The sequence below is a fragment of the Cellulosimicrobium sp. NPDC057862 genome (assembly GCF_042797035.1).
Classification (GTDB): Bacteria; Actinomycetota; Actinomycetes; order Actinomycetales; family Cellulomonadaceae; genus Cellulosimicrobium.
Genome location: NZ_JBHVMH010000014.1, coordinates 1 through 57,671 on the forward strand (window position 1 = coordinate 1; position 57,671 = coordinate 57,671).

General features: G+C 74.0%; 44 protein-coding genes and 1 pseudogene (1 of these 45 running past the window's edge). 18 read left to right on the plus strand and 27 right to left on the minus strand.

Translation table 11 applies throughout. The annotated features are described in order from the left end of the window. Nucleotides 1–94: 94 nt before the first annotated feature. Nucleotides 95–665: pseudogene (locus tag ACFVN3_RS15820) on the minus strand (transposase); the annotation flags it as partial. A 431-nt stretch (nt 666–1,096) separates the two neighbouring features. On the opposite strand from ACFVN3_RS15820, the gene ACFVN3_RS15825 reads away from it, so the two are divergent. Then, nucleotides 1,097–1,927 (plus strand): tryptophan-rich sensory protein, encoded by an 831-nt coding sequence (locus tag ACFVN3_RS15825; RefSeq protein ID WP_378233874.1) that lies wholly within the window; start codon nt 1,097–1,099, stop codon nt 1,925–1,927. A 27-nt stretch (nt 1,928–1,954) separates the two neighbouring features. Here the strand turns inward: ACFVN3_RS15825 and ACFVN3_RS15830 are convergent, their stop codons facing one another. The 3 genes from ACFVN3_RS15830 to ACFVN3_RS15840 form a co-directional block, all read right to left on the minus strand. Then, nucleotides 1,955–3,199, minus strand: coding sequence for a Glu/Leu/Phe/Val dehydrogenase (locus tag ACFVN3_RS15830; RefSeq protein ID WP_378233966.1), 1,245 nt, complete (start codon nt 3,197–3,199; stop codon nt 1,955–1,957). Nucleotides 3,200–3,405: 206 nt separating this feature from the next. Further along, nucleotides 3,406–4,224, minus strand: a complete 819-nt coding sequence (locus tag ACFVN3_RS15835; protein ID WP_378233875.1) for an aldo/keto reductase — start codon at nt 4,222–4,224, stop codon at nt 3,406–3,408. A 141-nt stretch (nt 4,225–4,365) separates the two neighbouring features. Beyond that, nucleotides 4,366–5,115 carry a helix-turn-helix domain-containing protein gene (locus tag ACFVN3_RS15840; protein WP_378233876.1) on the minus strand — a complete coding sequence of 250 codons (750 nt, stop codon included), beginning with the start codon at nt 5,113–5,115 and terminating at the stop codon, nt 4,366–4,368. 53 nt (nt 5,116–5,168) lie between these two features. Here ACFVN3_RS15840 and ACFVN3_RS15845 point away from each other — a divergent pair, with 53 nt between their 5' ends. Further along, nucleotides 5,169–8,771 (plus strand): proline dehydrogenase family protein, encoded by a 3,603-nt coding sequence (locus ACFVN3_RS15845; protein WP_378233877.1) that lies wholly within the window; start codon nt 5,169–5,171, stop codon nt 8,769–8,771. A gap of 64 nt (nt 8,772–8,835) precedes the next feature. Here ACFVN3_RS15845 and ACFVN3_RS15850 read toward each other — a convergent pair whose 3' ends face one another. The 7 genes from ACFVN3_RS15850 to ACFVN3_RS15880 form a co-directional block, all read right to left on the minus strand. Then, nucleotides 8,836–10,062 (minus strand): DNA glycosylase AlkZ-like family protein, encoded by a 1,227-nt coding sequence (locus ACFVN3_RS15850; protein WP_378233878.1) that lies wholly within the window; start codon nt 10,060–10,062, stop codon nt 8,836–8,838. 78 nt (nt 10,063–10,140) lie between these two features. Then, nucleotides 10,141–11,157, minus strand: a complete 1,017-nt coding sequence (locus ACFVN3_RS15855; RefSeq protein ID WP_378233880.1) for a LacI family DNA-binding transcriptional regulator — start codon at nt 11,155–11,157, stop codon at nt 10,141–10,143. Between the two features lie 55 nt (nt 11,158–11,212). Further along, nucleotides 11,213–12,748 (minus strand): glycoside hydrolase family 1 protein, encoded by a 1,536-nt coding sequence (locus tag ACFVN3_RS15860; protein WP_378233881.1) that lies wholly within the window; start codon nt 12,746–12,748, stop codon nt 11,213–11,215. Between the two features lie 266 nt (nt 12,749–13,014). After that, nucleotides 13,015–13,935: a carbohydrate ABC transporter permease gene (locus ACFVN3_RS15865; protein WP_378233882.1), complete on the minus strand. Its 921-nt coding sequence runs from the start codon at nt 13,933–13,935 to the stop codon at nt 13,015–13,017. Next, entirely contained in the window at nt 13,932–15,056 is a 1,125-nt protein-coding gene (locus ACFVN3_RS15870; RefSeq protein WP_378233883.1) for a carbohydrate ABC transporter permease, read from the minus strand. Before ACFVN3_RS15870 ends, ACFVN3_RS15865 begins: the two co-directional genes overlap by 4 nt. Nucleotides 15,057–15,180: 124 nt before the next feature. Continuing rightward, nucleotides 15,181–16,515 carry an ABC transporter substrate-binding protein gene (locus tag ACFVN3_RS15875; RefSeq protein WP_378233884.1) on the minus strand — a complete coding sequence of 445 codons (1,335 nt, stop codon included), beginning with the start codon at nt 16,513–16,515 and terminating at the stop codon, nt 15,181–15,183. Nucleotides 16,516–16,777: 262 nt separating this feature from the next. Then, a complete protein-coding gene (locus ACFVN3_RS15880; protein WP_378233885.1) occupies nt 16,778–17,278 on the minus strand; it encodes a DUF2505 domain-containing protein in 501 nt (166 codons plus the stop codon). Nucleotides 17,279–17,424: 146 nt separating this feature from the next. On the opposite strand from ACFVN3_RS15880, the gene ACFVN3_RS15885 reads away from it, so the two are divergent. Beyond that, nucleotides 17,425–18,906, plus strand: a complete 1,482-nt coding sequence (locus ACFVN3_RS15885; RefSeq protein ID WP_378233967.1) for a sensor histidine kinase — start codon at nt 17,425–17,427, stop codon at nt 18,904–18,906. Nucleotides 18,907–19,092: 186 nt separating this feature from the next. On the opposite strand, the gene ACFVN3_RS15890 is transcribed toward ACFVN3_RS15885, so the two are convergent. Then, the gene (locus tag ACFVN3_RS15890) at nt 19,093–19,341 is read right to left on the minus strand and encodes a WhiB family transcriptional regulator (protein WP_021481972.1); all 249 of its coding nucleotides are present in this window, start codon (nt 19,339–19,341) and stop codon (nt 19,093–19,095) included. 235 nt (nt 19,342–19,576) lie between these two features. On the opposite strand from ACFVN3_RS15890, the gene ACFVN3_RS15895 reads away from it, so the two are divergent. Next, nucleotides 19,577–20,050, plus strand: a complete 474-nt coding sequence (locus tag ACFVN3_RS15895; RefSeq protein ID WP_378233886.1) for a hypothetical protein — start codon at nt 19,577–19,579, stop codon at nt 20,048–20,050. A 37-nt stretch (nt 20,051–20,087) separates the two neighbouring features. Here the strand turns inward: ACFVN3_RS15895 and ACFVN3_RS15900 are convergent, their stop codons facing one another. From ACFVN3_RS15900 to ACFVN3_RS15910, 3 genes are all read right to left on the minus strand, one after another. After that, nucleotides 20,088–24,497 carry an FtsK/SpoIIIE domain-containing protein gene (locus ACFVN3_RS15900; RefSeq protein WP_378233887.1) on the minus strand — a complete coding sequence of 1,470 codons (4,410 nt, stop codon included), beginning with the start codon at nt 24,495–24,497 and terminating at the stop codon, nt 20,088–20,090. A 113-nt stretch (nt 24,498–24,610) separates the two neighbouring features. After that, nucleotides 24,611–27,145, minus strand: coding sequence for an ABC transporter permease (locus tag ACFVN3_RS15905; protein ID WP_378233888.1), 2,535 nt, complete (start codon nt 27,143–27,145; stop codon nt 24,611–24,613). Between the two features lie 23 nt (nt 27,146–27,168). Continuing rightward, complete coding sequence (locus tag ACFVN3_RS15910) at nt 27,169–27,993, minus strand: ABC transporter ATP-binding protein (protein ID WP_378233889.1); 825 nt, start codon at nt 27,991–27,993, stop codon at nt 27,169–27,171. 373 nt (nt 27,994–28,366) lie between these two features. On the opposite strand from ACFVN3_RS15910, the gene ACFVN3_RS15915 reads away from it, so the two are divergent. Next, on the plus strand, nt 28,367–29,314 hold the full coding sequence (locus tag ACFVN3_RS15915) for a hypothetical protein (protein WP_378233890.1): 948 nt from the start codon (nt 28,367–28,369) through the stop codon (nt 29,312–29,314). 140 nt (nt 29,315–29,454) lie between these two features. On the opposite strand, the gene ACFVN3_RS15920 is transcribed toward ACFVN3_RS15915, so the two are convergent. After that, nucleotides 29,455–30,198, minus strand: coding sequence for a response regulator (locus tag ACFVN3_RS15920; protein WP_378233891.1), 744 nt, complete (start codon nt 30,196–30,198; stop codon nt 29,455–29,457). Further along, nucleotides 30,195–31,766 carry a sensor histidine kinase gene (locus ACFVN3_RS15925; RefSeq protein WP_378233892.1) on the minus strand — a complete coding sequence of 524 codons (1,572 nt, stop codon included), beginning with the start codon at nt 31,764–31,766 and terminating at the stop codon, nt 30,195–30,197. The genes ACFVN3_RS15920 and ACFVN3_RS15925 overlap by 4 nt, the downstream gene beginning before the upstream one ends. A gap of 105 nt (nt 31,767–31,871) precedes the next feature. Here ACFVN3_RS15925 and ACFVN3_RS15930 point away from each other — a divergent pair, with 105 nt between their 5' ends. Together ACFVN3_RS15930 and ACFVN3_RS15935 are read left to right on the plus strand one after the other, a co-directional pair. Next, a complete protein-coding gene (locus ACFVN3_RS15930; RefSeq protein WP_378233893.1) occupies nt 31,872–32,555 on the plus strand; it encodes a response regulator transcription factor in 684 nt (227 codons plus the stop codon). 43 nt (nt 32,556–32,598) lie between these two features. After that, entirely contained in the window at nt 32,599–33,930 is a 1,332-nt protein-coding gene (locus tag ACFVN3_RS15935; protein ID WP_378233894.1) for an ATP-binding protein, read from the plus strand. 31 nt (nt 33,931–33,961) lie between these two features. Here the strand turns inward: ACFVN3_RS15935 and ACFVN3_RS15940 are convergent, their stop codons facing one another. After that, nucleotides 33,962–34,486: a GtrA family protein gene (locus tag ACFVN3_RS15940; RefSeq protein ID WP_378233895.1), complete on the minus strand. Its 525-nt coding sequence runs from the start codon at nt 34,484–34,486 to the stop codon at nt 33,962–33,964. Between the two features lie 134 nt (nt 34,487–34,620). Between ACFVN3_RS15940 and ACFVN3_RS15945 the strand changes: the two genes are divergently transcribed. The 3 genes from ACFVN3_RS15945 to ACFVN3_RS15955 all read left to right on the plus strand — a co-directional run bounded on the left by ACFVN3_RS15945 (nt 34,621) and on the right by ACFVN3_RS15955 (nt 38,665). Further along, nucleotides 34,621–35,862 carry a 5-(carboxyamino)imidazole ribonucleotide synthase gene (locus tag ACFVN3_RS15945; protein WP_378233896.1) on the plus strand — a complete coding sequence of 414 codons (1,242 nt, stop codon included), beginning with the start codon at nt 34,621–34,623 and terminating at the stop codon, nt 35,860–35,862. Then, on the plus strand, nt 35,859–36,398 hold the full coding sequence (gene purE / locus ACFVN3_RS15950; protein WP_378233897.1) for a 5-(carboxyamino)imidazole ribonucleotide mutase: 540 nt from the start codon (nt 35,859–35,861) through the stop codon (nt 36,396–36,398). Before ACFVN3_RS15945 ends, purE begins: the two co-directional genes overlap by 4 nt. Before the next feature lie 173 nt (nt 36,399–36,571). Further along, complete coding sequence (locus ACFVN3_RS15955; protein WP_378233898.1) at nt 36,572–38,665, plus strand: acyltransferase family protein; 2,094 nt, start codon at nt 36,572–36,574, stop codon at nt 38,663–38,665. A 27-nt stretch (nt 38,666–38,692) separates the two neighbouring features. On the opposite strand, the gene ACFVN3_RS15960 is transcribed toward ACFVN3_RS15955, so the two are convergent. Next, the gene (locus ACFVN3_RS15960; RefSeq protein WP_378233899.1) at nt 38,693–40,144 is read right to left on the minus strand and encodes an LCP family protein; all 1,452 of its coding nucleotides are present in this window, start codon (nt 40,142–40,144) and stop codon (nt 38,693–38,695) included. Nucleotides 40,145–40,148: 4 nt separating this feature from the next. After that, complete coding sequence (locus tag ACFVN3_RS15965; protein WP_378233900.1) at nt 40,149–41,441, minus strand: LCP family protein; 1,293 nt, start codon at nt 41,439–41,441, stop codon at nt 40,149–40,151. Nucleotides 41,442–41,586: 145 nt separating this feature from the next. On the opposite strand from ACFVN3_RS15965, the gene ACFVN3_RS15970 reads away from it, so the two are divergent. The 4 genes from ACFVN3_RS15970 to ACFVN3_RS15985 all read left to right on the plus strand — a co-directional run bounded on the left by ACFVN3_RS15970 (nt 41,587) and on the right by ACFVN3_RS15985 (nt 47,036). Next, nucleotides 41,587–42,573: a glycosyltransferase gene (locus ACFVN3_RS15970; RefSeq protein WP_378233901.1), complete on the plus strand. Its 987-nt coding sequence runs from the start codon at nt 41,587–41,589 to the stop codon at nt 42,571–42,573. Further along, the gene (locus ACFVN3_RS15975; RefSeq protein ID WP_378233902.1) at nt 42,570–43,406 is read left to right on the plus strand and encodes a glycosyltransferase; all 837 of its coding nucleotides are present in this window, start codon (nt 42,570–42,572) and stop codon (nt 43,404–43,406) included. The genes ACFVN3_RS15970 and ACFVN3_RS15975 overlap by 4 nt, the downstream gene beginning before the upstream one ends. A 164-nt stretch (nt 43,407–43,570) precedes the next feature. After that, entirely contained in the window at nt 43,571–44,758 is a 1,188-nt protein-coding gene (glf, locus tag ACFVN3_RS15980) for a UDP-galactopyranose mutase (RefSeq protein WP_378233903.1), read from the plus strand. 25 nt (nt 44,759–44,783) lie between these two features. Beyond that, nucleotides 44,784–47,036 (plus strand): hypothetical protein, encoded by a 2,253-nt coding sequence (locus ACFVN3_RS15985; RefSeq protein ID WP_378233904.1) that lies wholly within the window; start codon nt 44,784–44,786, stop codon nt 47,034–47,036. Here ACFVN3_RS15985 and ACFVN3_RS15990 read toward each other — a convergent pair. The 4 genes from ACFVN3_RS15990 to ACFVN3_RS16005 form a co-directional block, all read right to left on the minus strand. Then, entirely contained in the window at nt 47,020–49,362 is a 2,343-nt protein-coding gene (locus ACFVN3_RS15990) for a hypothetical protein (RefSeq protein WP_378233905.1), read from the minus strand. The two genes, ACFVN3_RS15985 and ACFVN3_RS15990, sit on opposite strands and share 17 nt — an antisense overlap. After that, the gene (locus tag ACFVN3_RS15995) at nt 49,359–49,940 is read right to left on the minus strand and encodes a hypothetical protein (protein WP_378233906.1); all 582 of its coding nucleotides are present in this window, start codon (nt 49,938–49,940) and stop codon (nt 49,359–49,361) included. Before ACFVN3_RS15995 ends, ACFVN3_RS15990 begins: the two co-directional genes overlap by 4 nt. A gap of 72 nt (nt 49,941–50,012) precedes the next feature. Continuing rightward, the gene (locus ACFVN3_RS16000) at nt 50,013–50,858 is read right to left on the minus strand and encodes a glycosyltransferase family 2 protein (protein ID WP_378233907.1); all 846 of its coding nucleotides are present in this window, start codon (nt 50,856–50,858) and stop codon (nt 50,013–50,015) included. Then, on the minus strand, nt 50,855–51,385 hold the full coding sequence (locus ACFVN3_RS16005) for a GtrA family protein (RefSeq protein ID WP_378233908.1): 531 nt from the start codon (nt 51,383–51,385) through the stop codon (nt 50,855–50,857). Before ACFVN3_RS16005 ends, ACFVN3_RS16000 begins: the two co-directional genes overlap by 4 nt. 119 nt (nt 51,386–51,504) lie before the next feature. Here ACFVN3_RS16005 and ACFVN3_RS16010 point away from each other — a divergent pair, with 119 nt between their 5' ends. From ACFVN3_RS16010 to rfbB, 3 genes are all read left to right on the plus strand, one after another. Next, nucleotides 51,505–52,512, plus strand: a complete 1,008-nt coding sequence (locus tag ACFVN3_RS16010) for a glycosyltransferase (RefSeq protein ID WP_378233909.1) — start codon at nt 51,505–51,507, stop codon at nt 52,510–52,512. Then, complete coding sequence (locus ACFVN3_RS16015) at nt 52,509–53,462, plus strand: NAD-dependent epimerase/dehydratase family protein (protein WP_378233910.1); 954 nt, start codon at nt 52,509–52,511, stop codon at nt 53,460–53,462. Before ACFVN3_RS16010 ends, ACFVN3_RS16015 begins: the two co-directional genes overlap by 4 nt. Before the next feature lie 97 nt (nt 53,463–53,559). Then, nucleotides 53,560–54,555 (plus strand): dTDP-glucose 4,6-dehydratase, encoded by a 996-nt coding sequence (gene rfbB, locus ACFVN3_RS16020; protein WP_378233912.1) that lies wholly within the window; start codon nt 53,560–53,562, stop codon nt 54,553–54,555. A gap of 78 nt (nt 54,556–54,633) precedes the next feature. On the opposite strand, the gene ACFVN3_RS16025 is transcribed toward rfbB, so the two are convergent. From ACFVN3_RS16025 to ACFVN3_RS16035, 3 genes are all read right to left on the minus strand, one after another. Further along, entirely contained in the window at nt 54,634–55,404 is a 771-nt protein-coding gene (locus ACFVN3_RS16025; RefSeq protein ID WP_378233913.1) for a hypothetical protein, read from the minus strand. A gap of 233 nt (nt 55,405–55,637) precedes the next feature. Beyond that, nucleotides 55,638–56,459, minus strand: coding sequence for a hypothetical protein (locus ACFVN3_RS16030; protein ID WP_378233914.1), 822 nt, complete (start codon nt 56,457–56,459; stop codon nt 55,638–55,640). Between the two features lie 81 nt (nt 56,460–56,540). Beyond that, the gene (locus tag ACFVN3_RS16035; RefSeq protein WP_378233915.1) at nt 56,541–57,164 is read right to left on the minus strand and encodes a dTDP-4-dehydrorhamnose 3,5-epimerase family protein; all 624 of its coding nucleotides are present in this window, start codon (nt 57,162–57,164) and stop codon (nt 56,541–56,543) included. Between the two features lie 122 nt (nt 57,165–57,286). On the opposite strand from ACFVN3_RS16035, the gene rfbD reads away from it, so the two are divergent. Next, nucleotides 57,287–57,671: the start of a dTDP-4-dehydrorhamnose reductase gene (rfbD, locus tag ACFVN3_RS16040; RefSeq protein WP_378233916.1), read on the plus strand. 470 nt of this gene lie beyond the right edge of the window; 385 of the gene's 855 nt are visible here — the first part of the coding sequence; its start codon is at nt 57,287–57,289; the stop codon falls past the right edge of the window.

The window sequence follows — 57,671 nt, forward strand, 5'->3', positions numbered from 1 at the left end:
CCGCAGCCCCACCGAGTTCGAAACCCTTCACACCGCCGCCGACCTCGCGGCATGATCAACCAACAGAACCTGTCCGGGAAACCGGGTCAGGCTCCACCTGGGTGCTGAGCTTGACGACGTGGAACGCATCCAGGACCGCGGTGGCGTCCTGCAGCTGGTCGTCGATGGCGGACTTGTAGCCGCCGAGCGGATCCAACGCCGCGACCTGCACACCTTGGCGGAACTTCTGACCATGGGCGGTCAGCCAGTCGGTGTAGGCCTTCTGCGACCGGCCCGGAACCAGGTCCAGCAGCCGGGCATGCACGTCCGTCCTCGTCGCGGGTGAGGTCGACCATCCCGGTCAGCTCCTTGGGACCCTTCGTGCGTCGGTCGCCGTGGTGCCCGACGTGCTCGTCGACCCCGAGGCTCCTGACCCTGGCGAAGCGGGACTCGTCTGCGGCGAGGCGTTCGAGCTCGGGACGCACTAGGCGCCACAGTGCCCACCAGGAGACTCCCAGTCGGCGTGCCAAACCCGCGATCGTGGCGTGCTCACCACGCAGCTGCCCGATCGCCCACGCCACCGCCCGACAGGTGATCGAGCCGCGGGGCGCGACCAGTGCCGGGACCTGCTCAACGAACGACCCGCGAGGGCATGCCGCCTCCGGGCAGCGCCAGATCCGTTGCCGCTACACCACCCGAACCCGCACGTCACCGTGGGGAACGTGGGTCTGCTGCACGAACAGGTGACACCCTGACCTGTCGCCTATCCGTCCAGCAGACCCCTCTCTCCGCTCAAGTCGTATCGTGGTTCGTGATCACCGACCCGGGTGGTGTGTTGCCGCCAGCCGATGGCGAGGCGTCGACACCCACCCCCACGGTGCCTCGCCGTCCGGTGTTCTGCGCTCTGATCCCTCGTCATGCGAGCCCGGTTCGGCGGCGACCGCCTGGCTCCGGGACGGTACAGATGGCGCGGCCAGTGGCAGGTTGCGCCGCCGTGGGTGGCCCTGCGACCCCTACGGCCATACGGCGCGGGCCCGGCCTCGGCTTCCCGAGGGCGTGGCGTAGCGTGAGCCTCTCCCCAGATGCTCAGCATGCTGAGTGATGTCAGGCTGGAGGCATGACCACAGCAGCCGTCCCGGCGGGCGCCGTCCCCGCGCCCGCGCCCTCCGACCGTGTCCGCCAGGTCGTCGTCCTCGTCGGCTCGCTCGTCGCCGCCGGTGCCGCGGCGTACGGCGCCGGCGCGTTCGGCGGCACCGCCGTCGAGCAGACCGCCGGCGGCGCTCTGTCCTCGACCGCCACGCCCGTGGCGCCCGACAACCCGGCGTTCCGGATCTGGTCCGTGATCTACCTCGGGCTGTTCGTCTTCGCGGTCTACCAGGTGCTGCCCCGCCACGCCTCCAGCCCGCGGCTGCGTGCGACTGCGTGGTGGGTCCTCGTCTCCATGGTCCTCAACGCCGCGTGGATCGGTGTCGTGCAGGCCGGGTGGATCCCGCTCAGCGTCGTCGTCATCGCGGCGCTGCTCGCCGTCAACGCGGTGGTCGTCGTGCGGCTGGTACGCCGGCGGCCGGAGTCGACCGCCCAGGCCGTCGTGCTCGACGGGACGATGGGCTTGTACACCGGCTGGGTGAGCGTCGCGACGCTCGCGAACGTCGCCGCGGCGCTCGCGGACGCGGGTGCCGGAGACCTCGGGCTCGGCGCGACGGGCTGGTCGGTCGTGCTCGTCGTGCTCGCCGCGGCGCTGTCCGTCGCGTGGGCGGCGTTCGCCGCCGGACGCCGCGCGGTCGCGCTCGGCGTCGGCCTCGCGATGGCGTGGGGTCTCGCGTGGATCGCCGTCGGGCGGTTCCAGGGCGAGCTCGTGGACACCACCGTGGCCTGGGCGGCCGTCGGGGCGTCCGTGGTCGCGCTCGTGGCGTCCCTCGTCGCCGCGACCCGCCCGGCGCGCGGCTGACCCGCGCGCCGGGCGGGACGCCGCGCGTCAGGGGTAGAGGCCGCGGATCTGGTGGGCCTCCGCCACGCGCTGCACGCCGATGACGAGCGCGGCGTCGCGCAGGCTCAGCTCCTCGCGGCGCGCGAGGCCCGCGACCTCGTCGTACGCGTGCAGCATGCGGTGCTCGAGCTTCTCGCCGATCTCCTGCTCGGTCCACCAGTACGCCTGGTTGGCCTGGACCCACTCGAAGTAGGAGACGACGACGCCACCCGCGTTCGCGAGGACGTCCGGCACGACCGTCACGCCGTTCGCGGCGAGCACGCGGTCGCCCTCGGCGGTCGTCGGCCCGTTGGCGCCCTCGACGACCCAGCGGGCGCGCACCGTGCGCGCGGTGTCGCCGTCGAGCACGCCCTCCACCGCGGCCGGGACCAGCACGTCGACCTCCAGCGCGAGCAGCGCGTCGTTGTCGATCGGGTCGGCGCGGTCGAAGCCCACGACGCTGCCCGTCGACGCGACGTGCTCGAACAGCGAGCGCACGTCGAGCCCGTCCGGGTCGTGCACGCCGCCGTACTGGTCGGACACCGCGACGACGCGCGCCCCGCGCGCCGCGAACAGCGCCGCCGCGTGCGACCCGACCTTGCCGAACCCCTGGATCGCGACGCTCACCTCCGACAGCGGCACGCCCGCCTCGTCGAGCGCCGCGGCGGTGACGTGCACGACCCCGGCGCTGGTCGCCGTCGTGCGCCCGAGCGACCCGCCCACGGTGATGGGCTTGCCCGTCACGACGGCGGGGATCGTGTAGCCCTGGTTGACCGAGTAGGTGTCCATGACCCAGGCCATGGTCCGCTCGCTCGTGCCCATGTCGGGCGCCATGATGTCCCGCTCCGGGCCGATCACCGGCATGATCTCCGAGGTGTAGCGGCGCGTGACGCGCTCGAGCTCGGCGTCGGAGTAGCAGCGCGGGTCGATCGCGACCCCGCCCTTCGCCCCGCCGTACGGCAGGTCGACGATCGCGCACTTCCACGTCATCCACATGGCCAGCGCGCGGACCTCGTCGACGTCGACGCTCGGCGCGTAGCGCAGCCCGCCCTTGCCGGGGCCGCGCGAGACGTTGTGCTGCACGCGGTAGCCGTGGAAGAGGACGGTGCGGCCGTCGTCGCGCCGCAGGGGGACGGCGACGTTCACCTCGCGGCGCGGGGTCGCGAGCATCTCGTGCAGGCCGTCGTCGTAGCCGAGGACCTGCACCGCCCCGGCGAGCTGCGCCTTCGCGGTGTCGAGGGCCGAGGCGGGCACCTGGCGGGCGGTGTCGGCGGGGGCTGCGCCCGGGGTGGGGGTGGGACGGATGCTGGTCGTGTGGTCGGCAGGGATCTGGTCGCCGCTCGTGGTGGTGGGCGGCACGGACGTCGTCGTCACGGTTCCTCCGGTTCGAGGTTCTCCTCGGTGCCGCGGGGGTGTGCGGCACCGAGGGTCACGCTACCTCCGGAGGGGGCGCTCGCCGCTCACGCGCCCCGGCGGTGCCCCAGCGCGTCGATCGCCGCGAGCTCGTCCGCCGTGAGCGTGAACCCGGTCACCTGGAAGTTCGCCTCGATGCGCTCCGGCGTCACGGACTTCGGGATGACGACGAACCCGTGGTCGAGGTGCCAGCGCAGCACGACCTGGGTCGGGGTGACGCCGTGCGCGGCCGCGACCTCGGCGAGCACGGGCGCGTCGAGGTCGGTGCGCTTGAACGGGCTGTAGCCCTCGAGGACGACGCCGCGCTGCGCGAGCTCGTGCGCGAGGCGGTGGTCGTAGTCGGCGGGGCTCCACGGGATCTGGTCGACGGCGGGCGCCTCGCCGACCTGTTCCGAGATGACGTCCACCTGCTCGACCGAGTAGTTGCTCACCCCGATCGACCGCGCCTTGCCCTCGTTCCGCAGCTCGACGAACCGCTCCCAGACCCACGGCGACGCCTCGCCCGCCGGCGGCCAGTGGATGAGCCACAGGTCGACGTGGTCGGTGCCGAGGTCGCGCAGCGACGCCTCGAGCGTCTCCCGCTCGCGCCCGGCGGCGTCGGGCGGGAGCTTGGTCGTGACGAACACGTCGGCGCGGTCCACCGACGACTCGGCGAGCGCGCGCCCGACCTGCGCCTCGTTGCCGTAACCCGTCGCGGTGTCGACGTGCCGGTAGCCCACGTCGAGCGCGTGGCGCACGGCGCGGTACGCGTCGTCGCCCTCGGACTGCCACGTCCCGAGCCCGAGCAGCGGCATTGCGCCGCCGGGCAGGTCGACGGTCGGGACAGGGCCGGCGGAGGCGCCGGGGGAGGAGCTGGTGGAGGTCATGCCGCCAGTCTCCGTGCCCGACGCCGTCGCGCGCCACCGCGCGCGCCCCGCCCCCGCCTGGTGCCGAGCCCGGCGACATCCCCGGGTTCGGCGCGTGAGGCGACCACAACCCCGGGTTCGGCAGCGGGACGTGGGGTGCCGTCAGCGGCGGGTGCGGCGGCGGTACTGGGCCGGGGTCTCGCCCGCGAGGCGCGCGAACGTGCGCGTGAACGACGGCTGGTCGTAGAAGCCGCTCTCCGCCGCGACCTCGCCGATCGACGCCGCGCTCCCGGCGAGCAGGCGCGTCGCGTGGTCGACCCGGGTACGCAGCACGAGCTGGCGCGGCGTCACGCCGTACACGCGCCGCACGCGCCGGTCGACCACCGCGGGCGTGGACCCGGCCGCCTCGGCGAGCCGCGCCGTCGTCCAGCGCGCCCCGAGGTCCGCCTCCACCGCGGCGACGAGCGCGGCGAGGGAGTCCATCGTCGCGTCGTCCGCGGCGCCCGCCCGCAGGTCGTGCGAGACGGACACGATCCCCACCAGGCGGCCCGCGTCGTCGTGCACCGGGAGCTTGGACGTGAGGAACCAGCCCGACGTGCCGCCGAGCCGCCGGATCCGTTCGAGCTCGCCGCGCAGCGCGCGGCCCCGCAGCACCTCGGCGTCCTGCTGCTCGTAGCGCTCCGCGAGCTGCGGGACGAACAGGTCGCGCGCCCGCCGGCCCAGCACCGCGCGGCGCGAGCGCTCGTTCGTCCGTGCGACGAACACCGGGTTGACCGCGACGTACCGGCCCGTGACGTCCTTGGCGCAGAACATCGTGTCCGGCAGCTCGTCCATGAGCGCGACCATCGCCGGGCTCAGCGCCGCGAGGAGCGCCGCGCCCTCGGGCCACAGGTTGTCGCGAACGGGTGCCATGTCGCCCCGGATCGTACAAGACGAGTCACGGCGACCCGAGGCACCCTGGAGGGATGAGCAACGACGCGCCCGCCCGGCCGCTCCCCACCCCCGGAGCCGTCGGCGGAACGACCCTCACCTCCCCGGAGGACCTCGTCGAGGAGGCCGTCACCCTGGCCGGCCGCTGGCTCGCGGCCAGCGAAGGCGCAGGTGACGCCCGGGCCCGGAAGACCGCCGAGCGGCTCGGCGCGCTCGTCTCCGACCCCGCGGGCCTGGAGCTCGCGGTCCGGTTCGTCGACGACGTCGCGCGCCCCCAGGACGTGCACGTCGCCGCGCGGGCGCTCGGCCGCCTCGGCGAGCTCGCCGGGAGCGCAGGCTCGTTCCTCGGGCCGGTCGACCGGACGCTGCTGCGCGTCGGGGCGGGCGTCGCGCCGGTGCTGCCGCGCGTCGTCGTGCCGGCGGCGCGCGTGCGGCTGCGCCAGCTCGTGGGTCACCTCGTGGCCGACGCCGGCCGCGGCCTCGGCCCGCACCTCGCCCGGACCCGCGCGGAGGGCTACGCGCTCAACGTCAACCTCCTCGGCGAGGCCGTGCTCGGCGAGGCCGAGGCGGACGCGCGGCTCGAGCGCACGCTCGCGCTCGTGCGGCGGCCCGACGTCGACTACGTGTCGGTCAAGGTGTCGTCCGTCGCGTCCCAGCTCGTCACGTGGGACCTCGACGGGTCGTGCGAGCGCGTCGTCGAGCGGCTGCTGCCGCTGTACCGGGCGGCGCGCGACCACGGGGTCTTCCTCAACCTCGACATGGAGGAGTACAAGGACCTCGCCCTGACGACCGCGGTGTTCCGCGAGATCCTCGCGCACGACGACCTGCACGACCTCGAGGCCGGGGTCGTGCTCCAGGCGTACCTGCCGGACGCGCTCGGCGCGCTCGACGGGCTCACGCGGTACGCGACCGAGCGCGTCTCCGCCGGGGGAGTGCCGATCAAGGTGCGACTCGTCAAGGGCGCGAACCTCGCCATGGAGGCCGTCGAGGCCGAGCTGCACGGCTGGCCGCAGGCGCCGTACCCGACCAAGCCCGACGTCGACGCCAACTACGTCCGTCTCCTCGACCACGCGCTGCGCGAGCCCCGCACGGACGCCGTGCGCATCGGCGTCGCGAGCCACAACCTGTTCCACGTCGCGCTCGCCGTGCTGCTCGGCCGCGCCCGCGGCGTGAGCCACGCGCTCGACGTCGAGATGCTCCAGGGCATGGCCCCTGGCGAGGCGCGCGCCGTGCGCGACGAGGTCGCGGCCGACCGGGTCGAGACGGGCCCGCACGCGGGGCGGGGCGGGCGCGTCGTGCTGTACACGCCCGTCGTGCGCGACGAGGACTTCGACGTCGCGATCTCCTACCTGGTGCGCCGCCTCGAGGAGAACGCCGCCGAGCAGAACTTCCTCCACGCCATGTTCGCGCCCGGCGGATCGCCCGCGGGCAGCCCCATGGAGCGCCAGGAGGCCGCGTTCCGCACGTCCGTGCACCATGGGGTGCACTACGCCGACGCCGACGTGACGCCCCGCCGCCGGCCCCGCCTCCCCGTCGAACCCGGGGTTGTCGGTACGGACGACGCCGAACCCGCCCGCAAGCCCGGGTTCGGCACCGGGTTCGCGAACGCCGCCGACACCGATCCCGCCGTCGCGGCGTCGCGCGACTGGGCTCGGCACGTCACCGGGCCCGAGTCCGGGTTCGTGGCCGTGCGCACGCCCGAGCTCACCTCCACCGCGCAGGTGGACGACGCCGTCGCGACCGCCGTGCGCGCGACCGCGGCGTGGTCGCGGGTCGCCCCGACGGCCCGCGCCGCCGCGCTGCGCGCCGTCGCCCGGCGGCTCGAGGAGGCGCGCACCGACCTCGTCGCCGCGATGGTGCACGAGCCGGGAAAGACCGTCGCCGAGGCCGATCCCGAGGTGAGCGAGGCCGTCGACTTCGCGACCTACTACGCGCGCTCCGCGGAGGACCTGGACCGCGTCCCGGGGGCACGGTTCACGCCCGACGGCGTCACGCTCGTCACGCCGCCGTGGAACTTCCCCGTCGCGATCCCCGTCGGCGGGGTCCTCGCGGCGCTCGCCGCCGGGTCCGCGGTACTCGCCAAGCCCGCTCCGCCGACGCCGCGCTGCCTCGAGGTCGCCGTCGAGGCGATCCACGCGGGCCTGCGCGACGCCGTCGCGGCCGCGCCGGGGGAGTTCGCGGGGCTGGACGCGGGCTCGGTGACGGAGGTCGTGCAGTACGTCCGCGTCCCCGACGACGAGCTCGGGACGCGCCTCGTCACGCACGACGACGTCGCGCGCGTCGTGCTCACGGGCTCGATCGAGACCGCGCAGCTCTTCGCGCGGTGGAAGCCGTCGCGCCCGGTGCTCGCCGAGACGTCGGGCAAGAACGCGCTCGTCATCACGCCGTCGGCGGACCTCGATCTCGCGGTCGCCGACCTCGTGCGCTCGGCGTTCGGGCACGCGGGGCAGAAGTGCTCGGCGGCGTCGCTCGCGATCCTCGTCGGCTCGGCCGGCGACCCGCGCACCGAGACCGGACGCCGTGTGCGGCGCCAGCTCGTGGACGCGGTGCGCTCGCTCGCCGTCGGTCCGGCCACCGACGTCTCGACGACCATGGGACCGCTCACCGAGCCCGCCTCGGGCAAGCTGCTGCACGCGCTGACGACCCTGGATCCGGGGGAGTCGTGGCTCGTGCGGCCCCGGCGGCTGGACGGCGGGCCGGGCCTGGAGGGCCGCCTCTGGACGCCCGGTCTCAAGGAGGGTGTCGCGCCCGGGTCGCCGTTCCACCTCACCGAGTACTTCGGACCCGTCCTCGGGATCATGACCGCCGCGACGCTCGACGAGGCGATCGCGCTCCAGAACGCCGTCCCGTTCGGGCTCACGGGCGGCATCCACAGCCTCGACGACGCCGAGGTCGAGCGCTGGCTCGACGCCGTCCAGGTGGGCAACGCCTACGTGAACCGGCACATCACCGGCGCGATCGTGCAGCGGCAGTCGTTCGGCGGCTGGAAGCAGTCGGCCGTCGGGCCGGGCGCCAAGGCCGGCGGGCCGAACTACGTCGCGCAGCTCGGCCGCTGGGCCGACGCGGCGGGCGAGGGCACCGACGAGGGCGCAGGCACGTCGCCGGGCACCACGGCGCCCGGGCGCGCCGCGCCTGCCGACGCCGCACCGCCCGCGCGCGAGGCAGCGCCCGAGGCGTGGCTCGCGTGGGCGCAGGCCGACGACGCGCGGTGGTGGCAGCGAGAGTTCTCCGTCGGCCACGACCCCTCGGGCCTGCACGTCGAGTCGAACGTGTTCCGCTACCGCCCGGTCGACGTGCTCACCGTGCGCGTCGGGACCGACGCGCTGCCGGTCGAGGTCGAGCGCGTCCTGCACGCCGCGCGCACCGCGGGGGTGCCGGCGATCGTCGTGTCGAGCACCGGCGACGCTGCGGTGAGCGACGACGACTTCGCGCGCCGCGTCGCGTCCGGAGCGGTCCGGGGCCGCGTCCGCGTCGTCGGCTCCGCGCCGGGGCTGCACGAGGCCGCGGCCGAGCGCGTCGGCGAGGTCACGGTCCTGGACCACCCCGTCGTCGCGAGCGGCCGCCGCGAGCTGCTCACGGTCCTGCACGAGCAGGCCGTCAGCCGCACGACGCACCGGTACGGCCACGTGAAGCGCTGAGCCCGCATCGCTGCCGAGGCAGGGGCACGGTCACGGCCGGGCCTCGACCTCGGCGGCCGGGCCGCTACCTCGCGCGACCAGGGCTCTCCGTCGGCGCGGTGGGGGCGACGGTGACCGAGCCGGCGCCGCGGAACGCGCGCAGGCTCTCTGCCTGCTCGGCGACGGCGTCCGTGAGTCGGGCGTCCCACGGGACCCACGGGTCCGTGAGGACCGTGAGCCGCCGGCCCGACGCGCGGGGTCGCCACGTCCCGACGACCTCGCCGTCCGCGAGCACCGCCCCGGGCCGGCCGAGGACGCGCCACAGGTCCTTGGCGCGCGCCACGTCGGCCACGAGCGTGGCGCGGTCGCGGAGCTGGAGGTACAGGTCGTACGGACCGACGAGCCGGACCGCCTGGGCACCGGTGCCCGGCCCCACGTCGCGGTGTCGGACCGCGGCGTCCCGGAGCCGCTCGACGTCGTCGGCCAGGGCCCAGCGCTCGGCCGGGCGCACGCCGTCGTCGGCGACCTCGACGCGCACCGCGTCGTCGGGCCAGTGGGCCCGCACGTCCTTGACCGGTGCGTCGAGGAAGCCCGCGACGTCCTGGACGCTCGCGGCGGGGAAGAAGCGCAGGTAACCGCGCACGACGTCGAGGCGCGGAGTGGCCTCGCCGCCGAGCCGGCCGTAGAGCGGCGGCTCGAGTCCGGGGACGCGGCGCAGCACCGGCGGCGATGTGCCCGGCTCCAGCTCGAGCCCGGCCTGGAGCGCGGCGAGGCGGAACGTCTGCTCGTAGCTGTGCGTCGCGCCGCACGACCGGCACCAGCGCAGGTGCGGCTCGGGGAGGCGCTGTGTGAGCCGCGTCGAGAGGTCCCCCTTGACGGTCGGCTTGACGACGATCTCGCGCTCGAGCCGCGCCTCCGTGCGCAGCGCGTCGAGCACGGCGAGGCCCGCAGCGCGCAGGGGCTTGCTCGCGTCGAAGACCCGCTTGGCGGCGTCGGCCTCGGAGAGCGGGGCGGTCGCGACCGCGACGTCGCACAGGTCCGCGCGACGGTAGACGTGCGGCGCGCCGCGCAGGGTCCACGCGAGGACGAGGTCCGGCGGCAGGGTGCCCGGACCCAGGGCCGGGGCGCCACGGACGGCGAGGGCCCAGGCGGCGCCGTCGGGCCCCGTGTCCTGCACGCCCAGGTCGAGCACGGCGACGTCGCCGGCCGAGGCAGCCGTGCCCGGCGCCCGGTCGAGCTGCTGGGCGTGCCAGCGCGCGGCGAGGACGTCGGCCCGGGAGACCGCGGTCGGGGGAGCCGAGGACGGGTTCACGACCTCAGGCTACGGTCGCCCACCCACGCCGCCACGGGGTCGGTGCGGCCGGGTCCTGGCGGGCCCTGCCGTCGCCGGTCAGACCGAGTCGCGCTCGACGAGCTCCGGGGAGAGGACCTGCGACGCGATCTCGTCCCCGCGTCCGCCGACGAGGTCGAGCAGGAGGTCCGTCGCGCCGCGCACCATCTCGACCATCGGGTTCTGGACCGTCGTGAGCGGCGGCACGGTCGAGGCGGCGGTGGCGAGGTTGTCGAAGCCGACGACGGACACGTCGCCCGGAACCACGCGCCCGTGCGCGGCGAGGACGCGCAGCGCGCCCTCCGCCATGAGGTCCGAGGCGACGAACAGGCCGTCCACGTCGGGGTGCGAGGCGAGGATCCGTTCCATCGCCGCGGCGCCGCCCGAGACGGCGAAGTCGCCGATCTCGACCGCGTCGTCGGGCAGACCGGCACCCTGGAGCACCTCGCGCCAGCCCGTGAGCCGGTCGACGCCGGCCGTCATGTCCTGCGGGCCGGCGATCGTCGCGATCCGACGGCGGCCCGCCTCGACGAGCCGGCGCGCCGCGAGGCGGCCGCCCTCGACGTTGTCGACGTCGACGTAGAGGAGGTCGGGCGTCGGGCGGAACGGACGCCCGACGAACACCGCGGGCAGCCGGGCCGCGAGCAGCGCCTCCTCGAGCTCGTCGTCGCGGTGGTGGGACGCGACGATCGCGCCGTCGACGTGCCCGCTGCTCAGGTACCGCACGATGCGGCCCGGCTGCTCGTCGGGCCGCGCGAACAGCAGGACGAGCTGGAGGTCCGTGCCGCCGAGGGCCGCGCTGACGCCGCGCATCGTGCCCGCGAGGAACGGGTCGGTGAGGATGCGCTCGTCCGGCTCGGGGACCACGAGGGCGATCGAGTCGGTGCGGCGCGTCACGAGGGAGCGGGCGGCGCGGTTGGGCGTGTAGCCGAGCTGGGCGACGGCGGCGTCGACCGCCGCCTGGGCCTCGGGCGACACGCGCAGGCCGCCGTTGATCGCGCGCGACGCGGTCGAGCGCGAGACACCCGCCGTCTGGGCCACCTCGTCCAGGGTCGGCGCGGAGCGCAGGCTGTTCATCAGGACAGTATCCCGCGCCCGCTCGCCCGACCGCACCGCCCCGCTCACCGTGTCGTCACTCCCCGGCGGCGGTGTCCGCGGCGGACGCGTCGCGCGCGGGGACGGCGTTGTCGCGCGCGACCTGCGCGTACCAGGCACCGCTCGCCTTGACCGTGCGCTCCTGCGTCTCGTAGTCGACGCGGACGATGCCGAACCGCTTGGTGTACCCGAGCGCCCACTCGAAGTTGTCGAGGAGCGACCATGCGAAGTACCCGCGCACGTCGGCGCCGGCGTCGATCGCGTCGCGCGTCGCGCGCAGGTGCGCGTCGATGAACTCGAGCCGGTCCTGGTCGTCCACCGTGCCGTCCTCGGCCACCTGGTCCGGGTAGGCCGCGCCGTTCTCGGTGATGTACATCGCCACGCCGCGCGGGCCGGTGAAGTCCTGCTGGAGGCGCGTGAGCAGGCGCGTCAGCCCCTCGGGCTGCACCTCCCAGCCCATGTCCGTCCGGGGCAGGCCGCGCGAGCGGTCGTGCGCGTCGTCGGCGGCGGGGTACGGGGACGACGTCGTGCGGACCGGTGCCTCGTCCGCGGGCTCGTCGCGCACGCCCTCGGGGCGCGTCCCGCCGCCGGCCTCGGTCGCGGGCAGCGGGTGCCCCGAGACGGCGCCGCCGTTGTAGTAGTTGACCCCGAGCGTGTCGATCGGCGTCGAGATGATCTCCAGGTCGCCGTCCTTGACGTGGTCGAGCAGCCCGTAGGGCGCGACGTCCTCGAGGACGTCCGCGGGGTACTCGCCGTGGAAGACGGGGTCGAGGAAGATCCGGTTGAACTGCCCGTCGATGCGGCGCGCGGCGTCGACGTCGGCGGGGTCCTGCGGGTCGACCGGGTCGGAGACCGTGAAGTTCAGCGTCAGGCCGAGGTTCGCCTCCGGCGCGCGCTCGCGCAGTGCCTGGACGGCGAGGCCGTGGCCGAGCAGGAGGTGGTGCGCCGCGGCGAGGCCGTCCTCGCGCGACTGGCGACCGGGCGCGTGCACGCCCGCGGTGTAGCCGAGGAAGGCCGAGCACCACGGTTCGTTGAGCGTCGTCCACACGCCCACGCGGTCACCCAGCGCCTCGTGCATCGTCACGGCGTACTCGGCGAAGAGGTAGGCCGTGTCGCGCGAGGTCCAGCCGCCCTTCTCCTCGAGCGCCTGCGGCAGGTCCCAGTGGTACAGCGTCAGCCACGGCAGGATGTCCGCGCCGAGCAGCTCGTCGACGAGACGGTCGTAGAACGCGATGCCGGCCGGGTTGGGCGCGCCGCCGTCGGGACGGACGCGCGCCCAGGACGTCGAGAACCGGTACGTGCCGAGGTTGAGCTCGCGCATGAGCGCGACGTCCTCGCGGTACCGGTGGTAGTGGTCGCACGCGACCAGGCCGTCGTCTCCGTTCACGACGGCGCCCGGGACGCGGGCGAACGCGTCCCACACCGAGTCCGTGCGGCCGTCGGTGTGCCCCGCACCCTCGATCTGGAACGCGGCGGTCGCGGCCCCCCAGAGGAAGCCCGGGGGCATCTCGACGCGTCCGGTCGCGGTCGCCGGGTTCGGGAGGAGGGGCGCGGACGGGACGAAGCTGGTCATGGGTCGATTGTCCTTCGAGAGGTCGAGGATTGGCGCGCGGGCGGGCCGGTGGGCCCCCCCCCGCCACGGGCTGGCCCGCGGGGGGGGCGCCCCCGGGGGGGGGGGGGGGGCGGGGGGGCCGGGGCCTGGGGGGGTTGGGGGGTGTTTTCCCGGCGGGGGGGTGGGGGGGGGGGGGGGGGGGGGGGGGGGGGCCCCCCCCCCGCGACGGTCTGCCGCGCGGGCGTCGCGCACCGGGGTGGTGCGCGGCCGCGCGGTGGCGCCGGGCGTCAGCCCTTGACGGCGCCCTGCATGATGCCCGCCACGAGCTGGCGGCCGGTGAAGATGAAGATGACGATCAGCGGGAGGGTCACGAGGAAGATCCCCGCCATGACGAGCGAGTAGTCGACGAAGAAGTTCGACTGGAGCGACCTCACGACGAGGGGCAGCGTCGGGTTGTTCTGGTTGAGCACGATCGACGGCCAGAAGAAGTTCGTCCACTGCTGGACGAACGTGAAGAGGCCGAGCATCGCCGCCGCCGGGCGGGCCGCAGGCAGGGCGATCGACCAGAACGTGCGGAACATCGACGCGCCGTCGACGCGCGCCGCCTCGATGAGCTCGTACGGCAGCGCCTCACCGAGGTACTGCGTCATCCAGAAGACGCCGAACGCGGTGACGAGCGCCGGCACGATGACGGCCTGGAGCTTGCCGATCCACCCGAGGTCCGACATGAGGATGTACATCGGGATGACGCCGAGCTGCGTCGGGACCGCCATCGTCGCGATGACGAACACGAGCAGGGGCCCGCGGCCCCGGAACCGGAGCTTCGAGAACGAGAAGCCGGCGAGCGTCGAGAACAGCACGACGGACAGCGACGTGAGGACCGCGACGACCACCGAGTTCCAGGCGGCCAACCAGAAGTTGATCGCGTCCGAGCTCATGACCTCGGCGAACCGGTCGAACAGGCTCGCGTCCGGCAGGAGCTGGGGCAGCGCGCTCCGCGAGATCTCCTCGGGCGTGGACGAGCCCAGGATCAGCGTGAAGTACAGCGGGAAGATCGAGACCAGCAGGACGATCCCGAGGATCGTGTACGTGACCCACCGGGGGCGGCGCTGGGTGCCGCCGACGTTCTTCCCGGCGCCGCGACGTCGGGCGGCGGCACGGGCCGCACCCGGCCCGGCGGTCTGGGCGATGACGGGGACGGAGCTCATCGCTTCCTCCGGTCGGTCGTGCTGGCGGCGGACGTGTCGGGCGCCTGGTTCCCCGGGGCGGAGCGCTGGGCAGACATGGCACCCTGGGCGCGCAGGCGCTTCTGGGCCTCACGACGCCGTCTGACCCACCGCGGCGGGCGTGGCTGGGCGTTGGACGTCGCGATCCGTCGGGTGACGAGGAAGTTGACGATCCCGATGAGGATGATGAGGAGGAACAGCAGCCAGGCGACCGCGGCCGCACGCCCGAAGTTCTTCTGGTTGCCCCACGCGACGTCGTAGAGGTAGAGCACGGTCGTCATCCACTGCCGGTCGGCGCCGCCGAGGCCCTGCGCGTCGAACATGCGCGGCTCGTCGAAGATCTGCAGGCCGCCGATGGTCGACGTGATGACGACGAAGATGATCGTGGCGCGGATCTGCGGGACGGTCACCGAGAAGAACTGGCGGACGCGGCCGGCGCCGTCGATGATCGCGGCCTCGTACAGCTCGCGCGGCACGGCCTGCATCGCGGCGAGGAAGATCAGCGCGTTGTACCCGGTCCAGCGGAAGTTCACCATCGACGCGATGGCGACGTGGCTCGCGAGCGCGTCCGCGTGCCAGCGGATCGGCTCGATGCCGACGAAGCCGAGGAGCTCGTTGATGAGGCCGTACTGGTCGGCGAAGAGGCGGCCGAAGATCATCGAGACCGCGACGGGGGCGACGACGTACGGGAGCAGGACCCCCATGCGCCAGAACGTCGCGGCGCGGAGGTTCTGGTCGAGCAGCGCGGCGATCGCGATGGCGGCGATCACCTGCGGCACGGACGACAGGACGAAGATCGAGACGGTGTTGCGCAGCGACTTCCAGAACGTCGGCTGCGCGAGCACGTCCGTGTAGTTCTGGAGGCCGACGAAGTCGCCCTGACCGCCGAGCAGGTTCCAGTCGTAGACCGACACCACGGCCGTGTACACGAGCGGGAAGAGCCCCGTGATCGCGAACAGGATGAAGAAGGGCGAGATGTAGAGGTAGGGCGAGACCTTGACGTCCCAGCGGCTCAGGCGCTGGGAGAAGCCGACGCGTCGCGGGGACCGCGGCGTCGGCCCGCTGAGCCCCGGGGAGGGCTGGGTGGGCGAGAGGACGGCCATGTGGGATTCCTGGGCTGCTGGTGACTGCTGGACGGCGGTCGGGCGGCCGCCGGGGCGGCGGCGCCCGGCGGAGGACGCGAGCGGGGCCGGGGCGGCACCGTGGTGCCGCCCCGGCCCCGTCAGGTCACAGACCCAGGTCCTGGAAGGACTGGAGCGTCTTCTGCCACGAGGCTGCGGCGTCGTCGGTCTTCTCGACGTCCACGCGCTTGATGCCGTCCTGGACGGTCGTGTGGATCGAGAAGTAGTTGGCGCCCTTGAACGGCGCGCTGTCGATCGCGAGCGCACGGTTCACGAAGATCGTGCCGACCGGGGCGTCGTTGAAGAAGTCGTTGGTGAACGACTGCACCGCGTCGGACTCCTGCGCCTCGATCTGCGACGGGAACGTGCCCGCGTTCTCGAAGGCCGTCGTCTGCTGCGCCGGGTCGGTCAGCCACGCGGCGAGCTCCTTGGCCGCCTCGGCGTTCGGGCCCGAGGCCGGGACCGTGAGGAACGAGCCGCCCCAGTTGAGGCCGCCGCCGGGGAAGACGTCTGCGACGTTCCAGCCGGTCACGCCACCCGAGCGCTCCTCGACCGGGCCGGTCATCCACGCCGGGCAGATCATGGTCGCGAAGCCGTCGTTCTGGAACGCCGCGTCCCAGTCGCCCGACCACTGCTCGAGGCCGGCCGAGAGCTCGTTGGTCGTGGACTGCTCGAGCACCGTGTCGTAGATGTCGATGATCGGCTGGTTCGAGGCGAGGTCCTTGGGGGTGCCGTCGGACTCCTCGTACGCGTTGTCGATCTGGTTGACCATCGCCTGCGAGATGGACATCGCGGAGTCGTACCAGGCCGAGTCGCTCGCGGCGACGAAGGTCGCGCCCGCGGCGAAGTAGTCGTCCCAGGTCGCGTCCTCGCCGCCGAGGAGCTCCGCCACCTCGGCGGGGTCGGTCGGCAGGCCGGCGGCCTCGAAGAGGTCCTGGCGGTAGCAGATCGCGCTCGGGCCGATGTCGGTGCCGTAGCCGATGAGCTTGCCGTCCGTCGTCGTGGCCTGCTGGACCTTCCAGTCCACCCAGCGGCCGTCGAGCGCCGAGTCGGTGAGGTCGGTGAAGAGGTCGGGGTACTGCATGAGCTCGGGGAGCCAGTCGACCTCGATGGCCTCGATGTCCGCCAGGCCCTCGCCACCGGCGGCGAGCTTGGTGGTGAGGTTGGTGCGCGCGTCCTCGGACTTGGCCGCCTTGGTCTGCTTCACGGTGACGTTCGGGTGCTCCTCGGTGTACGCCGCGAGGAGCTCGTCGGTGTAGCCGAAGTCGTTGAACGTGGCGACGGTGAGGGTGATCTTCTCCCCGTCGCCGGAGCCCGTCTCGTCGTCGTTCGAGCCGGAGCCGCTCGAGCACGCGGTCAGGGTGAGGGTGATGGCCGCGAGGCCTGCGACGGCGGTGATCGCCTTGCGGGGCCGGCGGGTCGTACGGGTGCTGCTCAGCACGGTGACTCCCTTGTCGGTGGGGCGGGGTCGTGGCAGCGCTCCCACCTCCAATGTGGTAGCGCTTCCACACAACGGAGTGATCGTGCTTTCCCGGCCGAACCCGTGTCAAGCGCCGATCGCCCTCGACGCGGTGTGGTCGCGCTCCCACACGTGCATCACCGCAGGTGAGAGCGTTGCTGCTACCTACCGGGCGGTCGGGTTCGGCGGAAATCGTTACCGGTTCGAGACCGGCTCCGCGGGCGCGCCGGAGCCGCGCGCGACCTCACCGGGCGAGCCACTCCCGGCCTGCGGACTCCTCCGCCGCCAGCGCGGCGCGGACGGCCTCGGCGGCGGCCTGCTCGATCGCACCCCCGAACAGCGGCACCGAGGCCTTCACCTCGCCCGCGTAGCGCTCCACGGTGCTGTCGCCCTCGGGCGAGAGCGTGACCGTGCCCGTGAGCCGCACCGGAGCGCCGGTGATCTCGAGCGAGACGGTCCCGGACCGCTCGCCGTCGCGCTCGGGCTCCCACGCCTCCGCCTGCCGGATCTCGAGCTGGCCCCCGACGAAGGACCGGACGTGGGCCGGGATCTGGTCGGTGGGCAGGGTGCGGCGGACCGTCACCGTGAACCCGTCGGCAGCACCGCCGGTGACGTCGACCTGCTCGACGTGGGCGCCGTCACCACCCGAGCGTGCGGCGCGCCAGCGGACGAACTCCTCGTCGGCGAGCATCGCGCCGACCACGGGGACGGCGGCGGGGTAGCGGAGCTCGACGCTCAGGTGCACGGGACCTCCTCGGGCCCTGGGCCGACCTGCTGCCGGTCCCTGGCGGGCCGGCAGCCGGGTCGGTCGGCGGGTTCGGGCGACCGCGCGCGCGGGCGCTGAGGGGACTCTACCGGTCCGACCCCCTTACGCTGGGGTCCGTGTCTGCCATGAGTGACCTCATCTCCCGCCACGCCGACCTCAGCCCGGCGGACAACGAGTGGTTGCACCTGCTCGTGGGCGACTGGCAGGTGATCTCCGACCTCGCGTTCGCCGACCTCGTCCTGTGGCTCCCCACGACCGACGGCAACTTCGTCGCCGTCTCGCAGTGCCGCCCGTCGACCGGCGCGACCGTCCACTACGACGACATCGTGGGCTCGTTCGCCCCCGAGGGGCAGCGTCCGCAGCTCGAGCGCGCGCTCACCGAGGTCCGCTCGCAGCGCTCGCGCGAGCCGCGCTGGTTCGGCGCGTACGCGGTCCGGGAGGAGGCGATCCCGGTCCTGCACGCCGGGCGCGCGATCGCCGTCGTCGCGCGGCAGACCAACCTCGGCAGCGGGCGCACGCCCAGCCGTCTCGAGCTCAACTACGTCGAGGCCGCGGACGACCTCATCGCGATGATCTCGCGCGGCGAGTTCCCCTTCCCCAACGCGGCGACCGGCCCGCGCCGCGGCGCCCCGCGCGTCGGCGACGGCCTCATCCGGCTCAACTCCGAGGGCGAGGTCCTCTACGCGAGCCCCAACGCGCTGAGCTGCTTCCACCGCCTCGGCGTCATCGGCCCGCTCGTCGGGCGGTCCCTCGCCGAGGTGACGGCCGACCTCATCGAGCACCAGACCCCCGTCGACGAGTCGCTCCCGCTCGTCGTCATGGGCCGCGCGCCGTGGCGCACGGAGATCGAGGCGCAGCGCGTCGCCCTCTCGCTGCGCGCGCTGCCGCTCACCGAGTCGGGCCAGCGCATCGGCGCCGTCCTGCTGTGCCGCGACGTGTCGGAGCTCCGGCGGCGCGAGCGCGAGCTCATCACCAAGGACGCGACGATCCGCGAGATCCACCACCGCGTGAAGAACAACCTCCAGACCGTCGCCGCGCTGCTGCGCCTCCAGGCCCGCCGCATGGACGTGCCCGAGGCGCGCGCGGCCCTCGAGGAGGCCATGCGTCGCGTCGCGACGATCGCTCTCGTGCACGAGAGCCTGTCGCAGACGCTCGACGAGGAGGTCGAGTTCGACGACATGGTGGGCCGGGCCCTGCGACTCGCCGCCGACGTCGCGTCCGCGGACACGAGCGTGCGCACGGTCCGCACCGGGAGCTTCGGCCTCGTGCCGGCGGAGGACGCCACCCCGCTCGCGCTCATCCTCACCGAGCTCGTCACCAACGCGGTCGAGCACGGCCTCGCGAAGCAGGACACCGGGACCGTCGAGGTCGCGGTCGAGCGCGAGGGCTCCGCGCTGCGCATCGTGGTCGCGGACGACGGCATCGGCATGCCCGACGGCGACGTCGCCCGGGCGGGCAAGGCGGCGAAGAGCGGCCTGGGGACGCAGATCGTGCGCACGCTCGTGACGAACGAGCTGGGCGGCACCATCGAGTGGGGCCCGCGTCCGGGCGGGGGCACCCAGGTCGTGCTCGCCCTCGTCCTGCGCGACGGCAACCGGCAGGGCTGAGCCCTCGTCCCGGCACGCCTCACCGAGACGCACGACGTCCCGGCCGGTCACCCCGGCCTCCGCCGGGGACGACTGCCCGGTACGACGGCTGCCTGGCACGACGACGGGCCGCCACCCCGGAGGGTGACGGCCCGTCGTGGACGTGCTGCTCGACGCCCGCGGTGGGCGGAGCGTGGTGGAGCGTCGTCAGCCGGCGCGGCGCGCGCGGGCGGTGCGGCGCTTGAGGGCGCGGCGCTCGTCCTCGGAGAGGCCGCCCCAGACGCCCGCGTCCTGCCCGGACTCGATGGCCCACTTGAGGCACGTGTCGACGACGTCGCAGCGACGGCACACGGCCTTCGCCTCCTCGATCTGGAGGAGCGCGGGTCCGGTGTTGCCGATGGGGAAGAAGAGCTCGGGGTCTTCGTCGAGGCAGGCTGCGCGGTGGCGCCAGTCCATGATCGTCGTCTCCTTGGCAGAGGGGAGCCTGGTCGCGAGGTGATGACTCGTCGCGGTGATGCCCGGCAGGGGGCTGCCTGGACCAGGGCTCGAGGCGGGGTGATTGATGCTTGAACCAGGTTCACACCTCGTGAAGCGCAGCACAAGGGGTTACGAGAAAGTTTCCGTCGCATGAATCGTGAGGTCTTCGTCACACGGGTGTGAAGCCGCAGGTCGGCGCGTACGCTGGGTGATCGTGCCTCCCCGCAAGCCCTCCGGACCGCCGCCCGAGCAGCCCCCGACGACGCCCGTCCCGACGCCTGATCCGGCGCCCGACGGTGCGTCGCGACCTCCGGCGCTGACCGCGCTCCTCGTCGGGGTCGGGATCGAGGTCGCGGTCCTCGTCGTCGGCGCGGTCCTCCTCCTCGTCGAGCTCGTGCGCGGCGGGTCGCAGTCGTTCGGGGTCAGCGTGTTCCTCGTCGTCTTCGCGCTGGGCGTCGCCGCGGTGCTCGCCGCGAGCCTGCGCGGCCTGCTGCGCGGGCGGCGCTGGGCACGGTCGCCGGTCGCGACGTGGCAGATCCTCCAGGCCGTCGTGGCGATCAGCTCGCTCCAGGTGGGCGTCACGCCGTGGGTCGTCGCCGCGCTCGTGCTCGCCGTGGTGGTCTTCGTCCTCCTCATGCTGCGGCCGGTCGTCGAGGCCACGACCCGCGACTCCCGGACCGCGGCCTGACACCCGGGCCGCGCCTGGCATCCGGGCAGCTGGTGCGTCACGCCTGAATCCCCGGCTGCGCGTGCCCGGACGCCCCTGAGCCTCGACCGCCCGCCGAGGACAGCGCGAGCTGCACCGGGGTGAGCCGGGCGCCCTGGACGAGCACCCCGCGTCCTGGCCGCGGCCGCCCCGGCTCGGCGAGCCACTCGAGGCCACGACCGAACACGTCGGTGCTGCCGCGCTCACCCGGCGCGAGGACGATGCCGGCGCGCACGCCGCGCAGTTCCGCGAGCGGTCCGCGCAGCGCCGACGCGGCGCCGCCGGTCGTCGCGGACGCGAGGAGCACGAGGCCGTCCCGGCAGGCTGCCGCGAGCCGTTCGCCCTCGACCACGCAGAGCTGGACGAGGACGTCCAGGTCGTCGACCACCACCACGCGGGGCGGTCCCGGTGCACCGTTCTCGCGCGTGTCCTCCAGTCCGGTCTCGCGCGTGCCGGCGGCGAGGGCGTCGAGGAGCGCGCCGACGGCTGCCGGCGCGTACCGGCGGACCACGCTCGTCCCGGGTCCGGCGGCTGCGGCGAGCGCGTCGTCGCGGGTCACGACCCCACGCAGGACGCCCGCGCGCGCGACGTGCCGCGCGAGGAGGTCCAGCGCGCTCGTGCGCCCCGAGCCCGGCGGGCCGACGACGAGCGCTCCGCCCGACACGTCCAGCGTGACCGGGGCGGCGGTGTCGCCGCCCCGGCCCACCGGGACGTGGAGCGCGGTCGCGGCGAGGCGCGGACCGGCCGGCGCTGCGCCCGGACCGTCTGCCGCGCGGCGCGGACCGAGGGGAGCGGGGCCCGGACCGTCCGCCGCGAGGCGTGGACCCGGGGTGACGAGGTCGGTGGGCGCGACCCGCGCGGGCAGCGGCAGGAGCCGGAACGCGCCGGGCCGAGCGTCGCGGTCCGGCACGCCCGACCCGGTGGTGGCGGCCGGGAGCGTCGGCCTCCCGGGAGCGGGCCCCAGCGGTGGCTGCGCCGGGAGGGCGACCTGGCACAGGACCGGCTCGCCGGGGCCCAGCCACACGGCCCGCCCTGCCGGGCCTCCCCGCCCGGCGAGCGTGGAGGGCACGCCCAGCGCCACGTCGTCGTGACGGTCGCGCGACACCATGACCGCGCGCACCCCGACCAGCGACGACAGTCCCGCGATCGTCGGGCTGGCGCACCCCACGGCGACCGCGGCGGGGCCGGCGAGCACGTCCGCGAGCGCGTCGGCGCCGGCACCGCCCGCCACGCCCGCGAGGGCCGACCGGACGGCGTCGACGTCGTCCACGAGCAGGAGGACCCGGTCGGTGGCGTCGGTCCCCGCGGGGCGCCCTTGACCGTCGTCGTGACCGGCGAGCAGCCGGAGGAGGCGGACGACGCGCCGCGGGTCGTCGCGGTCGACGACGGTCCCCGTCCCGGGGTGGGTCGCGAGGTCGGCGAGCCCCGACCCGACGGCGTGGACCGCCCACCCGCGCGCGAGGGCGGCCAGGCCCACGGTGCGCAGCGTCGTCGTCCGGCCCGAGCGTGCGCGGCCCAGCACCGCGAGGTGCCCGTCGCGAGGGTCCCACCGGACGACCGTCCGGCGCTGGAGGTCGGGGACGTCGCCGAGGGCGACGGGCAGATCCGCGACCCCGGCGAGCGCCTCGTTCCCTCCGGGGCCGGCTCGGTCGTCGCCCCGGCGCGCACGGTCGTCCGGCGGGATGTCGGTCCCGACCTCGCCGTCGCGCGCCGCGGTGTCGCACGCACGCGCGAGCTCCGCGAGGTCGTCCTGCCCGACCTGGTCGGGCAGGGCGGGCAGCCACGGCGGCGGAGCCGGGCGCAGGCCGGCGCTCTCCGCGACGTCGCGGGCCGCGGCCACGATCCGGGGAAGCAGGTCGTCAGCAGGCCGGGGCGCTCCCGCGCCGGGCGCGGGGCCGTCGTCGTGCGCGGGGGAGGCTCCGTGGGGGAGCCCTCGTGCGACGCCCCACGGGGGAGCGCCACGCACACCCGGCGCCGAGACGCGCGCCGGCGCCCCGGCCTTGGCGCACTGCACCGCGAGCGGAGGTTCGGCACCCCGCCGCAGGACGAGCCGTCCCGGCGCCGACGCCGGGACGAGCGCCGCGAGCGGCGACTCGACGACGTCTCGCGAGTCGGCGACGTCGACCACCCGCAGGGCGAGGCGCAGGGTGATGTTGGCCCGCACGTCGGCGCTCACGGCCCCGGCGGGCCGCTGCGTCGCCAGGACGAGGTGCACGCCGAGCGAGCGGCCCTGCGCGGCGACGCGCAGCAGCCCGGGCAGCAGGTCGGGCAGGTCGTCGGCGAGCGCCCGGAACTCGTCGACCACGACGACGAGCCGCGGCAGGCGTCCTCGGGGGAGCTCGTCGACGCTGGTCGCGCCCGCCGCGGCGAGCACGCGCTCGCGCCGGCGCAGCTCGGACCGCAGCCCGGCGAGCGCGCGGCCGGCGAGACCCGGGTCGAGGTCGGTCACCGTGCCCACGACGTGCGGCAGGAGCCCGCACGCCCCGAAGCTCGCGCCGCCCTTGAAGTCGACGAGCGCGATCGACAGCTCCGCGGGCGACCGCCCGAGCGCGAGCCCTGTGACGAGCGTCTGGAGGAGCTCCGACTTGCCCGCTCCGGTGGTCCCGGCGACGAGCACGTGCGGGCCGTCGCGGACGAGGTCCACGGTCACCGGTGCGCCCCCGGCCCCGACGCCCAGCGCGGCCCGCAGTCCGGTCCCGTCGCGCCGCGCCGCGTCCTGCCAGCGGGCGTCGACCCACGCCGCGAGGTCGTCCGGCTCGGTCGGCAGGCCGAGGAGGTCGCCGAGCGCGACGTCCGCCGGGAGCGAGGGCGAGGTCGGGTCGCCGGGGTCGTGCCCTGCCGGGTCGGTGCCGTCCAGCCGGCCGAGGTGGTCCGCGGCGGCGAGCCGACGGGCGAGCGCGACGGCCCACTCCTCGCTCGCCCCGACGTGCTCGCGCACGACGCGTGCGTCGTCCGGGCCGGTGACCACGACGGTCGGGCCGGTCACGTCCATGACCGTCCGGCACCACGCCGGGACGCGGGCCGCGTCGTCGAGTACGAGGAGCAGGTCGGTCCCCGCGGCCCCGAGCCGCTCCCACGCCCGGGCGAGCTCGCCCGGGGGAGGGGCCCCGTCGACGACGAGGACGGCGGCCGGGCTGGTCGGCGGTCGTACGGAGTCCAGCGAGCCGACGGCGCTCGCCCGCGGGAGCCAGCGGCACCAGGCCCAGTCCGCCGCGGCGTGCGGCGGGTGCCGGAACGTCGGCACGGCACCCGACGACAGGAGCTCCCCGAGCACGGCCCGCGCGGCGGCGAGCGCGAGGGAGCGGGGACCGACGACGGCGACGCAGCCGTCGGGGAGCCGCACGGGCGCGCCGCGCGCGACCGGGGCGGCGCTCGGGTCGGCACCCGGACCCGGTGGTGCCCCACCGGGCGGCGTGGCGGCCGGTGCGAGCCGGGCGATCGTCGCCCAGGTGAGCGCGTCGGCGGGCCGCGGGCGCAGCGGGTCGACGGGCGCCGTCGTCCGCGCGCCGTCGGCACCCGACGATCGCCTCGCGTCGGACCCCGGACCTCCGCCGCCCCCGCGGGCCACGCGGCGTCGGCGCGCCTCGACGAGCGCGGGGACGAGGAGCGCGAGCGGCCCGGCGAGGGCGAGCAGCGCGTACAGCGGCTGGCGGAACGTCACGGCGAGGGCGAGCGACGCGACCGCGGGCACGGCCGCGGTCGCGAGGTGGCCGGCGCTCGGCCGACCCGGGGACGTGTCGACGGAAGCCGGGTCGACGGGGCCGGTGCGGGGTCCGTGCACGAGGACGGGGCGCGGCCGCAGGGCGTAGACGCCGCGGGGGGTCGCGAGGGCGTCGCCCGTGCGCCACCGGACCGTGCGCCACGACGCGACCCCGCGGCCGGCCCGGGCCGGCCGTGCGACGAGGACCCCCGAGTCGTCGGGCACGCGCCGGGTGCCGCGCGGTGCGCGGACGCGGACCCGCGTGCCGCGGCGCGTGACGCGGTAGCGGACGTCGAGCGCGTCGACCCGGGTGCGGCCCGCGCCGTCCGGGACGGCGACCAGCCGCCCAGCGCCCCCGCCGGCGAGGACGGCGACGTGGAGCGGGGCGGCGAGCACGGCGTCCGGTCGGGCCGCGCCGGCGACCGGCCTCCCGCCCGCCGGCACGACAGCGACCGTCGCCCCGGGGAGCAGGGGGCGGGTCCCGCAGCGCTGGTCGTCGTCGACCGGGACGCCGTCCACGAGCAGGGCGGCGGTGCGCAGCTCCGGGCGGCACACGAGCTCCGCGAGACCGGCGCGGACGTCGCCCAGGCGTGCCCTGGCAGGGAGCAGGACGTCCGTGGCCGGGTGCACCGTGACGCGCAGCCACGCCTCGTCCCGGGGCCCGGCACGCTCGGGCGCGGGCGGAGCGTGCTCGGTGACGGGGGGCTTCGGGGCGGGGGCGGGCGGCACGCCGCGATGGTGCCCGATCCGGCGACCTCCCCGCCTGGGAACGAGCGCGCCCCTGTGGACGGTGGTCCGTCCACAGGGGCGCGCGTCGACCGTCGGGCCCGACGAGCCGCGGCTCAGTCCACGGCGAGCGCCGCGACGGGCGACGTTCGGGCGGCGGTCCGGCCGGGCACGACGGACGCGACGAGCCCTGCCACGAGCGCGACGACGAGCACGAGCGCGACGTCCCGCCACGGCACCGCGAGCGACACGTCGCCCATGACGCTCAGCGCCGTCGCCGCACCGGCCCACCCGTACAGGACGCCCAGCACGATGCCGAGCACCGCGCCCACGCCCGCGATGAGCATGCCCTCGATCGCGAGCATCCACCGCAGCTGCGCCCGGCTGAGGCCGATCGCGCGCAGCGTCGCCGACTCGCGTCGCCGCTCGATGACGGAGAGCGACAGCGTGTTCGCCACACCGATGAGCGCGATGACGACGGCGACCGCGAGGAGACCGACGATGACCCCGAGGATCGTGTCGATGACGCTCTGCATCGCCGCGCGCTCGACGGCGATGCCGGCGACCTCGACGGGCGTGTCCGACGAGACGATCGCGTCCTGGATCGCGGGCACGACCTGCGTCGCGTCGCCCGTGTCGTCGAGCCCGACCCACAGCCGGGACACGGGGGCGTCCGGGGCCAGGGTCTTCGCGTCGTCCGCGTCGAGGAGCCAGCCGTCCCCGATGGCGCCGACGTGGGCGGTCAGCTCGAGGGTCGCCCCGTCCGGCCCGGTGAGCTCCAGCGTGTCGCCCTCGGCGACGTCCCAGGCCTCGGCGTCGGCCTCGGGGACCATGACCGTGCCCGGGGCGAACGCCGCGAGCACGTCGGGCGAGCGCACGACGGCGCGCGCCTGGTCCGGGTCCACCCCGTGCATCGTCATCTCGGCGCCGTCGAGCAGCGTGACCGTCGCCGCGGAGAGCTCGACGACGCGCGAGACGCCCTCGGTCCCCGAGACGGCGCGCACGACGTCGTCCGGGACGGCGTCGCCCGTCGACCCGTACGCGTCCGTCGCGACGAGGACGTCGACCGGGTACTGGTCGTCGAGCGCCGCGTCGAGGGACGTGCGGGCGCTCGCGGCGCCGGTCGACATCATCGCGACGAGCGTGACGCCGATGAGCAGCGCGGTGCTGGTCGCCGTGGTGCGGCGCGGGTTGCGCAGCGTGTTCGCGGTGGCGAGCCGCGCCGTCGACCCGGTGCCGGCGAGCAGCCGACCCACGAACGACACGACGCCCGGCAGCCAGTACACGGCACCGACGAGGACGCCGACGAACGAGAGGGCGCCGCCCGCGACACCCGCGAGGAGACCGGCCTCGGGGCTGCCGGTGCTGCCGAGCCAGATGCCGCCGCCGAGGACGGCGAGGCCGCCGAGCGTGAGCAGGCTCGCGATGACGAGGCGCACGCGGCCCCCGCCGCGGGAGAGGCTCGGCGCGTCGGCGGGGCGCAGCGCCTCGAGCGGCGCGACGCGCGTGGCGGCGCGCGCCGGGGCGAACGACGCGACGAGCGTCACGAGGGTCCCGACGAGCAGCGGGACGAGGACGACCGCGGGCGTCACCGTGATGGTCGCCGGGATCGGCACGCCCAGGTCGGCCCCGCGGGCCACGAGGAGCGCGACCTGGGTGAGCAGGCAGCCCAGCAGGATGCCGCCCACGGAGGACAGGACGCCGAGGATCGTCGCCTCGGACAGGACCGACCGGGCGAGCTGCGACCGGTTCGCGCCGACGGCGCGCAGGAGGGCGAGGGTGCGCGTGCGCTGTGCGACGAGCACCTGGAACGTGTTCGCGATGACGAGCGCCGCGACGAGCAGCGCGACGGCGGCGAAGCCGAGGATGACGTACGTGAAGACGTCCTGGCCGCCCGTCATCTTCTGGGCCTGCGCCTGGGCGTGCTCGGCGGGGGTGACGGCCTCGGCCTCGTCCGGCGACGCGGCGACGAGGGCCGCGCGCGCCGTCTCGAGGTCGGTGCCCGGGGCGAGTCCCACCATCGCCGCGGAGTAGGTGCGCTCGGAGTCGTCGGGCATCGCCTGCGCCGCCTGCCACGCGGCCACGTCCTCGGCCGTCACGACGACGGCCCCGCCCATCTGGGCGTACGCGCCGTACGGGTCGTCGGTCGTCCCGACGACGGTCAGCTCGTCACGGACCTCCTCGTAGTCGCCGCCGTCGGGCGCGGAGGCGTCCCACACGTTGCGCGAGCTCGTGACGGTGTCGCCGATGCCGACGCCCAGGCGCTCGGCGACGGCGGTCGGGAGGGAGAGCTGGCCGGGCGCGGTCGGCATCGAGCCCTCGACGACCTCGAGCGCCTCGAAGCGCGGGTCGGACGGGGCGGGGACACCGAGCTGGAACACGCGCTTCGCGCCGTGCGACAGGTCGAGGTAGGTGAACTGGACGGCGTCCACCGCGTCGACGCCCGCGACCGAGCGCAGGGCGTCCACGTCGGACGCCGTGAGGTCGCTCGGCGCGGAGACGACGAGGTCCGCGTCCGCGAACTGCGCGGCGATCGAGTCGTTCGTGGTCTGGGTGATGACGTTGCCCGCGATCAGGGTCGCCGTGACGAACGCCGTCCCGATGACGATCGCGACGCCGGCCGCGACGAGGCGGCCGATGCTGCGGCGCATCTGCGCCAGGGTGAGGCGGAGCATCAGGCGCGCACCGCCTGCGACGCGGTCGGGGCGGAGCCGTCGGCGCCCGGTGCCTCGAGCGTGCGCAGGGCGTCGAGCCCGGCGAGCACCGACTCGGGCGTCGGGTCGCTGATGTCGCCCGCGATGCGGCCGTCCGCGATGAGCACGACGCGGTCCGCGTAGGCGGCTGCCGTCGGGTCGTGCGTGACCATGATGATCGTGCGGCCGAGCTCGCGGACCGACCGGCGCAGGAAGCTCAGCACCTCCGCGCCCGAGCGCGAGTCGAGGTTGCCCGTCGGCTCGTCGGCGAAGACGACCTCCGGCCCGGCGATGAGGGCGCGCGCGATGGCGACGCGCTGCTGCTGCCCGCCGGACAGCTCGCTCGGCCGGTGGCTCAGCCGTGCCTCGAGGCCGAGCGTGCGGACCAGGGTGTCGAACCACGCGCGGTCGACCTTGCCGTTCGCGAGCTCGACGGGCAGCGTGATGTTCTGCTCCGCCGTGAACATCGGCAGCAGGTTGAAGGACTGGAAGACGAAGCCCACCCGGTCGCGGCGCAGCTGTGTCAGCGCGTTGTCGTTCAGGCCCGTGACCTCGGTGTCGCCGATGAAGGCGTGCCCGCTCGTCGCGGAGTCCAGCCCCGCGAGCAGGTGCATGAGCGTCGACTTGCCCGAGCCGGACGGGCCCATGATCGCCGTGAAGTGGCCGCGCTCGAAGTCCACGTCGACGCCGTCGAGCGCGTGCACCGCCGCCTCGCCCGTGCCGTAGGTCTTGCGCAGCGAGCGGGCCCTGACCGCGGGCGGGCCGGCGGGGGCGGGGTCGGTGGGGCGGTACACGGTCGTGTCCACGTCATCTCCTGGGTACGTCGTCGAGGGTCGTCGTCGGGTCCGTCGCGCGCTCGCACCGACCAGGTCGGAGGCGTGCGCCGGGATCGTTGACGACGCTACGGACCCGGCCCGCCCGGCCGCGTCCGGCGAGGGTCGGGTCCTGCACGGGAGGCGGGTCATCCCGTGGTCGTAGAGGCATGGCGCCGAGGGCTGACACGACGGTGGCAAGGTGGCCCGCGGTTGTCAGCGCTGCACGAGTCCGGGGGCACGTGGGCCGCTGACAACTGGCAGGCAGACGGCTCGTCGCCGTCCACAGGACCGTTCCGCAACGGTCCCGTCCACAGCCGTCTCACGACGACGGACGCGGCTGCCCTCCTGCGGGCACGATGCGCGCATGACCGGAGGAGCGGACTTCCTGGACGCGGTGGCGGGGTTGCGGGCGCTCGCGACGAGCCAGCACGGCGTCGTCGCGCGCTCCCAGCTCACGCGGCTCGGAGTCACCAGCCACGACGTCGACAACCAGGTGCGGGCACGACGGTGGCGGCGCAGCAGCCGGGACGTGCTGGTCCTGCACCGTGGCCCGCTCACGCGTCTCGCACGCTGCTGGGTCGCCGTCCTCGGCGCCCCTCCGTGCTCGGCCGTCGGTGCGTGGACGGCGCTGGAGCTCCGCGGGCTGGAGGGGTGGCACCGCGAGCCGGTGCACCTGGTGGTCGCGCGAGGTGAGCGTGCCGACCGACACCCATGGCTCGTCGTGCACGAGTCGCGTCGCGCCGCGACCGACGACATCGGGTGGCTCGCGGGGCTGCCGGTCCACGGCGTCGAACGTGCCGCCGTCGACGCCGCGGCGTGGCAGCCGTCGTGGCGGACGGCGGTGGGGCTCGCGTCCGCCGTGGTCCAGCAACGCCTCGCCACACCTGCAGGGTTGCTGGCGAAGCTCGACGAGGTGGGGGCGGTCCGCCACCGGTCGACGATGCGGTCCGCGCTCGGCGACATCGCCGGTGGTTCCGACTCGCTCGCCGAGATCGACTTCGTCCGGCTGTGCCGGCGCGCCGGTCTGCCCGAGCCGGTGCGCCAGGCACGACGGCGCGACGCGCGTGGCAGGTGGCGGTTCCTCGACGTCGAGTGGCGCCTGGCCGACGGTCGCCGTCTCGTCGTCGAGATCGACGGCGTGGGGCACATGGAGAACCGACGGTGGTACGACGACCTGCTGCGTGACGCCGAGCTCGGCGCGGACACGCGCACGGTGCGGCTGAGGCTGCCGGCGACGGCAGCGCGCCACGAACCCGAGCGCGTTCTCGCGATCGTGCGACGTCACCTCGCCGACCTGGCGCTCGCGGGGTGACCTGCCCCCGAGCACGTCCCGAAGTTGTCAGCACCCCACGGGCACAGGGACCCGTGGGGCGCTGACAGCTTCCCGCCGATCGGTGTCGTCAGCAGTCCACGGGTCCAGGGGCTCGTGTGGTGCTGACAGCTCGCGGCGGGTCAGGCGCCCGGGCGGACCAGACCCGTCTCGTAGGCCGTGACGACGGCCTGGACGCGGTCGCGCGCGCCGAGCTTGGCGAGGATCCGGCCGACGTGCGTCTTGACCGTCGCCTCGGCGACGAACAGGTCGCTCGCGATCTCGGTGTTGGAGCGGCCACGCGCCATGAGGACGAGGACCTCGCGCTCGCGCTCGGTGAGGCCCTCGACGGCGGCGTGCGCGGGGGAGTCGTCGGCCTGCTCGGCGGGCAGGGCCGTCACCAGGTGCTCGAGCAGCCGCCGGGTGGACGACGGCGCGATGACGGCGTCGCCGCGGTGCACCGTGCGGATCGCGGCGAGCATCTCCTCGGGCGGCGCGTCCTTGAGCAGGAACCCGCTCGCGCCGGAGCGGATGGCCTCGAGCACGTACTCGTCGAGGTCGAACGTGGTGAGGACGATGACCTTGGGGGCGGGCCCGCCGTCGGCCGCCGCGGCGGTGAGCCGGGCCGTCGTCTGGAGCCCGTCGAGGTGCGGCATGCGGACGTCCATGAGCACGACGTCGACCGGGTGGTCCGCGAGGAGGCGCAGCGCCTGGAGCCCGTCCCCCGCCTCGACCGCGACGGTGAGGTCCGGCTGCGAGTCGATGACCATGCGGAAGCCCGCGCGCACGAGCTGCTGGTCGTCGACGAGCGCGATGCGCACGGGCTCGAGGGGCTCGAGCGGGTCTGCGGCGTACGCCCCGTCGGGGACGGGGAAGGCGTCGGTCATGGTGTCCTGTCGGTCGGTCGGTCGAGGGCCGGATGTGAGGAGTCGGCCTCGACCGGCGGCGGCGGTGGTAGCGGGGGCGTCGTCGTGCCGGACGGGCGGCCCGGAGCCATCCTGCCCGACGGCGCGGGCGGCGGTGCGGGGACGGGACGGGCCGGAGGCGGGGCGAGGGCGCCCGGCCCGGCCGCGGCGCCCGGCAGGGCGGGCACGGGGATGCGCAGGTGCACGCGGAAGCCGCCGCCGGGACGCGGACCCACCTGCACGGACCCGCCGAAGAGCGCGGCGCGCTCGCGCATGCCCAGCACGCCGTAGCCGCCGGGCCGGGGGTCCTGGCGGGCCTCGGCGGACGTCGACGCGCCCCGCCCGTCGTCCTCGACCTCGAGGTCCAGGGTGGCGACGCCCCACCGCACGACGACGGTGACCTCCGGGTCGGGACCGGCGTGCTTGAGCACGTTGGTCAGCGCCTCCTGGCACACGCGGTAGACCGTGAGCCCCGCCCCGGGGGGCAGCGGACGCGCCTGGCCGACGCGGACGAACGACACGCGCATGCCGCTGTCGCGCACCTGCGCGACGAGCGTCTCGAGGTCCGCGGTGTCCGGCTGTGGCGCGCGCTCGAGCGCGGCGGTCGCGCCGCTCGCGGGCGCCGGGTGCCCGGGTGCGGCGGGCCCGTAGGGCGAGCCGTCGGGCGGTGTCCCCGCCGGGCCGCGTCCCGCCGGCAGCACGAGCGTCCCGGCCGGCCCGACGGCGGCGCCCGGGGGCACGACGACGCGCGGAGGCTCCGACCGGAGGACGCCGAGGAGCCGGCGCATGTCCGCCAGCGCCGTGCGGCCGGTCTCGGACACGGTCGCGAGCGCGCGCGTCGCGGCCTCGGGGTCGTGGGCGGCGGCGTACCGGCCGCCGTCGGCCTGGGCGATGACGACGGAGAGGGAGTGGGCGACGATGTCGTGCATCTCGCGCGCGATGCGGGCCCGCTCGGCGGCGGTCGCGATCTGCGCCTGCTGGTCCCGCTCGACCTCGAGCCGTTCCGCGCGGTCGACGAGCGCGGCGATCGTCTCGCGCCGGGAGCGGCGGACGAGGCCGAACGCCCACACGGCGAGGAAGGTCATGCCGCCGAACGCGGACGTGAAGAAGACCATCGTCGCGAGGTCGGTGAGGCGACCGGACAGCAGGCCGAGCGCGATCCCGAGGACGACCGCCCCGACGAGGGAGGACACGATGGCCGTCCGGTGCGCCCAGCGGGGACCGTAGACCGTGACGGAGTAGAGCGCGACCAGCACGGCGAAGTCGGCAGGGAAGATCACGAGGTAGCCGGCGAGCAGGTGCACGAGCGCGACGGTGTACACCGTGATCGCCGACGCGAGCGGGCGGGAGCGGCGCCAGGGCAGCGGGGCGAGGAGCAGCAGCGCCCAGAGGGCTGCCCACCCGCCGCTCGTGCCGGTCCCGCTCGCGCCCATCGACGTGAACGCCGCGGACGCGGGCACGAACACGACGGCGAGGACGAGCGTGACGGTGAGGTCCACACCGAACCGGTGCTCGTCGGACCACTGCCCGAGGCGCTCGTACCATCCCATGCCTTCCAGCCTAGGCAGGGGGCGGTCGCTGGGCGTCCCACCACGGTCGCAGAGATCACGGGGCACGATGGGACCGAAGTCGTACTGATGCCCTAGCATGAGCGAATGACCCACGTACTGCTAGCGGAGGACGACCCGGCGATTGCCGAACCTTTGGCGCGCGCACTGACACGTGAGGGTTACAACGTCGTCGTCCAAGGAACTGGTCAAGGAGCGATCGACTCCGCGAGCGGTGCGGACATCGTGGTGCTCGATCTGGGCCTTCCGGACATGGACGGCCTCGACGTGGCGCGCGAGATCCGGCACAAGGGTCTCACCACCCCCGTGCTCGTGCTCACCGCGCGGGCCGACGAGGTCGACCTCGTCGTGGGCCTCGACGCCGGCGCCGACGACTACGTCACGAAGCCGTTCCGGCTCGCCGAGCTCCTCGCCCGGGTCCGGGCGCTCCTGCGCCGCTCGCACGGCGAGCAGGTGGACGAGGAGGAGCTCTCCGCGCAGGACGTGCGCATCGACGTCTCCGCGCACCGCGCGTTCCAGGGCGAGCGCGAGCTGCACCTGACCACCAAGGAGTTCGAGCTGCTGCGCGTGCTCGTCGCGAGCGCGGGCTCGGTCGTCGTGCGCGACGCCCTCATGCGCGACGTGTGGGGCTCCGAGCCGGTCGGCTCGACCAAGACGCTCGACATGCACGTGTCGTGGCTGCGCCGCAAGCTCGGCGACGACGCGAACGCGCCGCGGTACATCTCGACCGTCCGCGGTCTCGGCTTCCGTTTCGAGACCGGCGAGAGCTGACCGACCCCGACCGGGGACGAGGACACGGGGAGCGAGGAGCAGCGTGCGGCGTCGGATGCTGCAGGCCACGGTGGCGGCCGTGGCCGTCGCCGTCATCCTCCTGGGCTTCCCGCTCGCGTTCTACGGCGCGCGGTTCGTGCTCCAGGGCGAGGTCGACGACGTCACGTCACGCGTCGAGCGCCTCGCCCGCTCCATCGACGCCCGGCTCGCCGCGGGCGACGAGATCCCGGACTACGTCATCGAGGACGCGGTCCAGCCCCGCGCGAGCGACCCGCCGGCCCAGGTCTACGTCACGCTGCCGGACGGCACCGTGCTCACGGCCGGCCCGGAGGTCACCGGACGCGGGATCGAGCAGCCCCTGCACTCCGAGTCGGGTGCGCTCGTCACGCTCACCGTCTCGTACTGGGACGCCTACCTCCAGGCCGCGCAGGTCGTGCTCCTCGTCGTGGCCGCGGCCATCGTCGCGTTCGCCGCGGGCATCGGCATGGCGGTGTGGCAGGCCAACCGCATCGCCGCGCCCCTCGTCTACCTCGCGGCCTCTGCCGAGCAGCTCGGCTCGGGACAGGTGCGCCCGCGCCTCGAGCCGTCGGGGGTCGAGGAGATCGACCTCGTCGCCGCCGAGCTCGCGCGCAGCTCCGACCGGCTCGCGGGGCGCCTCGCGGCGGAGCGCCAGTTCGCCGCCGACGCCTCCCACCAGCTCCGCACGCCGCTCACGGCGCTCAGCATGCGGCTCGAGGAGATCTCGATGGCCTCGGACGACCCGGCCGTGCAGGAGGAGGCCCGGATCTCGCTCGAGCAGGTCGAGCGCCTGGTCGGCGTCGTCGACGACCTCCTGGCGTCCTCGCGTCGCGCCCAGGGCGGTACGACGGAGGCCGTGAACCTGCTCGACGTCGTGCACCAGCAGGAGGAGGAGTGGGTCCCGACGTTCGTCAAGGCCGGGCGCGAGCTCGTCGTCGACGTCCCCGCGGAGTACCAGGTGCTCGCGACGCCCGGCGCGCTCGCGCAGGTCCTGGCGACGCTCATCGAGAACTCGCTCAAGCACGGCGGCGGCACGACGACGGTCCGCGCGCGCCCGTCCGGCACGAGCGGCGCGATCGTCACGGAGGTGTCGGACGAGGGCGCCGGCGTCCCCGACGACCTGGCGCCCCGCATCTTCGAGCGCGAGGTGACGTCCGGCGCCGGGACCGGGCTGGGGCTCGCGCTCGCGCGCGACCTCGCGGCGTCCGACGGCGGTCGGCTCGAGCTCGCGCAGCGCCGTCCGGCGGTGTTCGCGCTCTTCCTCGCGGGTGTGCCGCGGCGCCTCGACCCGCGCGTGGTCCTGCCGACGGGGGTCGCGGTCTCCGCGCACGGCCGACGTCGTCGCCGCCGGGCCTGACGGTCCCGCCGCGGGTGCTGCGCCGGGCGCCTCAGCGTGCTGCGACGTCCTGGGGCGCGGTGGGGGCGTCCGTCGCACGGTCGCCCGTGAACACGAGGCGTCGGTAGGCGACGTAGCGGAACGCGGTGCCGAGCGCGAGCCCGACGACGTTCGCCGAGATGTTCTTGGCGAGCGGGGACGTGAGGCCGAGCGCGTACGTGGAGATCGCGAGGCAGCCGACCGCGATGAGCATGCCGCCGACGTTGACGACGACGAAGGCCGCGAGCTCGCGGCCGCGCGCCTGGGTGCGGCGTGCGGAGAACGTCCAGTAGCGGTTGCCGACCCACGCGACGAGCGTCGCGACCGTGACGGACACGATCTTGGCGGTGAGCGGCTTGTGCCCGAGGAGCTCGCCCGGACCGAAGCTGAGCAGGTTGAACAGGCCCAGGTCGACGACGTAGGCGACCGCGCCCACCGACCCGAACTTCGCGAGCTCCCGCACCCGGGCGAGGACGCGCTCGCGGCGCGGCAGGGCCGCCGCGTCCGCCTCGGCTCGGCGGTCCAGGTCGCTCGTCACCCCACGAGGCTACCGGGCGCTCCTGAGCGTCGCCCGGGTGCCGCCCCTGCCACGGGTGGGCTGCCGGCGGCCGAGGCGTCCGGCACGCGGTCCCCGCGTGGTTCCGTGGCGCCCAGGCACTAGGGTGGGTGCACGTGGCAGCCCCAGTGATCGCCGTGGTCGGCGGAGGACAGCTCGCACGCATGATGGCCCCCGCGGCCGGAGAGCTCGGCGTGCACCTGCGCGTGCTCGTCGAGGCCCCGGACTCGTCCGCGGCCCAGGTCGTGGTCGACGCCCCCGTGGGCGTCGCGTCCGACGAGGCGGCGATCCGCGACCTCATCGCCCCCGCGGGTGCCGCCCCGGCGGACGTGCTGACCTTCGAGCACGAGCACGTCCCGAACGCGCTGCTCACCGACCTCCTCGAGCACGGCACGCCCGTGCGACCCGGACCCGACGCGCTCGTGCACGCGCAGGACAAGATTGTCATGCGGCGGCGGCTCACCGAGCTCGGCGTGCCGTGCCCGCGCTGGGCGGCGCTCCCCACGGCGCCCGACGCCGCCCGGGCCGCTCTCGCGGACTTCCTCGCCGAGGTCGGGGGCGAGGCCGTCGTGAAGACGGCGCGCGGAGGGTACGACGGCAAGGGCGTGCGCGTCGTGTCGGTCGCCGCGGGCGGCCCCGAGCAGGTCGCGGAGTGGATCGAGGCGGCCGCCGCGGGCGGCCCCGAGCTGCTCGTCGAGGAGAAGGTGCCCTTCACGCGCGAGCTGGCGGTCCTCGTGGCGCGTCGGCCCTCCGGGGGGATCGACGGCCGGGGCGAGGTCCGGACCTGGCCCGTGGTCGAGTCGATCCAGCGCGACGGCGTGTGCGCCGAGGTGATCGCACCCGCGCCCGGGCTCACCGACGCCGAGGCGGAGCGCGCACGCGACGCGGCGGTCCGGATCGCCGAGGGCCTCGGAGTCACCGGGGTGCTCGCGGTCGAGATGTTCGAGGTCGCGGGCGAGGACGGGCCGCGCGTGCTGGTCAACGAGCTCGCGATGCGCCCCCACAACTCCGGGCACTGGACCATCGACGGCGCGGTGACGAGCCAGTTCGAGCAGCACCTGCGCGCGGTGCTGGACCTGCCGCTCGGCGGCACGACGGCCACGGCGCCCTGGACCGTGATGGCGAACGTGCTCGGGTCGACGCTCGCCGAGCTGACCGACGCGCTGCCCGCCGTCCTCGCCGCCTTCCCCGACGCCAAGGTCAACCTGTACGGCAAGGGCGTGCGCCCCGGGCGCAAGCTCGGGCACGTGAACGTGAGCGGCGACGACCTGGACGAGGTCCGGCGTCGGGCCCTGGCCGCGGCCGCGATCCTGCGGGGCGAGGACCCCGAGGGTACCCCGAACGAGGAGCGAGCATGAGCGAGAACCCTGTCGTCGGCATCGTCATGGGGTCGGACTCCGACTGGCCCGTCATGGAGGCCGCGGCCGACGCGCTCGCCGAGTTCGGCGTGCCCGTCGAGGTCGACGTCGTCTCCGCCCACCGCATGCCCGTCGAGATGATCGAGTACGGGCGCACGGCCGCCGAGCGCGGCCTGCGCGTGATCGTGGCCGGCGCCGGGGGAGCGGCCCACCTGCCGGGCATGCTCGCCGCCGTGACGCCGCTGCCGGTGATCGGCGTCCCCGTGCCGCTGCGTCACCTCGACGGCATGGACTCGCTCCTGTCGATCGTCCAGATGCCCGCGGGCGTCCCCGTCGCGACGGTCTCCGTCGGCGGGGCGCGCAACGCGGGACTGCTCGCCGCGCGCATCCTCGCGGCCGGCACGGACGACGACGCCGCGCGCCTGCGGGACAGGATGGTCGCCTTCCAGGTGGACCTCGGTGACCAGGCGCGCGCCAAGGGCGCACGCCTGCGTGCCTCGCGTGCCGGGGAGCAGCGCACGGGCTTCGGCGCCTGACGACCGAGCAACCGGTCGTGTGCGCGTCGGCCGTCGTTCACCGACCGTCTGCCGCGCCGTCATCGCGGCGACCTACCGTGTCGGCCCGTGAGACCACCCCGGTACGAGCAGATCTGCCTGCGACAGGGTGAGGTCGACGACCGCCCCGGCGGGGAGCGGTCACGGTGCTCCACGTGAGCGTCACGTCCGTTCCGCGCCATGCCCGCCCCGACGTCCGGACCGGGGTCACGAGCGTGGGCCCGTCCGTCCGTCGCGCCGACCTCGACGGGCTGAGGGCGCTCGCCGTCCTGCTCGTCGCCGTCTACCACGTCTGGGTGCACCGCGTCTCCGGAGGGGTCGACGTCTTCCTCCTCCTCTCCGGGTTCTTCGTCGGGGGCGCTCTCCTGAGGTCCTTCGAGCGAGGCGCACCACCTGACCTGCGCCGGTACCTCCCACGGCTCGCGCGCAGGCTTCTCCCGACGTTGCTGGTCGTCGTCGCGGCCGTGCTCGCGGCCTCGGCGCTCCTTCTGCCCCGGACCCGATGGGACGACGTGGCGTCCGAGTCGTTGGCGTCGCTCGCCCATCTCGAGAACTGGTGGCTCGCGGGCTCGGGGCAGGCCTACGGCGCGGCGGACGTGACGCAGAGCCCGCTCCAGCACGTCTGGTCGTTGTCGGTGCAGGGCCAGCTCTACGTCGGGGTCCCGCTGCTGCTTCTCGCCGTGTGGCGGCTCGCCGGTCGGGCCGGTGCGATCGACAGGTCGCGTGTGGTCCTGGCCGTCGTCGTCGCCGCGACGGTCGCGTCCTTCGTGTACGCCGCGGTCTCGGTCGCAGCCCGTCCGCAGGCCGCGTACTACGACACCGCCGCGCGAGCGTGGGAGTACCTGCTGGGTGCCGTGCTGGCGGTCGCGCTCGTCCGGACCCGTACGCCGCGGCCATGGGCCGGGCTCGTCGGCTGGGTCGGGGTCACCGTCGTGCTCCTCACCGGGGTGATCGTGGACGGCGGGGCGTCGTTCCCCGGCCCGGCGGCTCTCGTGCCCCTCGCGGGCGCGAGCCTGGTGATGCTCGCGGGTGCCGGGACCGGAACCCCGACCGGGGTGACGCGCCTTCTCGCCTGGGGGCCTTTGGCGCGGGCGGGGTCCTACGCCTACGCCTTCTACCTCTGGCACTGGCCGGTGCTGGTCATGGTGGTCGTGCTCCGGGACCGGCCCGTCGGCTGGCTCGCCGGCACCGGGGTGCTCGTCCTCTCGGCCCTGCTCGCGGTCGGGACGAAGCACCTGGTCGAGGATCGGTGGCGGGACGCCGCGCGCGTCGAGCACCGTCGAGCGGTCGTGCGACCACGGCGGCCGCTCGCCGTCACCGCGGCGGTGACGGTCGCCGTCGTGCCCCTGGCGTGGCTCGGCTACGTCGCGTCGGTCCGCGCGGACGTCGGCGAGGGCGGCGGAGACCTGCGCACGCATCCCGGTGCGATGAGCGTCGTCGAGCCGTTCCTCTACGCGACGGACGAGTCGGTGGCTCCGATCCCCGACCTGCTCGCGGCGGGGGAGGACAAGGTCCGTGCCGTGTTCGAGGGGTGTGGGACTCCCGGCGGGGACGCCAACGTGACGGTGTGCTCCTACGGGGACCTGGACGCGGACCGGGTCGTCATGGTGGCAGGTGGTTCCCACGCCGAGCAGTGGATCGACGCGGTCGCGGCGGTCGGCGAAGAGCGAGGCTTCCGCGTGGACTCGATGATCCGCTGGGGCTGCTCCCTGTTCGACGGCACCGACGGGATGGAGATCTGGGTCGAGGCGGACCCGACGTGCGAGGACTGGACCCAGAACGCCCTCGACGAGCTCGAGGAGAGGAAGCCCGACGTGGTCCTCACGACCTCGACCCGCCCGGCGGGAGACGGCGCCACGACCCGGGAGATCGTGCCCGGGGCCTACGTCGCGGCGTGGGAGCGGCTCAACCGCGCAGGTATCACGGTCGTCGGCCTCCGCGACAACCCGTGGCTCGCGTCGTCGGCGGTCGAGTGCCTCGCCTCGGCGAGCGAGACCACCGAGTGTGCGGTGGAGCGCGCCGACGTCCTCGACGAGGTCGACCCGACGACCCGGGTCCGGCTGGCGGACGCCGGGGCGGACGTGCGGTTCCTCGACCTCGACGACCTCCTGTGCCCGGAGGAGACGTGCCCCTTCGTCCAAGGCGGACGCGTCGTCTACCGGGACGACCACCACCTCACGCGGACGTACACGATGTCGACCGTCCCGGTCCTCGACGAACGGCTCGGCCCGCTCCTCGGCTGGTGGTGAGCCGGCGGCCGACGCCGTCGGCGGGCGTCAGCCCGTCGGGAGCCCGCCGACCTGTCCTGGCGACAGCTTGCCGTCGCGGACGTCGACCCAGAACTGCCCGACGGTCTCCGGGTCGAGCTGCACCGTCGACCCGACGTTGCCACCGGGGCGGTAGTCGGGGTTCGAGATCGGCGGCGTGCCGGTGATGCCCTCAGGTCCGTTGGCCTTGCGGAACGCGAGGGCGAGCTTGCCCAGGTCGAAGATGCCTGTGCTCTGGTCGACCGTGAGCGACCCGAGGCCCGAGTCCAGGAGCGAGACCTGGTCGCCGGGGCGGAACAGGAGGCTCGGGTTCGCCGCCTTCGAGCTGATCGCGCCGATCACCTGGCGCTGGCGCTCGGCGCGGCCGATGTCGCCCTTCGGGTCGGAGTAGCGCATCCGCGAGAACGCGAGCGCGGTGTGGCCGTCGGCGACGTGGCACCCCGCCGTCCAGACGAGCTCGCTCCTCGGGTCGTCCACGTCGTAGTCGAGGCACAGCTCGACGCCCCCGACGGCGTCGACGATGCCCTCGACCCCGCCGAACCCCACCTCGACGTAGTGGTCGACCGTGAGGCCGGTGAGCTGCTCGACGGTCTGCACGAGCAGCGGCGGGCCACCCCACGAGTAGGCCGAGTTGAGCTTGCTCGCGCCGTTGCCGGGGATCTCCGCGTACGTGTCGCGCGGCAGGCTGATGAGGGCGACCGGACCGCTCGGAGGGGCGTGCAGGACCATGATCGTGTCCGTGCGCGCGCCCTCGGTGCCGTCCTCGCTGATGCCCTCGCCGCGCGCGTCCGAGCCGGCGAGGAGGTAGGTGTTGCCGGGGGTGCCGGGCGCGCCGGAGAGAGCCTCGACGTGCTGGATCTTGCCGTTGGCCCAGATCAGCAGGCCCACGGGCCACGCGAGGAGCGCGACGATCACGACGCACGCGACCAGCCCGACGACGCGACCCTTGCGGACGCGGAAGCCGCCCCCGCCGGTCCGCGGCGCGCCCGTGCCCGACGGCGGTCGCCCGCTCCCGCCGCCGGCCCGGTCGGCGCTCGGCCGGGGCGCGGCGCCCGGACGGCTCCGCGTCGTCGCCGGCACGGCCTGGGCGCCTGCGTGGGGCGACGACGAGACGCGCGGGGGCGTCGACGTCGCCTGGCGGGGCTGGCGGGTCGGGGTGACCGACGGCGGGAGCGCCGACGCCGCGGCGCTCGCCCGCGGGCGGGCGCCGCGCGCGGGAGGTGCCGGCGGGGGAGTGCCCTTGCGTGCGGGGGTCACGGGGATCTCGCGGGACGACTGGCGCTTGATGCGTGGCTCGAGGCGCACGGCGTCGTCGGGCGTCGCGGGGCGGGACCGGCCCTGGGCGCGCCCGCTGTTGCCCACCGCGATCGCGTCGTCGACGGACGACGGCCGCGGCGCGCGGCCGCCCTGGGGCGTGAAGCTCGGGGGGAGCGACCGGGGGTCGCGCGACGGGTCGGTCATGGCGTCACCCGCACTGCGCGGTCTCGTCGGCGGCGGAGAACGCCTCCTTGCCGGCTTCCTTCGTCTTCACCGGAGCCGGCTCCGGCGCGGTCTCGCCGCTCCCCGCGGAGGCCTCCTCGGTGCCCGGCGACGGAGCGGTGGCATCGGTGGCGGCGTCCGTACCGGTGTCGGACGCGGGCCCTTCCGGCGACGGGGCGACGACCGGCTCGTCGGCGCGCACCTTTGCCCACAGCTCGTCGGCCTCCGGGGTCCAGACGACCGTTGCGTCGGGATTCTGCGGGTCTGCCGTGTTCGGGACGGTCATGAAGGTGATGTTGCCACTCGTCGCGCCCTTGAGGCTGAAGGCGAGCCCGGCGAGGCTCGGGATCGACGACAGGTTGTCGCTCATGGTCAGCGACTTCGTCCCCGCGTCGACGAAGCCGTAGATCTGGCCGAGGTCGGCGAGCACGTTCTTCGAGAGGACCTGGTTCACCGTCGCGGCGAGGAGCTGCTGCTGACGACCGATTCGACTGAGGTCCGACCCGTCGCCCAGGCCGTACCGGGCGCGCGCGAACCCGAGCGCCTGGGCGCCGTCGAGCGTCTGCATCCCGGCGGCGAGACGGAGGTCGGCCTTGGGCGAGTCGATCGCCTCGGGGATGCAGATGGGGACGCCCCCGATCGCCGTGACCATGTTCTGGAAGCCCGCGAAGTCGACGACGACGAAGCCGTCGACGAACACGTCGGTGAGGCTCTCGACCGTCTGGGTGGTGCACGCGGCCGCCGAGTCGATGTCCCCGCCGACGGTCGCCCCGTTCGCGAACGCGGCGTTGAAGCGCGTGTTCGCGGGCGCGGTGGTCTCGCCGTTCGTCGTGTGGCAGACGGGGACGTCGACGCGTGAGTCGCGCGGGATCGAGATCATCTCGACCCGGGAACGGTCGGCGGAGACGTGCACGAGGATCGTGGTGTCCGAGCGCATCCCCTCGACGCCCGCGACCTCGTGGCCGTTCTCGCCCCCGCGCTCGTCCGAGCCCATCACGAGGATGTTGAGCGGCTTCCCGGCGTTGGGGTCGCTCGGGTCCGGGGTGGACGGCTCAGGTCGGTCCGTGACGAGCTCGAGCGCGTTCGAGGGGGCGATGTTGCCCTGGATGTTCGACAGGGCAGAGGCTCCGCCCACCGCGCCGAAAGCGAGCACCGCCGTGGTGACGAGCCCGACGGCGCGCGCTACCCCGTGCGTCCTGATCGCCCGCGCGTGCGCCGGGCCGCGCGACGGCCTGTCGGCCGCCGCGGCACGGTTCTCGGCGCGGGTACGGGAGGTCACGGAGAACGAGCATAGGCGCGCCGTGCGGCCTCGCGGCGAGCAGCGGGCGCCCACCGCGTGGAGGAGTTGTGTCGGCGCCCGCCGTCGGGTCGTCCGCGCCCCGACGCTCGTCTCGGCGCCCGGTCCCACGCGATAACCTCTCCGCGTGCCTGGATCGTCCTCCACCTCCGCCATGCGCCCGCGCGTCGTCGCCGTCGTCGTCGCCTACAACCGCCGCGAGCTCCTCGTCGAGGCGCTCGACGCGCTCGCCGCGCAGGACCGCCCGCTCGACGCCGTCCTGGTCGTCGACAACGCCTCCGACGACGGGTCGAAGGACGCCGCCGCCGAGCATCCGGTGGGCGCCACCGTCCTCGCCCTCGACGAGAACACCGGAGGCGCCGGCGGCTTCACCACCGGGATCGCTCACGCGGTCGAGGCGATGGAGGCCGACCTCGTCTGGTTGATGGACGACGACACCATCCCGACGCGGAGTGCTCTCTCGGCGCTGCTGCGGGCGCGGGACGAGTACGACGGCCCCGTGGCCATCCTCGGGAGCAGGGTCGTCTGGCACGACGGTCGCGACCACCCGATGAACACCCCGCGGACCCGACCGGGCGCGTCGCCCTCCCAGCTCGCCGCGGCGCGGGCCGCCGGAGCGACCCCGGTCCGGTCATCGTCGTTCGTCTCGATGCTCGTCGACGCGCGTGCCGTCCGGTTCCACGGGCTGCCGGTCGCGGACTACTTCATCTGGAACGACGACTTCGAGTACTCGGCCCGCCTGCTGCGGCGAGGCACCGGACTCGCGGTGCACGGGAGCGTGGTCGAGCACCGGACGAAGACGTTCGGCGCGACCGACGCAGACCCCGGCGAGCGCTTCTACTACGAGGTGCGCAACAAGATCTGGATGCTCACGAGGTCGTCGTCCCTCGCCCCCGGGGAGCGGCTGCTGTACGGCGGAGCGAGCCTGAGGCGCTGGGCGCGCACGCTGCGGCGGTCGAACCGCCGCGACGTCCTGGTGCGCAGCGGCGCACGCGGTCTGCGCGACGGCGTGCTCCGTGCTCCGCGCCCCAACGCGGACGTCCTGCGCGGTGCGACCGTCGACCGTGGTCCGGTGGAGAGGCTCGACGGAGCCCGAGGCCGGGCGACCGCGTGAGCGCGCCGTTCTCGGTCCTGCTTCCCGTCTATCGGGGTGATCGGCCGGACTACGTACGGCGCTCGTTCCGGTCGGTCGTCGACGACCAGGAGCTGCGTCCGTCCGAGGTGGTCATCGTCCGGGACGGCCCGGTCGGTGCAGAGCTGACCGAGACCCTGGCGGAGCTGGGTTCCCGGAGCGCGGTCCCGGTGGTGCGCGTGGACCTCGAGGAGAACGTCGGGCTCGCGCTGGCTCTCGAGGCGGGGCTCGCTGCGTGCTCGTACGAGATCGTCGCGCGCCAGGACGCGGACGACGTCAGCCGACCGCGTCGCTTCGCCGTGCAGGTGCCGCTCGTCGCCGGCGGCCTGGACGTCGTGGGCTCCGCCATCGAGGAGTTCGGGAGCGACCTCGACGGGGACGCGCAGGGGCTCGTACGGGTACCGCCGCTGAGCGCCCAGGAGATCGCCGAGACCTCGCGGTTCGCCTCTCCCTTCAACCATCCGACGGTCGTCTACCGCCGCTCGGTCGTCGAGGCGGTCGGGGGGTACGAGGACCTGCCGCTCATGGAGGACTACTGGCTCTTCGCACGTCTCGTGGCCCACGGCGCACGGATGGCGAACGTCGCAGAGCCGTTGGTGCGTTACCGGGTGGGCGCCGGCGCCTACGCCCGTCGCGGGGGGAGCCGGCTCCTGCGCTCCGAGCTCGAGCTCCAGCGACGGCTCCGCCGGGAGGGTTTCACGACTCTCGGCCAGGCGGCGCGCAACGTCGCGGTCCGTGGCGGCTACCGCCTGGTTCCCGAGTCGGCACGGCGCTCGCTCTACCGGACGTGGATCCGCCTGCGACGCTCCGGATGACGTCCCGGACCTCCTCGGACGAGCGCCGTCGTGAGCAGAGGCGACCGGCGGGCGACCGGGAGGTGAACTCTCGACGGCGAACGCACGGACCCGGGGCGGGGAGGGTTCGACGCGTGGGCGGACGGCTAGTCTGTTCCGGTTGTCATCCCTACCGAGGAGTATGAGTGGACGCGGATCTTGTCGTCGTGGGATCGGGCTTCTTCGGCCTGACCGTCGCTGAGCGGGTCGCCGAGGAGCACGGCCGGAAGGTCCTCGTGATCGACCGCCGTCCTCACATCGGCGGCAACGCCTACAGCGAGGCCGAGAAGACGACCGGGATCGAGGTGCACCGGTACGGTGCCCACCTCTTCCACACCTCCAACGAGCGCGTGTGGGAGTACGTCAACCGGTTCACGGCGTTCACGAGCTACGTCCACCGGGTGTACACCACGCACCGGGGCGAGGTCTTCCCGATGCCGATCAACCTGGGCACGATCAACCAGTTCTTCCGGTCGGCGCACGGCCCGGACGCGGCTCGCGCGCTCGTCAAGGAGCTCTCCGCCGAGCTCGGGGGCAAGAAGCCGGAGAACCTCGACGAGCAGGGCGTGTCCCTCATCGGGCGACCGCTGTACGAGGCGTTCATCCGTGAGTACACCGCGAAGCAGTGGCAGACCGACCCCCGGGACCTTCCCGCGTCGATCATCTCGCGCCTGCCCGTGCGCTACACGTACGACAACCGCTATTTCAACGACACCCACGAGGGCCTGCCCGTCGACGGGTACACGGCGTGGATCGAGCGCATGGCGGACCACAAGAACATCGAGGTCCGTCTCGACGTCGACTTCTTCGACGAGTCCCAGCCGGTGAGCAAGGGCAACGTCGTCGGCAACGTCCCCGTCGTCTACACGGGCCCCGTGGACCGCTACTTCGGCTACGCGGAGGGTGACCTCTCCTGGCGCACCCTCGACTTCGAGGAGGAGGTCCTCCCGGTCGGGGACTTCCAGGGCACCCCGGTCATGAACTACGCGGACGCCGACGTCCCGTACACGCGGATCCACGAGTTCCGCCACTTCCACCCCGAACGCGAGTACCCGACGGACAAGACCGTCGTCATGCGGGAGTTCTCGCGCTTCGCGGAGAAGTCCGACGAGCCGTACTACCCCGTCAACACGGCGGCCGACCGGCAGCGCCTCCTGGCGTACCGCGACCTCGCCGCCGGCGAGAAGGACGTGCTGTTCGGCGGACGCCTCGGGACGTACAAGTACCTCGACATGCACATGGCGATCGGCTCGGCGCTGTCGATGGTCGACAACAAGCTCGCGCCGCACTTCTCGCGGGGCGCGAGCCTGGAGAGCGGGGGCGTGGACGCGTGATCGCGGCACGGGGGCGGTGGGTCGCATGAGCGCCACGTCGACGCACGGCGTGGCGCAGTCCCCGACGGACGACGTCCGCGTCGAGCCGGTGACCGGGCGGGATCCGCGATGGGCGCTCGCCGCCGTCGCGACGGTCGTGGTCCTCGCCCTCGTGCCGCTCCTGTTCGAGCCGCGCTTCTACTTCGCCGACGACACGCAGGCCGGCGCCTACCCGATCTGGTTCCAGCTCGGCGGGCACCTGCTGCAGGGCGAGCTCCCCTTCTTCGAGCCCTCCCGGTGGATGGCAGGGAACTACGTCGCCGAGGGGCAGTGGGGGCTGTTCAACCCCGTGGTCTGGCTGATCGGCCTGTTCGCCGCGAGCGTGGGCGACGCCGTGCTGGTCAGCACGGTCGTCAAGATCGCGTTCCTGGCGATCTCGAGCGGCGGTGCCTACCTCCTCGTGCGCTCGTACCGCGGGTCACGACCCTGGTCGGCCGTCGTCGCCGTGCTGCTGCCGTTCACCGGGTTCACCCTGTACGTCGACGCGGCCTCGTGGGTCACCGCCCTCTTCGTGTGGGCGCTGCTCCCGTGGGTGTGGTGGGGTCTTCGGCGCACGCTGCTCGCCCACGGCAACCCCGTCGTCCCGTTCGTCCTCGGCTACGTCCTCATCACGGTCGGGTACGTCCACGGCACGCTCATGCTCTGCGTCGTGATCGCGGCGACCCTGCTCGACGGCGCGCTGGCGCGGCGCTGGCGTGACTCCCTCCGGGTGCTGGGTGTGGGGGCCCTCCTCGGCCTCGTCGCGCTGGCCGTGTACCTGCCGGGCGTCCTCACCGCACCGGTGACGGCACGGGGGGACGACTCGATCTTCAACACCAACTTCATGTCTCCCGACCTCTCCGGGCTGGCGACCGCAGGCACGCCGCTGGCGCAGCCCTGGCTGACCGGTTTCTGGGCGGTGCCGGTGGCGGCTCCGCTGATGTACGTCGCGTGGGTGCTCCCGCTGGTCGTCCTCGTCTCCCCGAGCCGCGCCCGCCCCCTCTTGCGGTCGTCGGCGGGCCTCCTGGCGGTGGGCGCGGCGGCCGCGTTCCTCGCCTTCGGTCCCAGCGACATGGGCCCGCTCCGGTTCCCCGGCCGGGTGCTGCCCTACTTGTCGCTGGTCCTGCTCGTCCTGCTGGGGATGCTCCTGAGCCGAGCGTCCGTCAGGCCGAGCCGTGGTCGCCTGGTCGGTTCCCTGGCGCTCGTCGTCGGAGGCGCAGCCTTCGCCTGGTTCGAGTCGCCGGGCTGGTGGAAGGTCATCGGGCTCGGGGCCGTCCTCGCCGCTGCCGGGGTCGTGCTCGTCCTGCGCGTGCTGGCCCGAGACGGTCGCTCGTGGTCGCTCGTCGCCGTGGTGATCCTGGGGACGCTCCTCGTCACGACGGCCCAGCACTACTTCTTCCCGCGGTCGCCGCTTCCCGACTTCGGGCTGCCGGAGTCGCGGACGGACTACTCCCACGCCCTTCCCGGGGTGGACGGAGACGTCCTCGTGGTCGGGAGACCGACGTTCGACGGGGAGTGGTGGCGCAGCACGCTGTACGCCAACGCGTGGTATCTCAACGACGCCGACGTCGTGAACGTCTACTCGCCGATCGCCCACCGGGCGTTCAGCGAGGAGCTCTGCATGGACGCGCACGGGGTGGTCTGCTGGGAAGTCTTCGACACGCTGTTCGCCGAGGACCCCACGACGGGACGGTCCGTGCTCGACCTCCTGTCGGTCAACGCGGTGCAGATCCTGGCGCGTCCTGGCGCGCCGCAGGAAGGGCAGGCCGACCCCTACGAGGACGCCTCGGTGCCGGAGGGCTGGACCGAGGTGACGCGCGACGAGGTCAGTGCCGTGTGGGTCCGCGACGAACCGGTCGAGGGCGCGGGCGGCGTCGTGTGGACGGCGCCGGGGACCGTGCTCTCGCAGGTGGAGACCGACTCACGGAGCGTCACCTTCCAGGTCGACGCGGTCCCGGCGGACGGTGGTCAGGTCGTCCTCTCCCGGCTGGACTGGCCGGGCTACGACGTCGTCGGCGCGTCCCAGGGGGAGTCGTTGCGCGGCTACCTCCTCACGATCGACGTCCCGGCGGCGTCCGAGGGCGAGACCGTGAGCGTCACCTTCACGCCTCCCGCCTGGTACGCCTGCCTGGCGGCGCTCGCGATCGCCCTCGCCGGTGCGTCGGCCTGGGGGGTGACGGCGGCGGTCTCGCGGCGCCGGCGCGGACCGACGGCGGGGGCGGTCGAGGCCGGCAGGCCGTCGGTCAGCCGACCGGGCTGAGCGGGATCCTCGCCAGGGCGGCGTCGTTCAGCACGACGATCGCAGGTCGCGACTGTCCGCCGTTGAGGGCGATGAGCTCTGCCCAGCCGCCCACGGCCCGCCGGTGCGTGTCGTCGAGCACGTAGACGGTCGGCGCGCTGCCCTTGACGAAGACGGGTCCGCTGACGGGCGGGGCGGACGACCACGCCAGGGTGGTGCACGTCCCGGACGTCAGCGTCGTCCGTGGGAGCGTCGCGGGCTCGATCGCGGTCGAGGCCCGACGGAGCACCGCGCCCGATATCCCGAGGCCTCGGACGGTCGGGCAGTCGACGACGGGTGCGAGGGGAGCCGTGGTCGCCCGGTAGGCACCGAGCGTGCTCGCCGGGACGGTGGCGACCTGGGTCCCGAGTCCCAGAGACCGCGTGTCGGAGAACGACTCGACCGGGACGAGGGCGAAGAAGCCGTCCACGACGTAGACCCGGGGCGACGTCGGGTTCTTCACGAGCGAACCGACGTCGAGCGTGGGCCCCAGCTCCGGGAACGCGCGCAGGGTCGTGCCCGGCACGGAGATGATCTCCGGCGACGTCCCCGTGGCGGCGACGAGGTCGGTCCACCGGGCGACGGCTCGCCGGCCGCCGTCCTGCACCGCCCAGATCCTCGGCTGTCCGACCTCCTGCAAGAAGACGGTCCTGTCCTGGACGGAGGTCTGCCGCGGCAGGGCGTCGAGGACGGACTGCGGGACGACGGTCCGGGGCCGTCCCGTCGTCGTCGAGGACGGGACGCGCCAGGCCGCGCTCGTCCCGAGGACGTGCACGGCGTCTCCCGGACCCACCAGGACGGGGGACAGCGTGGCGCTCCCCGGGACCAGCGACAGCGAGGCGGTCGAGAGCCTGCCTGCGACCAGGTCACGCAACGGCGTGGTCGTCAGCAGGTCCGCCGGGACCGCCGTCTTGCTGCCGCCGGTGAGCAGCCACGCTGCGCCGGACGCCCGGTCCGTCGCGACGACCGCGTCGCGGACGACGGGGGCACCGACGGGCACGGGTGCGACGACGGCGCCCGCGACGGTGGCCTGCACAGGGGGCAGGCCCGCCGCCGTGCGCGAGCGCTCGTCGAGGATCTCGTGGCGTCGCGCGCCTGAGACGGCCCAGGACTGCCCGTCGGCGGAGACGGTCGTCCCGAGGAGCGCGCCCTGCGGGAAGGCACCGATCTGCCGGGTCGTGAGGTCGACGTACGACGACGCGCACGACGCCCCGGTCCAGGCGGTGACGGTCGAGCACGAGGGGAACCGGTGACGCATCCCGTTCGCGAGCCAGTAGAGCGCCCCGTCCCCGGGATCACGCACGACCCGACTCATGGGTCCCGCGTCCGCGTACTTCTGCAGGGCCGCGGGCGAGACGACCCCGACGGCGCCGAGCCGCGCCCGCAGGGTCTGGTACAGCGAGAAGTCGGCGACGTGGTGCCTCTCCTGGCCGACGAGCAGGTAGACGCGGTCGTCGTCCGCGGTGCGGACGAGCGCGCGTCCGGCGGTGGGATCGCCGAACCAGTCGCTGAAGATCCGCCAGAAGTTCCGGTTGCCGTAGGTCGAGCAGCGGTCACCGGAACCGTACAGGTTGGCGAGCGCGGCGGCGTTCGGCTGGTAGGGCGTGTAGATGTACAGGGCCGCCGTCGCCTGGTTCTCGATGTAGACCTGCGAGCTCCCGCAGGTCGCGTCGGGATGGAACCCGATGGTGTTCGTCCGGCCCGCCTGGTAGCCGTAGCGCGTGGCGTTCGCCCTGTACACCAGGAACTGCCGCGCGGCGCGATACACCTGGTTGGAGAACCCGTAGTACTCCGTGTTGCACGGTGCGGTGTCCGGGCAGCCGAAGCCCATCGCCGTCTGGTAGGACTTCGCGGTGGGCCGCGTGCGCCCCACGAGGCTGTTCTCCTTCTCGAGCGTGACGAGCAGGACGCGAGGGTTGATCTCGCACGCCGTCGCGACCTTGCGGATGATCCGGGCAGCGGACTCGTTGCTGGCGCCCGTGTACTGCCAGCAGAGGCCGACCTCGAGCGGTCGGGTCTTCGTCGTCTCCCGGAAGTCCTTGAGGCACGGCATCTCCCCGGCGACGCAGGCGCTGCCGCGCGCGTCGAGGAACGACTGGATCTCTGCCTCGGTCATGCTCTGGTAGTCGTAGAAGACCGCGTCGGAGACGAGCCGGCCGGGGACGAAGTCCGACGCGTTCGCAGCCTCCGCGCTCGGGAGCGGCCCAGCGGTTCCTGCGACGACGGTGGTGATCGCCGCGACGCACGCGACGAGGAACCGGGGCAACGACCTCGGTGACCGGGTGCGCGCCCGCGAGCCCGACGTCATGGCACGCTCACCGTGGTCACGGCGGAGGATCCCGCCTTGCCCGAGCCCGAGCCCGCGTACCCGACCCGTGCCTCCCAGGCTCCGCTCCTCAGGTCCGTCACCGCGATCTCGAGCGGCGCGCACCAGGTGACCTCGGCGTCAGGCTCGGCGGCTGCCGTGACCTCGGCGGCGTCCGTACCGTGCGTGAGGACGAGCGTGCAGGCGCCTCCCTGCTCGAGGACGGGGACGTACGCGTTGACGACCACCCGGTCGCCGTCGACTCCGGCCCACGCGATGACGGGGAGCACGTCGTCGCCCGACGCGCGCGGCGGGGCGTCCGTCGTCGCGGGACTCGCCGGGTCGTCCGGGAGACGGGGAGCCGGACCGGTGAGGTCGGCGGGCTCGGACGCGTCGGCGGAGGTCGTCGTCGCCGACGACGGACGAGGTGCGAGCGGTGCCGAGGGAGTCGAGGCAGGCGCGGTCGTGGTGCTCGCGGGCGCGGCGGTGCCGTCGTGCGCGGGCGGGGCCGAGCATGACGAGGCCCCGGCCACGGCGGCGACGACCGCGAGCGGGACGAGGGAACGGGTCCACGTCGGCACCACTCGACGCTAACCGCGCGCACGGGCTTCGGCGCGCGGAAGGCCGCCCGGTCGGCGAGCGGTGACTGCAGGTCAGTCGCGGGGGAGCGGCCGCATGCGCTTGCCGAGGGCCGTGTAGGCGGCGCGTCGCTGGAGCGCGACCAGCTTGGCCATGCGGTCTCCCCGCCGGACGTCGGAGTCGCTGATCTCGGTGGGTGCGAGGCGCTGCGCGAGGCGGTGGAACTCCGCGGCCTCCTCCGCCTGCGCCTTCATGAGGCGGACGGACCACTGGCTCGCGCTGACACGGAACGCGGCGAGGGGGCGTCGGAGTGCCACGACGTCGCCCGTGACCATGACAGGGGCGTAGGAACCCGCGTCGATGTAGTAGCGCAGGTCCTGCCACCAGCCCGCAGCCCGCAGGGCGTCGGTACGCAGCAGCACGCACGCCGGCTCGCCAAAGATGTTCGTCCCGGAGCGCACGGTCGCCCTCAGGGCGGCGGGGCCGGAGACGACGCCGTCCAGCGCGTCGAGACCTCTGCTCCGGAGGAAGACGTCGCCCCGCGCGTCGACCAGGTCGCGCTGGGAGGCGACCATCACCGCGTTGTCGCCCGCGGCGTCGAGAGCCTCGATCTGCTCCGCGAGCATCGTCGGTCGTAGCAGGTCGTCGCCGCACACGAGCTTGATGAGCTCGCCCCGGGCCAGCTCGCTGACCCGGTTCCAGTTGCGCCGCGCACCGCCGCCGGCCTCGGTCCGCTCGAGCCGGACACGAGGGTCGTCCGCGAACGGCTGGATGCGGTCCCAGGTGTCGTCCTGCGACGCGTGGTCGGCGACGACGAGCTCGAAGTCCGTGTAGGTCTGGTCGAGCACGGAGCGCAAGGTCTGCTCGACATAGTCGCCGTTGTTGTACGCAGGGACGACGACGGACACGCGCGGGCTCATGCTTCGGACTCCTCGGCGGCGTTCGGGGGCAGGTCCGCCGTGGGCTTCTTGCGGCGGAAGGAGAACCCCTTGTGGCCGAAGTAGCTGATCAGCGCCGTCACGCAGGTGATCAGGAGCTGGGCGGGGATGGGGGCGAGGCCGAGAAGCTCGACCACGAAGGGCAGCGCGACGATGTTCACGCCGAGCGCGGCCAGGTTGACGACCTCGAACCGCGCGAGATCGAGCCAGACGTGCCCGGTCACGCGGAAGACGAACTTGCGGTACAGCACGAAGGCGCACAGCACGGCGGCCACGTGGGCGCACACGAGGCTCGCCATGTACCCGTACGCGCCCAGGTGGTCGCGCAGGAGCAGCTCGAAGAAGATGAACCAGAAGGTGCCGAGGAGCGTGTTGAAGCCGCCGACGATGAGGAACGCGACACGCTGGTCCTTGACGATCCGGAAGAGGGGGCCCAGCGTGCCCTGCATGCCCGCCGGGGGCTGCATCGGCTTGTCTTCGCTCGTCGGAGGCTCAGGGTCCATGACCATCGAGCGGCAGTCCTCTTCTCGCGTTCACGGCGTGCGGTGGGTGGCGGCCCGGGGTGGGCGGTGCGCAGGAGCCCCGCGGCCTGACGAGGACGCGGGACCCAACGACTATAGTCTCCAGCGTGACGAACGAAGGCACGGCCGCTGCGCCGCACCGGATATCGGTAGTCGTCCCGGTCTACCAGGGTGAGCGGACGCTCCCCGCTCTGCTGGAGGAGCTCGAGGGCCTGACCACGCCGTTCGTCACCCCCGAAGGGGCCGACGCCGTCGTGGCCGAGGTCTTCCTGGTCCACGACCACGGGCCCGACGGGTCGGCGGAGACGATCCGCACGCTCTCCTCGCGGTACGAGTTCGTGCGACCGGTCTGGCTCAGCCGCAACTTCGGGCAGCACGCGGCGACCTTGGCGGGCATGGCGTCCTCGGGCGGCGACTGGATCGTGACGCTCGACGAGGACGGTCAGCACGACCCCGCGGAGATGATGGGGCTGCTCGACGCGGCGCTCCGCGAGGGCGCCGACGTCGTCTACGGGAGGCCGACCAACCAACCGCCGCACAGCGCGTTCCGCAACGTCACGTCGCGGGGCTCGAAGCGCGTGATCGAGGCGCTCGCGGGCAGCTCCGACACGTCGCTCTACCAGAGCTACCGTCTGGTGCTCGGGGAGATCGGGCGGTCCGTGGCAGCCTATGCCGGCCCGAACGTCTATCTCGACGTGGCCCTGGGCTGGGTCAGCGGCAAGATCGCGACCGCTCCGGTGACTCTGCGGGAGGAGGGGGAGAGGCGGTCGGGCTACTCGCTGCGCCGACTCCTCTCGCACTTCTGGCGGATGGTGCTGTCCAGCGGGACGCGTGGGCTGCGGATCGTCAGCGGACTGGGTGCGCTGTGCGGCGTGGCCGGGATCGTCGTCGCGATCGTGCTCGCCATCTCGCGCATCGTCGGCGGCCCCGTCGCGGAGGGATGGACGTCGCTCATCGTGGTCGTCCTCCTGGGCACCGGTGCGATCCTGTTCGCGCTCGGGATCATCGCCGAGTACATCGGCGTCGCGGTGAACATGGCGATGGGTCGACCGCTCTACCTGATCGTCTCCGACCCGGCTCGCGGTCCGCTCGGCCGCGGGGGCCGCACGCGGTGACAGCGGGCCCCCCGATGCTCGTCGTCGGTGCGCGAGGACTCCTCGGGAGCGCGGTCCGGCGGAGTGCGGCCGCGCGCGGCCTGCCGGTCGTCGCCGCCCAGGTCGACTGGGCGGTGCCGGACGTCGCCGCGCGGGATCTCGCGCGCGCGGTCGACCAGGTGGTCGCACTGGCGGGTGATGGCGGCTGGAGCGTCGTGTGGTGCGCCGGCGCGGGCGTCACCGCCTCGACGGACGAGGCGCTGCGGGCCGAGACCGACGTCATGCGTGCGTTCGTCGCCGACATGGAGAGCCGACCGGCCGAACATCTCGCCCGGTGCACGCTGTTCTTCGCGTCCTCGGCCGGCGGGCTCTACGCGGGCGCGGCAGACCCACCGTTCACCGAGCTGTCGACCCCCGCGCCGCTCGCGGCCTACGGTCGGGCGAAGCTGCTCGCAGAGCAGATCTTCTCGGAGCTGTCGGCCGGCGGGGTGCGGGTGGTCCTGGGGCGGATCTCCAACCTGTACGGCCCCGGGCAGAACCTGGCCAAGCCGCAGGGCCTCATCTCGCAGTTCTGCCTGGCGCACCATCTCGCGCGGCCGATCGGCATCTACGTCTCGCTGGACACCCTGCGCGACTACATCTACGTCGACGACTGCGCGGAGCTCGTGCTCGACGTCGTCGCCCGTGCCGCCTCGCACGAGCCGGGTTCGGCACCGGTGACGAAGATCCTCGCGTCGCAGTCCTCGGTGACGATCGCGGCGATCATCGGGGTGCTCCGCGCGATCTACAAGCGCAAGCCTCAGGCGGTGCTGGCGGCTTCACCCCTCGGCGCTCGGCAGGCGCGCGACCTGCGGTTCCGCTCCGTCGTGTGGCCCGACCTCGACGAGCGCCCGTTGACACCGCTGCCCGTCGGGATCGCCGTGACGGGCGAGGACATCGGCCGCTCGCTGCGGCTTCGCGGACCGGTGTGACCAGACCCGACGAACCCGGCGGTCGCGATCGGCTAGATTGGTTCGCCGTGCCCACCCGCCCGCAGGGCAGCCGTCCAGAAACGCCTAGGAGAGATCCATGAAGGTCCTCGTGACCGGCGGTGCCGGCTTCATCGGTGCCAACTTCGTCCAGCAGACGGTGCGCGAGCACCCCGAGCACGACGTCACCGTGCTGGACGCGCTGACCTACGCCGGTGACCGGAGCTCGCTCGCTCCGGTGGCCGACAGCATCGCCTTCGTCGAGGGCAGCATCACCGACGCCGCGCTGGTCGACGATCTCGTCGGCGAGTCGGACCTCGTCGTCCACTTCGCCGCGGAGTCCCACAACGACAACTCCCTGAACGACCCGTCGCCGTTCGTCCAGACGAACGTCGTCGGGACCTTCACCCTCCTCGAGGCCGTGCGTCGTCACGGCGTGCGGTTCCACCACATCTCGACGGACGAGGTCTACGGCGACCTCGAGCTCGACGACCCGGCGAAGTTCACGCCGACCACCCCGTACAACCCGTCGAGCCCGTACTCGTCCACGAAGGCCGGGAGCGACCTGCTGGTCCGTGCCTGGGCGCGGTCGTTCGGCATCGAGGCGACGATCTCGAACTGCTCGAACAACTACGGCCCGTACCAGCACATCGAGAAGTTCATCCCGCGGCAGATCACGAACCTGGTCGACGGCGTGCGTCCTCGCCTCTACGGCGCGGGTCTCAACGTGCGCGACTGGATCCACGTCGAGGATCACAACGCCGCGGTCTGGGCGATCGTGGAGAAGGGCCGCCCGGGGGAGACGTACCTCATCGGCGCGGACGGTGAGGAGTCCAACCTCGAGGTCGTACGGACCCTGCTGGAGATCTTCGGCCGCGACGCCGACGACTTCGACCACGTGAACGACCGCCCGGGCCACGACCTGCGGTACGCGATCGACTCGACCAAGCTGCGCGAGGAGCTCGGCTGGGAGCCCCGGTACACCGACTTCCGGTCCGGCCTCGAGGCGACGGTCCGCTGGTACCGCGAGAACGAGTCCTGGTGGCGGCCCTCGAAGGAGGCCGTCGAGGCGAAGTACGCCGCGGTGGGCCAGTAGCGGCACGACCGCCGGACGACGAAGGCGGCGCCCCGAGCTGTCGGCAGCTCCGGGGCGCCGCCTTCGTCGTCGTGCGGCTCAGCCGCAGGGGACAGGGCTGGGGAAGCCGGCAGCCTTCCACTGCTCGTAGCTGAGCGCGCCGTAGTAGCTGCTGCCGTCGTACCACAGCTCGTCGGTCCACGAGTACGAGCACACGTAGTCGCCAGGGAGCATGCGCTGCGTCTTCGGCGTCGGCGAGCCTTCGGCCCGCCACTCGGCGAGGTTCACCGGGTACCCCTGCCCGCCGCCGATCGAGAGCATGTAGGCGATCGAGCTGTTCCAGGAGAGCTTCATGAATCCCGAGTCGGCCTGGACGCGGGGGCTCGGCGATCCCGCCGCCTTCCACTGGTTGAACGTCAGCCGGTGGACCTGGCCGTCGAGCTCGACGAAGACCTCGGACGACGTCGCCCACTGGTGATAGGTCGATCCCTCGATCCATCCAGCGGTGCGCGGCGCCGGCTTCCCGGCGCGAGACCACTCGGAGAAGGTGACCTTTCTCCACTCCCACTGGTCGGAGGCGTTGTCGAAGAACGACACGGCGTAGATGGTCGACGACCAGGGGTACTTGACGAAGCTCGTGGGGACGGCCCGGGGCGTCGGCCGACCGGCGTCGACCCACTCCTGGAACGTGACGGGGTAGTGGAAGCCCCAGGCGTCGTCGTGGTAGTGGCGATAGACGGTCCCCGAGTACGGCACGCTGTAGAAGCCGTCGGGCTGCGCCGCCGCGGGCGACGCGGTCACGAGCGCGATCGTGCCGCTGGTGAGGAGCGCGAGGACGGACGCGAGAGTGCGCCGAAGGATGGTGTTCATGGCCCTGCCTGGAGAGTCGCCCGCGCTCCCGGTCCGTTACCGAGATCGTCGAGGAGTGGCCAGCATAGGAGGGCGGGCCCGTCGAGCACGCTGTTCCGACCCCCTTTTCACCCGGGACCTTGGTCCCGCGGCGCGTCGTCGGGCCAGCTGCCGGGGCCCGACCGGCGACGAACGACAGCGGGCCCGAGACGTCGGTCTCGGGCCCGCTGCCGGTGGGTCGGGAAGCGTCCGTGCTAGACGGTGCAGGTCGGTGCGGGGGAGCCGGCCGCGCGCCACTGGTCGAGCGTGAGCCAGCCGGAGTAGCTCCAGCCGCGGTAGTAGAGGCTCGGCGAGCCGCTCGTCGAGCAGACCTCGTCACCGGGCAGCATGCGTGCGCTCCGCGGGGTGGGCGACCCCTCGGACTTCCACCAGGCGGGGGTCACGGAGTAGACGTCCTGGTTGGCGATCGAGTCGTAGTAGACGATCGTCGAGTTCCACGTGAGCTTGAAGAACCCGGCGTCGGACAGGACCTCCGGAGTCGGCGAGCCGGCCGCGGTCCACTGGTTGAAGGTGAGCTTGTGCGTCTCCTCGTCGAGGTAGACGAAGACCTCCGAGGAGTTCGTGCCCCACTGGTAGTAGAACGAGCCCTCGATCCACCCGGCGGAGCGCGGGGTGGGCTTGCCCGCCCTCGACCACTCGGCGTAGGTGAGCTTCTTCCACTCCCACTGGTAGGAGGCGCTGTCGAAGAACGTCACCGCGTAGATGGTCGACGACCACGGGTACTTGACGAAGCTCGTGGGGGCCGGTCGAGGGGTCGGGCGACCGAGGTCGACCCACTCCTGGTAGTTGATCGGCTGGTGGTACTGACCAGCGTGGGAGTGGTAGAAGAGCGTACCCGAGTAGGGGACGCTGTAGACGCCGTCGGACTGTGCCGAGGCGGACGGAGCGGCCGCGACGGCGACGATGCCGGCGGTGAGGAGGGTGACGATCGACGCGAGCGTGCGTCGGAGGACGTGGTGCACGAGTGCCTGCCTGGGGTCCTGGCTGCGCTCCCGGCCGGCTGCCGGGTTCGTCACAGCGAAAGCACAGCATAGGGCCGCGACGGGGCTGCTCGGCACCACCGTCGCAGGTTCGGTCTCCGTGGGCCCCGTGCCCGCTCAGCGCGAGCGGCGAAGGCCGAGAAGATACTGCTGGACGTCTGCCCAGTCCGGGAGCAGACCGGCTGCCTCGGCCTGTGCGAGGGTCGGCGCTGCGGAGTCCTTGGGGGAGAGCTCGAACGAGAGCTCGCGGCCGTCGCGACCGTGCCGCGGCCACTCGATCCCGAGCGCGGGATCGAGCGGGTTGATGCCGTGCTCCCGTCCGGGGGCGTACGGCGCGGAGCACAGGTAGGTGACCGTCGACCCGTCCTCGAGCGAGAGGAACGCGTGCCCCAGCCCTTCGGAGAGGAACACCGCACGGCGATCGACGTCGTCGAGCAGCACCGAGGCGGTGCGCCCGAAGGTGGGAGAACCGCGGCGGATGTCGACGACCACGTCGAGCACGGCGCCACGGGGGCAGGTCACGTACTTCGCCTGACCGGGCGGGACGTCCGCGAAGTGCACGCCACGGAGCGCACCGGCCGCGGACACCGACAGGTTCGCCTGCTGAAGGTCCAGGTCCCGGCCGGTCGCCTCGGCGAACAGCTCGGACTTGAACCACTCGAGGAACAGGCCACGATCGTCCCCGTGCTGGGTGGGGGTGAAGGACCATGCTCCGGCGATCGGCAGTTCTTCCACCTGCACCAGGACTCTCCGTTCGTTCGAGGACACACGATGATAGACCGCGACGCGGCGGCGGGGCCCGTGGACCGGCTCGTCCGGGTCGAACGCTACGCTGTGAGGCCGTCGACAACAGGAGGACAGGGATGCGTTGGTTGGTCACCGGGGCCGCTGGGATGCTGGGGACGGACGTCGTCGCGGGTCTCGGCTCCGACGTCGAGGTGGTGGCGCTCGGCCGCGACGACCTCGACATCCTCTCTGCACCTGCGTGCCGGGACATCCTCCGGCCCGGGGACGTCCTCGTGAACTGCGCCGCCTGGACCGACGTGGACGGCGCGGAGACGCACGAGGCGGAGGCCTTCGCGGTCAACGCGGTCGGCGCCGCGAACCTCGCCACCGCCGCGGCTGCGGTCGGTGCGCGCATGGTGCACGTCTCGACGGACTACGTGTTCGACGGGTCGGCGGACGAACCGTACGTCGAGGGCGCCCCGATCCGCCCGGTGTCGGCCTACGGGCGCACCAAGGCGGCGG

What these genes read in the sequence shown, in the direction of transcription:
- ACFVN3_RS15825 (WP_378233874.1), top strand. Translation starts at nt 1,097, where the DNA reads ATGACCACAGCAGCCGTCCCGGCGGGCGCCGTCCCCGCGCCCGCGCCC.
- ACFVN3_RS15835 (WP_378233875.1), bottom strand. Translation starts at nt 4,224, where the DNA reads ATGACCTCCACCAGCTCCTCCCCCGGCGCCTCCGCCGGCCCTGTCCCG.
- ACFVN3_RS15840 (WP_378233876.1), bottom strand. Translation starts at nt 5,115, where the DNA reads ATGGCACCCGTTCGCGACAACCTGTGGCCCGAGGGCGCGGCGCTCCTC.
- ACFVN3_RS15845 (WP_378233877.1), top strand. Translation starts at nt 5,169, where the DNA reads ATGAGCAACGACGCGCCCGCCCGGCCGCTCCCCACCCCCGGAGCCGTC.
- ACFVN3_RS15855 (WP_378233880.1), bottom strand. Translation starts at nt 11,157, where the DNA reads ATGAACAGCCTGCGCTCCGCGCCGACCCTGGACGAGGTGGCCCAGACG.
- ACFVN3_RS15860 (WP_378233881.1), bottom strand. Translation starts at nt 12,748, where the DNA reads ATGACCAGCTTCGTCCCGTCCGCGCCCCTCCTCCCGAACCCGGCGACC.
- ACFVN3_RS15865 (WP_378233882.1), bottom strand. Translation starts at nt 13,935, where the DNA reads ATGAGCTCCGTCCCCGTCATCGCCCAGACCGCCGGGCCGGGTGCGGCC.
- ACFVN3_RS15870 (WP_378233883.1), bottom strand. Translation starts at nt 15,056, where the DNA reads ATGGCCGTCCTCTCGCCCACCCAGCCCTCCCCGGGGCTCAGCGGGCCG.
- ACFVN3_RS15885 (WP_378233967.1), top strand. Translation starts at nt 17,425, where the DNA reads ATGAGTGACCTCATCTCCCGCCACGCCGACCTCAGCCCGGCGGACAAC.
- ACFVN3_RS15890 (WP_021481972.1), bottom strand. Translation starts at nt 19,341, where the DNA reads ATGGACTGGCGCCACCGCGCAGCCTGCCTCGACGAAGACCCCGAGCTC.
- ACFVN3_RS15905 (WP_378233888.1), bottom strand. Translation starts at nt 27,145, where the DNA reads ATGCGCCGCAGCATCGGCCGCCTCGTCGCGGCCGGCGTCGCGATCGTC.
- ACFVN3_RS15915 (WP_378233890.1), top strand. Translation starts at nt 28,367, where the DNA reads ATGACCGGAGGAGCGGACTTCCTGGACGCGGTGGCGGGGTTGCGGGCG.
- ACFVN3_RS15920 (WP_378233891.1), bottom strand. Translation starts at nt 30,198, where the DNA reads ATGACCGACGCCTTCCCCGTCCCCGACGGGGCGTACGCCGCAGACCCG.
- ACFVN3_RS15925 (WP_378233892.1), bottom strand. Translation starts at nt 31,766, where the DNA reads ATGGGATGGTACGAGCGCCTCGGGCAGTGGTCCGACGAGCACCGGTTC.
- ACFVN3_RS15930 (WP_378233893.1), top strand. Translation starts at nt 31,872, where the DNA reads ATGACCCACGTACTGCTAGCGGAGGACGACCCGGCGATTGCCGAACCT.
- purE (WP_378233897.1), top strand. Translation starts at nt 35,859, where the DNA reads ATGAGCGAGAACCCTGTCGTCGGCATCGTCATGGGGTCGGACTCCGAC.
- ACFVN3_RS15960 (WP_378233899.1), bottom strand. Translation starts at nt 40,144, where the DNA reads ATGACCGACCCGTCGCGCGACCCCCGGTCGCTCCCCCCGAGCTTCACG.
- ACFVN3_RS15985 (WP_378233904.1), top strand. Translation starts at nt 44,784, where the DNA reads ATGAGCGCCACGTCGACGCACGGCGTGGCGCAGTCCCCGACGGACGAC.
- ACFVN3_RS15990 (WP_378233905.1), bottom strand. Translation starts at nt 49,362, where the DNA reads ATGACGTCGGGCTCGCGGGCGCGCACCCGGTCACCGAGGTCGTTGCCC.
- ACFVN3_RS16000 (WP_378233907.1), bottom strand. Translation starts at nt 50,858, where the DNA reads ATGAGCCCGCGCGTGTCCGTCGTCGTCCCTGCGTACAACAACGGCGAC.
- ACFVN3_RS16005 (WP_378233908.1), bottom strand. Translation starts at nt 51,385, where the DNA reads ATGGTCATGGACCCTGAGCCTCCGACGAGCGAAGACAAGCCGATGCAG.
- rfbB (WP_378233912.1), top strand. Translation starts at nt 53,560, where the DNA reads ATGAAGGTCCTCGTGACCGGCGGTGCCGGCTTCATCGGTGCCAACTTC.
- ACFVN3_RS16025 (WP_378233913.1), bottom strand. Translation starts at nt 55,404, where the DNA reads ATGAACACCATCCTTCGGCGCACTCTCGCGTCCGTCCTCGCGCTCCTC.